The following is a 49628-nucleotide window of genomic DNA, read 5'->3' as shown; positions in this document are numbered from 1 at the left end:
GATAAGTACCAACTGATTTGATTGACGGTGTGCGGTGCCGATGCTATTCGGCACCGCTTCCAACCAAGGTTTAGGACGATGGAAAGCCAGAATATCCGGATCCGCCTGAAGGCGTTCGATCATCGCGTGCTCGACCAGTCGACCAGCGAGATCGTGAATACGGCCAAGCGGACCGGTGCCCGGGTGCGCGGTCCGATCCCCCTTCCGACCCAGGTCGAGAAGTTCACGGTGAACCGCAGCCCGCACATCGACAAGAAGTCGCGTGAGCAGTTCGAGATCCGTACCCACAAGCGCCTGCTGGACATCGTCGATCCGACCCCGCAGACCGTGGACGCGCTGATGAAGCTCGACCTGGCCGCCGGCGTCGACGTCGAGATTAAGCTGTAAGTTTGAGTTGTGGGACCTCTCCCCCTGAGGATGTCCCCTGTTAGGAGAAGAGACTAAAATGCGATCCGGTTTGATCGCGCAGAAGCTCGGCATGACCCGCATCTTCACGGATGAGGGTGAGCACGTGCCGGTGACTGTGCTGAAAGTCGACAATTGCCAGGTCGTCTCCCACAAGACCGAAGACCGGGACGGGTACACCGCCCTGGAAATCGGCGTGGGCAAGGCCAAGGTGAAGAACGTCACGAAGGCTGAGCGCGGCCACTTCGCCAAGGCGAAGGTTGAGCCGAAGAAGAAGACCGTGGAGTTCCGGGTGACCCCGGACGCCCTGGTCGAGGTCGGTGCGGAGATCACCGTCGATCACTTCGTCGCTGGCCAGTTCGTGGACGTCACCGGGACGACCATCGGTAAGGGCTTCGCCGGTGGCATGAAGCGCTGGAACTTCGGCGGCCTTCGCGCCACGCACGGTGTGTCCGTGTCGCACCGTTCGCACGGTTCGACCGGTCAGCGCCAGGATCCCGGCCGCACCTTCAAGAACAAGAAGATGGCGGGTCACCTGGGCGTTGAGCAGGTCACCACCCAGAACCTGAAGGTCGTCTCGGTCGATGTCGAGCGCGGCCTGATCCTCGTCCGCGGCGCCGTCCCCGGCTCCGAAGGCGGTTACATCCTGGTCAAGGACGCCGTGAAGAAGAAGCTGCCGGAGGGCGTTCCCTTCCCGGCCGCCTTCCGTGCGCCGACGCAGGACGCTCCTGCCGCGCAGGAGGGCTGAGCATCATGAAGACGACCGTTAAGAACCTGAAGAACGAGCAAGTCGGCGAGATCGAGCTGGACGACGCCGTGTTCGGCCTGCCGGCCCGTGCCGATCTGCTGGCCCGCATGGTGAACTGGCAGCTGGCCAAGCGCCGTCAGGGCACGCACAAGACCAAGGGGATCTCCGAGATCTCCGGCACGACCAAGAAGCCGTGGAAGCAGAAGGGCACCGGCCGTGCCCGTCAGGGCTCCCTGCGCTCGCCGCAGTTCCGCGGCGGTGCGGTGATCTTCGGTCCGGTGGTGCGCAGCCATGAGCACGACCTGACGAAGAAGGTCCGCAAGCTGGCCCTGAAGACCGCCCTGTCGGTCAAGGCCGCCGAGGGCAAGCTGGTCATCCTGGACGACGCCCGCGCCGAGACCCACAAGACGAAGGCGCTGGTCGAGCAGTTCGGCGCCCTGGGCCTGAGCTCGGTTCTGATCATCGACGGCGCCAACCTGGATGAGAATTTCGTCCGGGCCGCCGGCAACATTCCTCACGTGGATGTGCTGCCGGAGCAGGGCGCCAACGTGTACGACATCCTGCGGCGCGACACCCTGGTGTTGACCCGCAACGCGGTCGAGCAGTTGGAGGCTCGCCTGAAATGAGCAAGAACGCGAAGCCGTTTGTGAGCGCCGAGCGCATGTACGACCTGATCGTCGCGCCCGTCATCACCGAAAAGTCCACCCTGGGCTCCGAGCATAACCAGGTCACCTTCCGGGTGCCCCTGGATGCCACGAAGCCCGAGATCAAGCAGGCCGTCGAAGGCCTGTTCAAGGTCAAGGTGACGGCCGTGAACACCATCGTCTCGAAGGGCAAGACCAAGCGCTTCCGGGGCATCGTGGCTCGCCGGTCCGACTTCAAGAAGGCCATCGTGACCCTCGCCGAAGGGCACACGATCGACGTCACCACCGGCGTGTGAGGGCATTAACGATGGCACTTAAGACTTACCGTCCCATTACCCCGAGCCTGCGTCAGCTGGTGCTGGTCGACCGCTCGGAGCTGTACAAGGGCAAGCCGGTTAAGCGTCTGACGGAGGGCCTGAGCGGCACCGGCGGTCGTAACAACACCGGTCGCATCACCGCGCGTCGCATGGGCGGCGGCCACAAGCGCCGTTACCGTCTGGTCGACTTCAAGCGCAACAAGTTCGACGTCCCCGCGACGGTCGAGCGTCTGGAGTACGATCCGAACCGGACGGCCTTCATCGCTCTGATCCGCTATCAGGACGGCGACCTGGCCTACATCCTGGCTCCGCAGCGCCTGAAGGCCGGCGACGTCGTCGTCGCTGGTGAGAAGGTCGATGTGAAGCCCGGCAACGCCATGCCGCTGAAGAACATCCCGGTTGGCACCATCGTCCACAATGTGGAGCTGCGTGCGGGCAAGGGCGGGCAGATCGCCCGTTCCGCCGGTACGTTCCTGCAGCTGGTGGGCCGCGACCAGGGTTACGCCCAGCTGAAGCTGCCCTCGGGTGAGCTGCGCATGGTCCGGGGCGAGTGCATGGCCACCATCGGTGCCGTGTCCAACCCCGACCAGTCCAACACCGTGATCGGCAAGGCCGGTCGCAACCGTTGGCTGGGCCGTCGTCCGTCCGTCCGTGGCGTCGCCATGAACCCGATCGACCACCCGCACGGTGGTGGTGAAGGCCGTACCTCCGGTGGCCGTCATCCGGTCACGCCGTGGGGCAAGCCGACCAAGGGCAAGAAGACGCGTAGCAACAAGAAGACGGACGGCCTGATTATCCGTCGTCGTCGCTCTAAGTAAGGAGTAGGACCCGTGACCCGTTCCGTCTGGAAGGGGCCGTTCATTGACGGCTACCTTTTGAAGAAGGCAGAGAAGGCGCGCGCGTCCGGCCGCAACGAGATCATCAAGATCTGGTCGCGCCGTTCCACGATCCTGCCCCAGTTCGTCGGTCTGACCTTTGGCGTTTACAACGGCCATAAGTTCCTGCCGGTGCTCGTGACAGAGAACATGATCGGACACAAGTTCGGTGAGTTCTCCCCGACGCGGACTTTCTACGGCCACGCGGCCGACAAGAAGGCGAAGAGGAAGTAAAATGAGCAAGCCTCAATCTGAACGGCCTTTCGCCGACAACGAGGCTGCGGCGCACGGCCGGATGATCAAGTCCAGTGCCCGCAAGCTGAACCTCGTCGCCCAGATGATCCGCGGCAAGGAAGCCGGCACCGCGCTGGCCATGCTGACCTTCTCCAAGCGCCGCATCGCCGGCGAAGTGAAGAAGGTTCTGCAGTCGGCCATCGCCAACGCCGAAAACAACCACCAGCTGGACGTTGACCGTCTGGTGGTTGCTTACGCCACCGTGGGCCGCGCCCTGGTGATGAAGCGCTTCCATGCCCGGGCCCGCGGTCGCGGCGCCCGTGTCGAGAAGTCTTACAGCAACTTGACCGTGGTGGTGCGCGAGCGCGCCGAGGAAGCCACGGGGGAGACCGCGTAACATGGGTCAGAAAGTCAACCCCATCGGGCTCCGCGTCGGTATCAACCGGACCTGGGACAGCCGCTGGTTCGCCAGCCGCGACTACGCCACGCTGCTGCACCAGGATCTGCGCCTGCGCAAGCACCTGCAGGGCAAGCTGGCCGCGGCCGGCGCCTCGCGCATCATCATCGAGCGGCCGGCCAAGAAGGCCCGCGTCACCATCCACACGGCCCGTCCGGGTGTGGTGATCGGCAAGAAGGGCGCCGACATCGAGAAGCTGCGCACCGATCTGGGCCGCATGACCGGTTCCGAGGTCAGCCTGAACATCGTCGAGATCCGCAAGCCGGAACTCGACGCCCGGCTGATCGCCGAGAACATCGCCAGCCAGCTGGAGCGTCGTGTCGCCTTCCGTCGCGCCATGAAGCGCGCCGTGCAGTCGGCCATGCGCCTCGGCGCCCAGGGCATCCGCATCAACTGCGGCGGCCGTCTGGGTGGTGCTGAGATCGCTCGTATGGAGTGGTACCGCGAAGGTCGCGTGCCGCTGCACACGCTGCGCGCCGAGATCGATTACGGCACGGCCACGGCTAAGACCACCTACGGCACCTGCGGTGTCAAGGTGTGGGTGTTTAAGGGCGAAATTCTGGCGCACGATCCGTTCGCCCAGGACAAGCGCGCCGATCAGCAGCCCGTCGCGGCGCGCTGAGGGTGAACGGATACTAGAGGGCAATTGCCATGCTGAGTCCGAAACGTACTAAGTACCGCAAGCAGCACAAGGGGCGCATCCACGGCGCCACCAAGGGCGGCAGCCAGCTGAACTTCGGCGCCTTTGGCCTGAAGGCGGTCGAACCGGCGCGCATCACCGCGCGCCAGATCGAGGCGGCCCGCCGCGCGATCACCCGTCACATGAAGCGTCAGGGCCGGGTCTGGATCCGGATTTTCCCGGACGTGCCGGTGTCGAGCAAGCCCGCCGAAGTCCGCATGGGCTCCGGTAAGGGTTCGCCCGAGTTCTGGGCGGCCCGCGTGGCCCCCGGCCGCATCATGTTCGAGCTGGATGGTGTGCCGGCGGACCTCGCCAAGCGCGCCTTCGAGCTGGCCGCTGCCAAGCTGCCGATTAAGACCCGATTCATCACCCGCCTGGGTGAGGGAGCTGAGGCATGACCAAAGCCGTCGACCTGCGCACGAAAAGCGTGGATGAGTTGCAGGACCAGCTCTTGCAGCTGAAGAAAGAGCAGTTCAATTTGCGCTTCCAGCGCGCCTCCGGGCAGCTGGAGAATACCGCGCGTGTCGGCCAGGTTCGGCGCGACATCGCTCGGATTAAGACCATCCTGGGCCAGCGGGAAACCGCTGCGCCCGTGTCCTGACAGGGGGAAGCGTTATGCCCCGGCGTGTTTTGCAGGGCACGGTTGTGAGCGACAAGGGCGACAAGACCGTCATCGTGCTGGTCGAGCGTCGTGTTATGCACCCCGTGTACAAGAAGTTTATTAAGCAGTCGAAGAAGTATGCTGCTCATGACGAGCAGAATGCTTATAAGGCTGGCGACACGGTGACGATCGAAGAGTGCCGTCCGATTTCCAAGCGGAAGCGGTGGGCCGTCGTCGTGGAAAGCGCCGCCCCGTCGGGCGCCGCCGTCTAACTGTTTTGCTTAAGGAAGCCAAACCATGATCCAGATGCAAACCAACCTGGAGGTCGCTGACAACAGCGGCGCGCGCCGGGTGCAGTGCATCAAGGTGCTGGGCGGCTCCATGCGGAAGGTCGCGGCCGTTGGCGACGTCATCGTCGTCTCGGTCAAGGAGGCCATTCCGCGGGGCCGCGTGAAGAAGGGTGACGTGCACCGCGCCGTCATCGTTCGCACCGCCAAGGAAATCCGTCGCACCGACGGTTCCGCCATCCGCTTCGACCGCAACGCGGCCGTGCTCATCAACAAGCAGGGTGAGCCGATCGGGACCCGTATCTTCGGGCCGGTCACGCGTGAGCTGCGCGCCAAGAAGTTCATGAAGATCATCTCCCTGGCGCCGGAGGTCCTGTAAATGTCGAAGATTAAGAAGGCCGACAAGGTCGTCATCATCGCCGGCAAGGACAAGGGCAAGCAGGGCGAGGTGATCGCCGTTCTGCCGAAGGAGAACCGCGTCAAGGTGCGCGGCGTGAACCTGGTGAAGAAGCACCAGCGTCCGACTCCGACCCAGCAGGGTGGCATCGTTGAGCTCGAGGCGTTCATCGACGTCTCCAACGTCGCCCATGTCGACCCCAAGACCAACAAGCCGACCCGCGTCGGCTACCGGATCCTGGAAGACGGCCGCAAGGTCCGTTTTGCCAAGGTTTCCGGTGAAGTCATCGACCTGTGAGGCGCGTTATGGCTGCCAGGCTTAAAGAACATTACGATTCCGTCGTTCGCGCCTCGCTGAAGAGCGAGTTCAACTACGCCAACGACCTGGAAGTGCCGCGGATCGAGAAGATCATCATTAACATGGGCGTCGGCGAAGCCACGTCCGATGGTAAGAAGATCAACGCCGCCGTCACCGATCTGACCGCCCTGTCCGGTCAGAAGCCGGTGGTGACCCGCGCCCGCAAGTCCATCGCGCAGTTCAAGCTGCGCGAGGGCATGGCCATTGGTTGCAAGGTGACCCTGCGCCGTGACCGCATGTACGAGTTCCTGGACCGTCTGATCACGATCGCCCTGCCGCGCGTCCGCGACTTCCGTGGCGTGTCGGGCACGAGCTTCGACGGTCGTGGCAACTACGCCATGGGTCTCAAGGAGCAGATCATTTTCCCGGAAATCGACTACGACCGCGTGGACGAAATCCGGGGGATGGACATCATCATCGTCACCACGGCGAAGACCGATAAGGAGGCCAAGGCCCTCCTGAAGGGCTTCCAGATGCCGTTCGCGAACTGAGCGGCAGGAGCTTCCCATGGCCAAGACCAGTTCTGTTCAGAAGAACAAGCGCCGCGAGCGCCTCGCGAAGCAGTACGCCGGCAAGCGTAATGCTCTGAAGGCCATCGCGTCCGATCGCACCCTGCCGCCCGAGGAGCGGTTCGCCGCCCGCCTCAAGCTCGCCGAGCTGCCGCGCAACTCCAGCCCGACCCGTATTCGGAATCGCTGCGAGCTGAGCGGTCGTCCGCGTGCTTTTTACCGCAAGTTTAAGCTGTCTCGTATTGCCCTGCGCGACCTGGCCTCTACCGGCCAGATCCCGGGCATGACGAAGTCCAGCTGGTAATCGGAGGTTCGGGAAATGGCGTTGAGCGATCCCTTGGGCGATATGCTGACCCGCATCCGTAATGGACAGCGGGCCCGCATGCAGTCTGTCACCAGCCCGGCCTCGAAGCTGCGCACCAACGTTCTGGAGGTGCTGAAGCGCGAGGGTTACATCCGTGGCTACTCCCTGGACACGGTTCGTCCGGGCGTCCATAGCGTGCGTATCGAGCTGAAGTATCACGAAGGCGAGCCTGTCATTAAGCAGGTGCAGCGCGTGTCGAAGCCCGGCCGCCGCATTTACTCCAAGATCGCCGATCTGCCGCGGGTCTTTAATGGCCTCGGCATCTCGATCCTGTCGACGCCCCGTGGCGTCATGTCGGACAGCGAGGCCCGTGCCGCCAATGTTGGCGGCGAGGTCCTCTGCAAAGTGTTCTAAGGAGCTGGCCACATGTCTCGTATCGGCAAGCATCCGGTGCCCGTTCCGGCCGGCGTGACCGTTCAGGTCACCGGCCAGAACGTCACCGTGAAAGGCAAGCTGGGCCAGCTCAGTCTGACCCTGGTTGACGACATCTCCGCCACGCTGGAAAACGGCGCTGTGGTGGTGAAGCCCGCGAACGACAGCCGCAAGGCTCGCGTGAACTGGGCCACCTCCCGCACGCTGCTGGCCAACATGGTCAAGGGTGTCGACACCGGCTTCACCAAGAACCTCGAGATCACGGGCGTGGGTTACAAGGCCGCCGTCCAGGGTCAGGAACTGCTCCTGAACCTGGGCTTCAGCCATGACGTGCGCTTCCCGATCCCGGCCGGCATCACGATGAAGTGCGACAAGCCCACTTCCATCTCGATCACCGGTTTCGACAAGCAGAAGATTGGCCAGGTTGCGGCTGAGATCCGCGCGTACCGTCCGCCCGAGCCCTACAAGGGCAAGGGCATCCGGTACGCGGATGAGGTCATCATCCGCAAAGAAGGCAAGAAGAAGTAAGGCGCACGATCATGAGCAATGCAAAAGTTCTGAGCGCGCGCCGCAAGCAGCGGGTGCGCACGCGGGTCCGGAAGCTGGGGCAGGGGCGTCCGCGCCTGTCCGTGTTCCGGTCCAGCCAGCACATCTACGCCCAGGTCATCGACGACGTGGCCGGCCAGACCAAGGCCGCGGCCTCGTCCATCGACAAGACCCTGCGTGCGGAGCTGAAGACTGGCGCCGACATCGAAGCGGCCAAGGCCGTCGGCAAGCTGATCGCCGAGCGGGCCAAGGAAGCCGGCATCACGGAAGTGGTGTTCGATCGCGGTTCGTACCTGTTCCATGGCCGGGTCAAGGCCCTGGCCGACGCCGCGCGCGAAGCCGGCCTGCAGTTCTAAGGGGTAGCGATTATGGCACGTAACGAGAGGGACGGCGGCAACAGCGGCGGTCGCGAGCGTGGCGGGGACCGGGATCGTACGCCCCGGGACCGCGAGGAAAGCGAGCTGGTAGAAAAGCTCGTTGGTATTAACCGCGTCGCCAAGGTGGTGAAGGGTGGCCGTCGCTTCGGCTTCGCCGCCCTGGTCGTGGTGGGTGACGCCAAGGGTCGCGTCGGCGTTGGTTCGGGCAAGGCCCGCGAAGTGCCGGAGGCCATCCGCAAGGCCACCGATCAGGCCAAGCGCTCCATGATCCGCGTGCCGCTCCGCGAGGGCCGGACGCTGCATCATGACGTGCACGGCCACTTCGGCGCCGGCAAGGTGGTGCTGCGCACCGCCGACGCCGGTACCGGCATCATCGCCGGTGGTCCGATGCGCGCGATCTTCGAGGCTCTCGGCGTCCAGGACGTCGTGACCAAGTCGGTTGGCACGTCGAACCCGCACAACATGATCAAGGCGACCTTCGACGCCCTGTCCCAGTGCGTCAGCCCCCGCGCCGTCGCCGCCCGCCGTGGCCGTCGCGTCAGCGATATCCTGGGCCGCCGCGAGGCTGGTGCCGAGGCGAAGGAGAGCGCGTGATGAGCGAGAAGAACACCGTCATCGTGACCCAGATCGGCAGCCCGATCGGCCGCCAGAAGGACCAGCGGGCGACGCTGGTGGGTCTTGGTCTCAACAAGCTGCACCGTACCAGCGAGCTGGAGGATACCCCTTCGGTCCGCGGTATGATCGCCAAGGTGCAGCACCTCGTGCGCGTCGAGAAGGCCTCCTGAGGCCTTCCCGATACGGCTTGAAGGGATAAAGTCATGAAGCTTACGGATATTCGCGACAACCCGGGCGCCCGCAAGGCGCCCACCCGGGTTGGTCGGGGCATCGGCTCCGGCAAGGGCAAGACCGGCGGCCGTGGCGTGAAGGGTCAGACCTCGCGTTCCGGTGTGTCGATAAACGGCTTCGAAGGCGGTCAGATGCCCCTGCATCGCCGCCTGCCGAAGCGCGGTTTCAACAACCTGTTCGGCACCGACTATTCGGTGGTGAACGTGGGCACCGTCCAGAAGGCCATCGATGAAGGCCGCCTGAACGTCGCCGACGTGATCACCGCCGAGGTGCTGGTCGCCGCCGGTCTGGTGCGCCCGTCCCGCGACGGCGTGCGCCTGCTGGCCAAGGGCAGCATCACCGCCAAGGTGGCGTTCGATGTCGCCGGCGCCTCCGCCGCGGCCGTGGCCGCCGTGGAAGCCGTTGGTGGCTCGGTCAAGGTGCCCGCGGTCGAAGCGGCTGCCGAGTAATTAAGGAAGTGCGGCCGGCGTTCGTGTTAAAAGCGAGCGCCGGCCGTCTTTCTTTCTGCCGCAGGTCTCCCCATCTGGGGTGGGACCCGTTAGGGGGACCGGCGACGGTCCCTTTTCTTTTGTCTTTTTGATACCGTCTGTGCCGCGCCCCTGAGAGGCGCCTCGATAGGAACGGATTCCATGGCTTCAGCCGCCGAGCAGCTCGCCGCTAATCTTAATTTCGGCTCCTTCGCCAAGGCCACGGAACTGAAGAAGCGGCTCTGGTTCACCCTGGGAGCGCTCATCGTTTTCCGCCTGGGCACCTACATTCCCCTGCCGGGCATCAACGTCCAGGCCTTCGCCGACGTTTTCAACCAGGCCAAGGGCGGCATCCTGGGCATGTTCAACATGTTCGCGGGTGGCGCCATTGAGCGCATGAGCATCTTCGCGCTCAACATCATGCCTTACATCTCCGCCAGCATCATCGTGCAGCTGCTGACGGCCGTGATCCCCAGCCTCGAAGCCATGAAGAAGGAAGGCGAGGCGGGTCGTAAGAAGATCAACCAGTACACCCGCTACGGCACGGTGATCCTGGCCATCTTCCAGTCCTATGGCCTGGCCGTGGCACTGCAGGGCGCCAAGGGCGGCACGGTGATCGATCCCGGCCCCTTCTTCATCATCAGCACCGTGGTCACCATGGTGGGTGGCACCATGTTCCTGATGTGGCTGGGTGAGCAGATCACTGCCCGGGGCGTGGGCAACGGCACCTCGCTGATCATCTTCACCGGCATCGTGGCGGCCCTGCCCAAGGCGCTGATGCAGCTGCTGGAACTGGGCCGTACCGGGGCCATCGGCTTCGGCATCCTGGCCCTGCTGCTGGCCATCGCCGTGGGCGTGATCTTCTTCATCGTGTTTATGGAACGCGCCCAGCGCCGGCTGATCGTGCAGTACCCGAAGCGCCAGGTGGGCAACAAGGTCTATGGGGGTGAAGCCTCGCACCTGCCCCTGAAGCTGAACACGTCGGGCGTCATCCCGCCGATCTTCGCCAGCTCGCTTCTGCTGCTGCCGGCCACCGTCACCGGTTTTTCCGGCGGCACCGGTCCGGAGATCCTGCAGACCATCGCCCGCTATGTCACCCATGGCCAGCCGCTCTATATCGTGCTGTACATGGCGCTGATCGTGTTCTTCAGCTTTTTCTATACCGCGGTCGTGTTCAACCCGACCGAGACGGCGGAGAATCTGAAGAAGTATGGCGGTTTCATCCCCGGTATCCGTCCGGGTAAGAACACCGCTGACTATCTGGACTTTGTTCTCACCCGTTTGACGGTGTTGGGCGCCGGCTACCTGGTGGTGGTTTGTCTATTGCCCGAACTGTTGATGGCCAAGAACGCTATTCCTTTTTATTTTGGCGGCACCAGCCTGCTAATTGTGGTAACGGTGACTATGGACACGGTCGCCCAGATCCATTCGCATCTGCTGGCGCATCAATATGAAGGCCTCATCAAGAAGGCAAAGCTGAGGGGGAGGCGTGGATGAACCTGATTCTTCTGGGGCCGCCGGGCGCCGGCAAGGGAACGCAGGCGCAGCGGCTTGAACGGAAGTTCGGGTTGGTGCAGTTGTCGACGGGCGACATGTTGCGGGCGCTGAAGGATAGCGGCAGCCCCCTGGGTCAGCAGGCCAAGGAGATCATGGCCGCCGGCAAGCTGATGCCGGACGCGATCATGGTCGAGATGATCGCCGACCGCATCACCCAGCCGGATTGCGCCAAGGGCTTCATCCTCGACGGCTTCCCCCGCACGGTTCCACAGGCTGAGGCCCTGGACCGCATGCTGGCGGACAAGCACCTGAAGCTGGACCACATCATCGAGATGGTGGTGGACGACGCAGCCCTGGTGGAGCGTGTGACCGGCCGGTATACCTGCGCCAAATGCGGCGCCGGCTATCACGACAAGTTCCACCAGCCCAAGGTGGCGGGCGTCTGCGACATCTGCGGCTCGACCGAGTTCAAGCGCCGGGCCGACGACAACGCCGAGACCTTCACCAAGCGTCTGGCGGAATACCACGCGCTGACGGCGCCCATCCTGCCTTACTATCAGGGCAAGGGCGTGCTGAAGCAGGTGGACGGCATGGCGGAGATCGACGAGGTCACCCGTCAGCTGGAAGCCATCATCGCCGCCTGAGCCTCGGGCGTCGCGGTTGTCCGAATAGGGAAAGGGCCGTTTCTCCAGTGGGGGAGGCGGCCTTTTCCTTTGGTGGCCTATCACCTGGCTGCATGCCCGGCGTGGGCGCCGCCCGCGTGGGCGCGGTTGACATCCGGTCGCGCCTGCGTATACTCCCGCATCCGATCCGTTCCGGGCTGTGGCCCTGCGGGTCCGGATGAAACCGGCTCTCGGCCCTGGCGCCCCTTTGGGGTGGCGGGACGGAGTTGGTTCGTATGTGCATTTGGAGATCCTGGAGTTTCCAGGTTTTCTTCGGATGAGATGCCCCGAAGGTCATTGGATGTCCCCGCCACGGGAGCCGGTGATCAGGCGGGGTGTGGACGAAGATCGCATCGCCCGGGCGTGACGCCGGGGCGGGCATGAACGATGGAGAAAGCGCGTGGCGCGTATCGCTGGCGTTAATATTCCCACCGCGAAGCGGGTGGAAATCGCCCTTCAGTACATTCACGGCATCGGTCCCTTCATGGCGAAGGAGATCTGCGGCAAGGTCGGCATTCCGCTGGAGCGCCGCGTGCATCAGCTGACCGACGACGAAGTCCTGCGTATCCGCGAAGTCATCGACAGCGACTACTCGGTCGAAGGCGACCTGCGTCGCTCTGTCGCCATGAACATCAAGCGGCTCATGGACATGGCCTGCTACCGCGGCCTGCGTCACCGCAAGGGCCTGCCGGTCCGCGGTCAGCGCACGCACACCAACGCGCGCACCCGCAAGGGCCCGGCCAAGCCGATCGCCGGTAAGAAGAAGTAAGCTGAAGGACTGATAAGAAATGGCAAAGCCCAACGCTTCTGCCGCCCGGCTTCGTCGCCGCGAGCGCAAGAACATCACCTCGGGCGTGGCGCATGTGAACGCCTCGTTCAACAACACCATGATCACCATCACCGACGCGCAGGGCAACACCATCGCTTGGTCCTCGTCGGGCATGATGGGCTTCAAGGGTTCGCGCAAGTCGACCCCCTACGCCGCCCAGATGGCCGCCGAAGACGCGGGCCGCAAGGCCCAGGAACACGGCATGCGCACCCTGGAAGTGGAAGTGAAGGGTCCGGGTTCGGGCCGTGAGTCCGCCCTGCGCGCCCTGCAGTCGGTCGGCTTCCAGATCACGTCCATCCGCGACGTGACGCCGATCCCGCACAACGGCGTTCGCCCGCCAAAGAAGCGCCGCGTCTGATCGTTCTACCGATTACGGAGGCGGCCCTTGCGGCCGCTTCCGGTCCAAACGCTTCCGCGTTTCCCCGCCGCCCCGGGACCGGCTTTCGCATGCCATCGCGATCGCCCATGCATGGGGGAGGTGGTCAGGTTCAGGACAGGGCGCCGGTCGCAGGACCGGCGCCCTGATCCGCACCCGACAGCGGTGAAACCGGGTGTCGTGTCCTCCCGATGGCATTAGAGGCAACTACCCGTGATTCAGAAGAACTGGCAGACCCTGGAAAAGCCCAGCAAGCTCGACGTGAACGTCGGTGCCGATCCGCGCCGTGAGGCCACCATCGTCGCTGGCCCGCTGGAGCGTGGCTTTGGCCTGACCCTGGGCAACGCCCTGCGCCGCGTCCTGCTGTCGTCCCTTCAGGGGGCGGCGGTCACCGCCATCCACATCGATGGCGTCCTGCACGAATTCTCCTCCATCCCCGGCGTCCGTGAGGACGTGACCGACATCGTTCTGAACATCAAGAACATGGGTCTGAAGATGGAGGGCGAGGGCCCGAAGCGGCTGCGCCTGCGCGCCGAAGGCCCCAAGGAAGTCACCGCCGGCATGATCGAGGTGACGGGCGACATCGAGGTGATGGATCCCGACCTGGTGATCTGCACCCTGGACGCCGGCGCCCGCCTGAACATGGAACTGACGGTCGAGAAGGGCAAGGGCTACGTCCCCGCCAGCCAGAACCGTCCGGAAGACGCCCCCATCGGCCTGATCCCGATCGACGCCCTGTACAGCCCCATCCGCAAGGTGGCGTACAAGGTGGAGAATACCCGCCTGGGCCAGCGCACCGACTATGACAAGCTGTCGCTGTCGATCGAGACCAACGGCGCCGTGACGCCCGAGGATGCCGTGGCCATCGCCGCCCGCATCCTGCAGGACCAGCTGCAGCTGTTCATCAACTTCGAGGAGCCGCAGGCCGTCACCGCGTCGGAGAAGTCCGACGAGGTGCCGTTCAACAAGAACCTGCTGCGCAAGGTGGACGAGCTGGAACTGTCGGTCCGTTCGGCCAACTGCCTGAAGAACGACAACATCGTCTACATCGGCGACCTGGTGCAGAAGACGGAAGCGGAAATGCTCCGCACCCCGAACTTCGGCCGCAAGTCGCTGAACGAAATCAAGGAAGTGCTGTCCCAGATGGGCCTGCACCTCGGCATGGAAATCCCGAACTGGCCGCCCGAGAACATCGAGGACCTGGCCAAGCGTCTGGAAGAGCCGTACTGAGCTTGATGTGAGGTTCTCCGCATCCGGTTACGGCCGGATGCGGAGTACAGGGCATAGGGCCCACCCCCGCCGTACCGGCCAGCGCCCCTTACGGGCACAGGCGGGCGTTTCGGGGATCGTCATAGGTGTCGGCATCCGACACCCGGACATGAAAGGAGAAGCACCATGCGTCACGGCGTTTCCGGGCGTAAGTTCAGCAAGACCTCTACCCACCGTCTGGCCATGTTCTCCAACATGGCCAATGCCCTGATTAAGCACGAGCAGATCAAGACGACCCTGCCGAAGGCCAAGGACCTGCGGCCGATCGTGGAGAAGCTGATCACGCTGGGCAAGAAGGGCGGCCTCGCCAACCGTCGCCTGGCGTTCGCGGAACTGCGCGACAACGCCATGGTCGACAAGCTGTTCACCACTATCGCCGAGCGTTACAAGGACCGTCAGGGTGGCTACACCCGCGTCCTGAAGGCCGGCTTCCGCTACGGTGACATGGCCGCCATGGCCGTCATCGAGCTGGTGGACCGCGACGTCTCCGCCAAGGGCCAGGACAGCGGTCCGGTCCAGGTGACGGAGACCGAGGAAGAAGCGGCCTGAGTCTAGGCTGTTCCACTTCCGGAATGGTAAGGGAAGGGGCGGATCCGTGAGGGTCCGCCCTTTTTCATTATCCCACCGGCGGGCCCGCCGGGGGCCCGTCGTGTAAGGCGAGGCTGGGCGGGGATGGCCGCTTTTTCCACTCTCGACGGGCGGGCAGCAAATCGCGCATCCTGCGGCCCGTCCATCGCCGGCGCGACAGGCGCGCCACCCGCGCGGACAGGAGGGTGAACCGGTGCGTATTTTGGGAATCAAGGCGGCTGTGGCCTGCCTGCTGTTGGCGGGGCTGGGCGGCTGCATGGCGCTGCCGTCGCAGCGCGAGGGCAAGCTGGACACGCACGCGGCCTGCGTGGCGCGCTGCAACCGCGACAGCCAGGTGTGCGGCGACACCAAGGCCGGGCAGAGCGATCATACGCCCGAACTGAACAACGGCATGTGCCAGCGCGACCTGAAATCCTGCCTGAACCGTTGCGGCGACCCGGGCTGAACCCTATCTCACCCCCGTCCCCTCGTTTCGATCAGACGTGAGAGTTCTTCCCCGTGACGCTTGAAACGCCGTTCCGCCGCCTAGTCTCCCGTTGCGCCCTGGTGGCTGTCGCCGCCGGCCTGGCCTTGACGCCGCCGGCCCTGGCCCAGCAGGTGCCGCAGAGCCGAGAGCAGATCACGCTCAGCTACGCCCCCCTGGTGAAGCGGGCGGCGCCGGCGGTGGTCAACATCTACAGCCGCCGTGTCATCAAGCAGCGCGTGTCCCCCTTCATGGAGGACCCGTTCTTCCGGCAGTTCTTCGGCGACGCCTTCCGCGGCGTTCCGCGCGAGCGGGTGGAGTCCTCGCTGGGCTCTGGCGTCATCATCCGGCCCGACGGCCTGATCGTCACCAACGACCATGTCATCAAGGACGCCGACCAGATCACCGTGGTGCTGGCGGACCGGCGGGAGTTTCCCGCCAAGGTCATGAGCGCGGACGAGAAGGTGGACCTGGCCGTCCTGCGCATCGACACCAAGGGTGAGAAGCTGCCCACGCTGGACCTGGGCGATAGCGACAGCATCCAGGTGGGTGACCTGGTGCTGGCCATCGGCAACCCCTTCGGCGTGGGCCAGACGGTTACCAGCGGCATCGTCTCGGCGTTGGCCCGCACCGGCGTGGGCGTGTCGGACTTCAACTTCTTCATCCAGACGGATGCCGCCATCAACCCAGGCAATTCCGGCGGCGCGCTGATCACCATGGACGGCAAGCTGGCCGGCATCAATTCGGCCATCTATTCGCGCAGCGGCGGCTCGGTCGGCATCGGCTTCGCCATCCCGGCGGACATGGTGCGCTCCGTCGTCACCGCGGTGGAGGGGGGCGGCAAGCTGGTGCGCCCGTGGATGGGCGCCAGCGGCCAGCCGGTGACGCAGGAGCTGGCCACCAACCTGGGCCTGCCCCGGCCCCAGGGCGTGCTGATCAACCAGTTGAACCCCAAGGGGCCGCTTGAGCAGGCGGGCGTGAAGGTGGGGGACGTGGTGACGTCGGTGAACGGCCACCTGGTCGATGATCCGGAAAGCCTGCGCTACCGCATCGCGCTGCTGCCCGTGGGCGGGAACGCGACCCTGACCATCATCCGCAAGGGGGCCGAGACCAAGCTGCCGGTGAAGCTGATCGGCCCGCCGGAAGACCCGCCCCGGGATGAGACCGCGCTGGATGGCCGCCAACCCTTCGCCGGCACCACCGTCGCCAACATCAACCCGGCACTTGCCGAGGAGGTCGGCTACGCCGGCAGCTCCGATGGCGTCATCGTGCTGAAGGTGCAGCCGGGCACCACCGCCCAGGCCCTGGGCTTCCAGCCGGGCGACGTGGTGGTGAAGGTGAACGGCCAGCCCATCACGCGTGTGGCCGACCTGAAACGGTTGGTGAACCAGCCACAGCGCCGCTGGGACTTGGCTGTCCGCCGGGGTGATCAGGTGCTGACGCTGAGCGTCGGTGGCTGAGGGCTTCGTCGCCGGCTGACGCGGTTTGCCGCCGCGTCAGCCCGGCGCCCGGGCCGCCCACTCGGTCAAGGTCCGGACCAATATGTCCACGTCATGGGAATTTTGCGGATCGCCCCCTTGCGTCACCGGAATGGGGTGGCGATCGAAGCGCAAGCCTTCGCCATCCCTCCCCAGGAAGGTACTCATGGGGAAGGCGGTGCCGATGGCCGTCTGTTCCGGCGGATTCATCGAGACGTCGGCATACAGGTCCCGTGACGTGCCGGGGGGCAGGTCCAGCACCACCTGCCGCCAGGGCAAGTCATGCTCTTTCACATAGGCCTGGTCCTTTTCCCAGTCGCGCAGCCGGGAGACCAGGACGATTTCCAGCTTGTCCGCGCCCACCTGCTCCTGCACCTGGCGCATCACGCGGAATTCCGCGACGCAAGGGGCGCACCAGTGGGCCCACTGGTTCACCCACACGATCTTGCCCTTCAGGCTGTCGAAGCGGAACGGCTGCCCGGCCGTGTCCTTGAACGGCGCGGCGTGCAGGGCCGTGATGTGGCGGGCCAATTCCGCAGGGCTGTCGGTGCGCGTGATCCGTTGAACCGGCGGCGGTGTGGGCGACGTGGTTGTGGCGTCGCTGGCCACGGCCGCCCAGGGGAGGCTGGGGACCCCTGCCAAGGCCGCGCCCAGGATCAGCCGCGTCAGTATGTGGCTCATTGATATGCCCTGTTTCCATTGGGCTGGCCGGCGACCAGCGACCCACTTTGGTTTATACGGGGAACGTTTATGCAACCCGGCGAGGGTGTAAATGGGGGCCCCGCGACAGGCATCCCTGAAATGGACGATGCCAAGGCGGGCCCTACTCTGGCATGGTGTTCCGGGGCCCGCTGTTCCGGGTTTGTATCCTCATGAGTAAGGCGCGATGGTGAAGAGCGGATCGGGTTCCCTGTTCGAGGCGGAGGCGCCGCGCCCGCTGGCCGACCGGCTGCGGCCGACCGCGCTGGACCAGGTGGTGGGGCAGGAGCATCTGCTGGGACCCAAGGGGCCCATCGGCCGCATGGTGGCGGCCCACCGCCTCAGCTCCATGGTGCTGTGGGGGCCGCCGGGCTGCGGCAAGACCACCATCGCCCGCCTGCTGGCGCAGGCCACCACCCTGGCGTTCGAGCCCCTGTCCGCTGTCTTCTCCGGCGTGGCCGACTTGCGCAAGGTGTTCGAGGCGGCCAAGCAGCGCCGTCAAGCGGGCCAGGGCACCCTGCTCTTCATTGATGAGATCCACCGCTTCAACCGCTCCCAGCAGGACGGCTTCCTGCCCTATGTTGAGGACGGCACCGTCACGCTGGTGGGCGCCACGACGGAGAACCCGTCGTTCGAGCTGAACGCCGCCTTGCTGTCCCGCGCCCAGGTCTTCGTCCTGAACCGCTTAGGCGAGGAGGCGCTGGAGAAGCTGATCGGCCGGGCGGAGGCGGAGGAGGGCCGCGCCCTGCCGCTGACCGAAGACGCGCGGGCGGCGCTGAAGGCCATGGCCGATGGCGACGGGCGCTATTTCCTGAATTTGGTGGAGGAGATTTACGCCGTGGTGCGTCCGGGGGAGGACCCGCTCGACACCAACGCCCTGACCGTGGCGGTGCAGCGGCGCATGCCCCTCTACGACAAGGCGCAGGAGGGGCACTACAACCTCATCAGCGCCCTGCACAAGTCGCTGCGCGGGTCGGACACCGACGCCGCCCTCTACTGGTATTCCCGCATGCTGGCGGGCGGCGAGGACCCGCGCTACATCGCCCGCCGCCTGGTGCGCTTCGCCAGCGAGGATATCGGCATGGCCGATCCCCAGGCCCTGACCATGGCCCTTGCCGCCTGGGACGCCTATGAGCGCCTGGGCAGCCCGGAGGGGGAACTGGCCATCGCCCAATGCGTCATCTACCTGGGCACGGCGCCCAAATCCAATGCCGCCTACATGGCCATCAAGCAGGCGCAGCGCGCCGCCAAGGAAACGGGCAGCCTGATGCCGCCCATGCACATCCTGAACGCGCCCACCCGTCTGATGAAGGATCTGGGCTACGGCAAGGGCTACAACTACGACCACGACACGGCCGATGGTTTTTCCGGCCAGAATTATTTCCCCGATGGCATGGCGCGGCGGGAGTTCTATCAGCCGGTGGAGCGCGGCTTTGAACGCGAGATCAAGAAGCGCCAGGACTACTGGGCCAAGCTGCGCCAGCGCGCGGCGGAGGGCAAGGAGAGCGGCGAGAGCTGACGCCTGCCCTGATGGGCTATGCCCTTGAAATTATTTGCGGAGAAGGGGGGCTTCCGGCACCTCTATCGCGGAACTCGCGCCGGCATGCCGCGCGCCCCTTCCTATTGAGGATTTCATGGACCGCAGACAGTTCCTGTCGGCCGCCGCCGTTCTGGCCGCCGCGACCACCCCGATGACGCCCTCCCTGGCCGAGGCCGCCCCCGCCGCTCCCCTCAACCCGCCCGGTATTCGCATGGCCGGCATCCGCATGATCCCGGTGGCGGGGGGCAAGTACAAGGTCTGGACCAAGAAGATCGGCAGCGGCGCCGTGAAGGTGCTGCTGCTGCACGGTGGCCCCGGCTTTTCCCACGAATACCTTGAGGCGATGGAGTCCTTCCTGCCCGAGGCCGGGATCGAGATGTATTATTACGACCAGTTGGGGTCGAACAATTCCGACCAGCCGGACGACACCAGCCTGTGGACCCTGCCGCGCTTCGTCGAGGAGGTGGAGGAGGTGCGCCAGGGATTGGGCCTGGACCAGTTCGTGCTCTATGGCCATTCCTGGGGCGGCATCCTGGCCATCGATTACGCGCTGAAATACCAGAAGCACCTGAAGGGCCTGGTCATTTCCAACATGGCGGCCGGCATCCAGGCCTACCTGAAGCGCGTCAATGCCCTGCGCAGCCTGATGAAGCCCGAGTCCCAGAAGCTGATCCGGGAGCTGGAGGCGAAGCAGGCCTATGACGACCCGGCGTACGAGAAGATCATGATGGAGGAGATGTATCCCCAGATGATCTGCCGCCTCGACCCCTGGCCGGAGCCTGTCACCCGCGCCTTCCGCCACGCCAACCTCACCATCTACAACCAGATGCAGGGAAAGAGTGAGCTGGAGGTGACGGGCAACCTGAAGGACTGGGAACGTTGGGATCAGCTATCCCAGATCAAGGTGAAGACCCTGACCATCGGCGCCACCCACGACGAGATGGATCCGGAAGATATGAAGCGCATGGCGACGCTGATGCCCAACGCCCGGTCCGTGACCTGCCCGCAAGGCAGTCACCTGTGCATGTGGGACGACCAGGACTTCTACTTCAAGAACCTGATCCCGTTCCTGAAGAGCGTGTAAGTATAGCTATAGGACCGGGCTATGCCCTGTCCGGCGCCATGGCGCGGGCGTAGTCCTTGGCCGCCTGCACGACGTGGGTGACGGCGCGGGCAATGTCGTCCGGCGGTTCGCCCTCGCGCGCCAAGGCGCTATCATCCATCGGCACGCCGCGCACCAGGGCGCCCAGCCGCATCGTGGCCGCCTCGCAATAGCCGATGCGCCGGGCGTCGGGCGGGCCGGGGATGGTGCGTTCGTCCAGCCAAGCGACGGTGGCGGCCCCCGCCAGGCGGCGCAGCGTTTCCAGAACGGCGCCGGCCTCGTCCAGGTGCGCCTTGCGCCGGCGGCCCTCCAGCACCATGCGCTGGCGCGTCACCTCGGCCGCCGTGCTGGCCAGGCCGGCGGCCCGGCGGGCGGCGTCGATCTCTGCATAGGGCGTCTGGCCCGCCCGCACCACCAGGGTGGCGTAGCGCATGTTGGCCTCCACCGCCGCCGCCAGCTTGTGGGGGAAGCCCTTGGGCTCCCGCTCCGGCCACAGGACCAGGCAGCCGGCCAGGCCGATGACGCTGCCCAGCGTGTTGTTGAAGGCGCGGGCCAGCGCGATGCCTTCGCCATGGGCGTTCAGGCCGGGGTGCAGCAGGTCGGCCACCAGCACGAACAGCGGCGTCAGGAAGGTGACGAACAGGCTGTAGCTGACGGAGCGTAGGGCGATGGTGGCGGCCGCCAGGGGGAAGATGGCCGCCAGCAGCGCGAGGGGCGTGGGCAGGGCCACGGCCAGGAAGGCAGCTGCGGCGCCGCCGATGACGCTGCCCACCACGCGTTCCAGGGTGCGGGGCCAAGTGGTGGCGGCCTGCGGCTGCATCACCACAACCGCCGCCATGGTGGCCCAGTAGGCATAGGCGACGTCGAGATAGGCGGTGACGGCGTAGGTTACCGTCACCACCAGGGCCACGCGCAGGGCATGGCGCGCGATGGGGGAGGAAGGGACCAGGGCCAGGCGCAGGGCCCGGGCGGGCGTCAGGCGGCGGCGCGGCGTCTCGTCCTGTTCGGGCACGGTGGCCAGTGCGCCGTCATCCACCGGCGGCGCCCAGGCGCGGGTCAGGTCGGCCAGGGCCTGGGCGCAGACCTGGGCCACGCGGCCCACCAGATCGTGCGCTGGCCGGGCGACGCGGTCCAGCACCTCCGCCTCATAGGCCACCAGGGCGCGGTCGGGCTCGGACCGCATCACCTGGCGGCTGGTGCGGGTCAGGGCGGCGCGCAGCTGGCGCAGCGGCAAGGTGTCGGCGTCGGTAGGTGTGCCGGTGGCGTGCGGCTCAAGGTCATAGCCCAGCGCGATCAGGCCGGCGAAGATGCGTTCGCCCGCCTCGATGGCGGCCAGCAGGGCGCGGCGGATGTCGCGCCCGTTGCCGCGCCCGGCGGAGAAGCGGCCCACGGCGGCACGCGCCCGCTCGATCGTGTCGCGCACCGCGCGGCGATGCTCGGCAGCATGCGCCTTCCAGCGCGCGTCCTGGGTGGCACCGCTGGCGTGCAGGGCCAGCAGTTCGGCCGTCATGTCACCGAGTTCGGAATAGATGGCGGCGACGGCGCGGCGGGCGGGGGCGTAGGGATGGATGCGCCACAGCACCAGGCACAGGGCCACGGCCCAGCCGCTGCCCAGCAGGAAGACGCCGGACAGGCGCAGGGCGTCCAGGGGCGCCATGGGATAGCCCACCGCCACCACGGCGACGCAGCAGGCCAGCACGCCCACCTGGGTGGCGGCCGGGCCGTAGACGCGGCTGAGGCAGCAGATGAACAGGGCGACGAACAGGGCCGCCGCCGCCCAGCCGTGCCCCAGCGCTGCCACCGCGCTGACGGCCCCCGCCATGGCCGTGCCGATCAGGGCGAATCCGCCCATGGCCCGCAGCCGTACGCCGAAAGGCCCGCCGGGGTCGGCCAGGCAGGCCCAGAAGGCGGCAAAGGCCGCCCACGACAGGATGGGCTGGTCCAGGTACAGCGCCAGCGTGACCATCAGCGCCACCGCCGTGGCGGCGCGCAGACCCTCGGTGATGCCGATCTGCTCCGGCGTCAGCGCGAACGACCGCGCCTGCAGCCAGCGCGCGAGCCGGGCCAGCGGGGAGGAGCGGTCGGTGGGCACCGTGTGGGCGTGGGACATGGAAACTCAAGTAGGCGAACGGGTGACCAGGGCAACGGTACCTCAAACTCGTTCGCAGATGCAGCATTGGTGTGTGCAATGTGGCATTGCTGCCGGGGCGACTGGCGCTTCCTGGCTGAAGGTGCCACGGGGTGGCCCCTGAGCCGGCACCTCAGCGCGCGGCCACCCTCTCCTCCAGCGCCGCCTTTACCGCCGCCACCGGCGCCGTCCAATCGCCCAGGCGCGTCTGCCGGAACAGACGCAGGGATGGGTACCAGGGGCTGGTGTCGCCCCTGTCGTGCCAGCGCCAGTCGGTGGTGGGGGACAGCAGCAGGGAAGCGGGGATGTCCAGCGCGCCCGCAAGGTGGATGCAGGCGCTGTCCGACCCGATGACCAGGTCCAGCCCGGCCACCAGGGCGGCGGTGTCGGCCCAGTCGCGGATGGAGGCGGCGGCGTCGCGGATGCGGCCAGGGGGGATGGCCGGATCGGTCAGGGCGGCCTTGGCCGGGCCCATCTGCAGGCTGACGAACTCCACACCCGGCACGTCCAGCAGCGGCAGCAAGGGGGCGAGGCCGGGCGAGCGCCAGTGGTCGTCGGGGAAGTCTGGATTGCCCTGCCAGAACAGGCCGACGCGCAGGCCCCGCTTGGGACCCAGCATCTGCGTCCAGCGCAGCTTGCGGCCGGGGTCGGCTTTAAGGTAGGGGCCGGTCCAGGGCACGGCGGCAGGGTCGGGGCAGAAGCGGCCGGGCAGGTCCATCATGGGCACCTGTCCATCCCAGGGCAGGGGGGCCGCAGAGCCCACACCCGGCGCCGGCGTCTGCGCGTCCACCACCACGGCGCCATAGCCCTGGGCCGCCACCAGCGGGGCCAGGCCGGCCGGCACCTCGATGGTCAGGCGGGCGCCGGCCGCGGTCAATTGGGGCAGGAAGCGCAGGCACATCAGCGTGTCGCCCACCCCCTGCTCATGCCAAACCAGCAGGCGCAAGCCGGCCGGGGTGCCCATGGATACGCCGGTCGACCAGGCCGGCAGGCCCTGGTGCCGGGGCGGCTTGGCGGCGGAGGGCCAGCGCCAGCGATAGTGCGCGAAGCCCTCGCGGTAGCGGCCCAGGCGCAACAGGCATAGGGCCACGCCGAAATTGGCCACCGGATCCTGCGGCGCCAGGGTGGCCGCCACCTGGAAGGCGGCCAGCGCCTCCTCCGACCGGCCCAGCAGGCGCAGCAGGACGCCCAGGTCGCGGTGGGGCAGCAGAGCGTCCGGCCGGCGGCGCGCCGCCTCCGCCAGATGGGCCTCCGCTTCCTCGAAGCGGAACAGGCTGGTCAGGGTGTTGGCCAGGGCGCAGCGGGGCAGGGGGGCGTCGGGGGCGGCGCTCACGGCGCGGGACAATAGGCTGACGGCCTCCGCCGCGTCGCCGGCCCGCCGTTTCAGTTCCCCCAGATTGTTCAGGGCCAGGATGTTGAAGGGATCGCGCGCCAGGACGTGGCGGTACCAGGTCTCCGCCTCGCTCCCCCGGCCCAGCCGCTCGCACAGGCGCGCCAGTTCCGTCACCGTGGGCAGGTCGTCGGGTGTCCGTTCCACGCAGGCGCGCAGGGCGTCGGCGGCGGCCGACAGCCGCTCCAGCCGGGCCAGCAGGCGGGCCATGTTGCGCAGGGCGTCGGCATGGCTGGGGTTCAGGCGCAGGGCTTGAGTGTAGGCGGTCAGCGCCTCATCCGTGCGGCCCAGCGTGTCCAGCACCTGGGCGTGGTTGGCATGGAAGTCGGCCACGCCGGGCCGCAGCGCGATGGCCCGGGCGATCAGGGGCTCCGCCTCCGCCGCGCGTCCTGCCTGGGCGGTGGCGACCCCCAGCAGGTGGAGGGCGTCCGGCTGCTCCGGCTCCTGCGCCAGCAACGAGGAATAGAGCGCGCCGGCATCCGCCAGGCGGCCCGCCCGGTGATGCTCCAGCGCCACCGCCAGGACCTCCCCGACGGTGCGCATACTCCGGGTCCTGGGTGCCTCGGGTGCCATACCCTAGTGATATCTCCTAGGGCGCGGGCACGCTAGCGGCGGAGGTCACATCCCTTTGGTTACATTCGGTCCGGTCTGGGCTTCTGCGGGCGTGTCCTCGGCCATCGCCCGGTGGCGCGGGCGGAACCAGCGCATAAGGCGGGGCCATAGACCCTCTGGTGGGCCGGTTTCTTCCTGAGGGGCTTCCGCCTCCGGTCCGTCTTCCACCGCCCCCTGGCCGACCGTCGTCTCCGCCGGTGGGACCACCTGCTGCCGCATCTCCGCGAAGTCGGCGACCGCCTGGCCCTGCAGCATGCGGATGCCCGCGTCCAGTGCGTGATGGACCAGGGCCAGGCTATCGCAGTGGGTCAGGATGCAGCGGTCGGCGCCCAAGGTGCGGACCAGCTGGCGCAAGGTGGCGCCGCTCGGCACCGTGTGCGGCCGCAAGGCGGCCGGCGCCTCTCCACTTGTGGCGGAAACTGCCGGCATCAGCCGCAACAGCACATCCTTGGGCAACGTGGCCTCGGCCGCCCGGTCCACCGGGATGTGATCCAACACCATCAGGCATTGACGGCGCCGGCCAACGGCCAAGGCCTCTTCCACTGCGTCGGGGGCCACCAGCCACTCGGCATACGGAAGCTCGATCGCCAAGCGGGCATGCCAATGGGCCGGCAGTTCATCCAGCAGGGCCGCGAAGCTCCCCTGACGCACGCTGCCGGCGTGAAGCTTGATGGCGATGGGCAATCGCGGCGACATTTCGTCATGCAGCAGATGGTGCAGCATGCGCCGGTCCAGGATTTCGGTCACGCGGGCGTGCATCCAAGGGGCGCCGATGATGGTGACGTTGAACAGCCGCTCCAGCGCGGTCAGGTCCACCGTCTGTTCCAGCATGATCGGCTCCAGAGAGATGCCGTCGTCACCAACCCTGTAAACGGGTTGGCGGCGGATCAGGGATGACAGGTCCGCCCCGTGCAGTCCGCGTTCGATGCGCAGCAGGGCGACCACATCATCCGTGGCGGGTGACGGCGGGGCCAGGGATTTGTCGCCCATCAGGATGCGCAGGCAGGCGATCAGAGGCTTGGCCTCACCGGGCAGATCAAACCAATGGACGTCGACCTTCCCCTGGTGCGCATCGGCGAACACGGTGCAGACACGGTCGGTCGCGGCCAGCAATGTCTCGCCGCTGTCCGCATCGCCGATAAGAAGCCAGCCATACGAGCCTATGCCATAAGTATTAATCCCAACGGTATGATCATTGGCTGCTGCGACCGCCTTTAATTCCGCATCAACAATTCTGTGGATGACTGGTTCATAGGCATCCACAACCCCCGACAGATCAAGCAATGCTGCCCGGCATTCCTGCTTATTCTGTATAATACTGGCGACATGCGCCAGTACGTCCGGCGTATTTGTGGCCATGATATGTTTCCTTACGGCTAATATGGCCATTTGCGCCTCATTTCGGCGCTATGGTTATTGTACATCCGCTTACAGATCTGTTGTGATGATTTGAATCAATTGGATTTTTGCAGTCTGCGCTACATTTGAAGGCGCGATGCGGTGAGTGTTAATTGCCGGTCGCAATATCAACTCTTGCCCGGGTGCCGACGATCGACGCCATGCCGGCGCCTTTCCGTGACGCGCCGTCTGTGACTGGAACACAATGACTGATCTCTGGCACCCCGAAGGAGCACGTCCTGAGCTGGGGAAGACCGGTACGGCATCCGCGCCGATGCCCAAACGGCCGAACCCAGCCAAGTTCACCACGCTGCCGCCCCCGGCGGAGGAGTCGGAGGAATGGGTCATCAGTTACATGGACATGGTCACGCTGCTGATGGTCGTCTTCCTGGGCATGGTGGCGATCCTGGGCATGAAGGGACGGCTGGCCGCCAAGCCGGTGGATGCCGGCACAGTCGCGGCCCGGCACGACGACTCAGCCCCGGAGGAAGTTTCCAACCCCCGGGGTGAGGCATTTTCCGACGAACGACAGCCGGCCGCCTCGGCGCCCGCGGACGGCATGTCCGGCGGAGGGGCCACCCTGACACCGGCGGCCCAGGCCTTGCTGACTCAGTTGGAGGCGGCGGGGAAACCGGCCGACCTTGACGTCATCCTGTCGGATCGCAAGCTGACGATCGCCATCAAGGACCGTATCCTGTTCGCCTCCGGCAAGGCAGACTTGGCGCCGCCCGGCCGGCAGCTGCTGGCGAATGTGGCCCGTAGCCTGCGCGTGCTGACGGGCGTCATCGCGGTCGAAGGCCATACCGATGATGTCGCGATCGCCACGGCCCGCTTTCCCACCAACTGGGAACTCTCCTCCGCCCGCGCCAGCGCCGTGGTGCGGGAACTGATCGCCAACGGGGTGGAGCCTGGACGCCTGCGGGCGGTGGGCTACGCCGACACCAGGCCCCTGGACGTGCACGACCGGGCGGCGAACCGGCGGGTGACCATCGTGGTCGAGCGTTGAGGGCTGCGCTCGGGACCAGGTATCGCTACCCTGCACGACGCCCTGCACTCATCCCCACGGAAGGCCCCCCATGTCCCATGAAGAAGACCTGCGCCGCATCGCCTTGCAGGAACAGCGGCTGGTGTTCGAGCGCTTTGGACAGGAGGAGGCCTGGGCCCTGGGCGTGTGGTTGCGGCAGGCCGGGCTGGAGCGTGGCGGGGTGCTGGTGGTGGATGTGTCGCTGCACCGCCAGCAGCTGCTGCGCCTGGCGGTGGGACCGGCCACGCCGGACCATGACGACTGGGTTCGCCGCAAGCGGGCCACCGCGCTGCACTTCGCCCGCAGCTCCTACGCCATCGGCCTGGGCCTGGCGCAGCAGGGTACGAATTTGGAGATCAAGAGCGGCTTGCCGCATCGCGACTACGCCAGCCACGGCGGTGCCGTACCCCTAGTGGTGGCGGGCGCCGGCTGCATCGGCGCGCTGACCGTTTCCGGCCTGCCGCAGCGTGAGGATCACACGCTGGCCATGGCGGCCCTGGCCCACGTGCAGGGCCGCGACATCAGCGACATCGCGCTGGACTGACCCACAATCCAAGCGGCGGCGCACGTCGCGCCGCCGTAGGCCGCGACCGCGGTCGCCGGACATTTCCGGGGAGCGATAGTGGACTGGAAATCGAGGACCAGCCAAGCCGACGGATGTCGGCGCCCGGCGTTTGAGGGAATTTTACCGGTCTAAGGTGATCGGCCCGTCGCGGGTGGTCCCGGTGTTGGACTCGGGCGCCTTGGTCAGGGTGTCGCCCCGGCTGCGCTTTTCCTCGTGCTTGCCGTAGATCTTGTCCAGGCGCTCAAACTCCGCCTTGTGGAAGGCCTCGACCTCCTCACGGTTGCCGAACTGGGGGGCGGTGATGATGATGTCGTCGATGGGGCCGTCGGTGCGGGGCGGTTCGACCGCGTCGGGATCCTTGGCCGGGGCGGGCGGGGCAGCCACCTTGACCACCGAGGTGGGCAGGCCGTTCTTGTCCAGGCCGGGCTTGGGCGCGTCGGTCTGCGGCGCTGGCGCGGCGGTAGGCTGCTGGGCCTGGGCCAGGGCGGCGGGGGCGGCGAGGACCGTCAGGGCGAGCGCCGCCGTGCCCAGAAGGGCGGGCAGCGGACGGGCGGAAAGAAGCCAGTTACGGGCGAACACGGGAAAAACTCCGCAGCGACGGTCATATAGCTTACCACGTGAGACCGTCCTGCCAACTGTTGCCTGCCCAACGACCGTGCGCGCGTCCGTTGCAGACAGGGCAGGGGTGGGGTGGTTGAAAAGCGGCCATCCGCCGCCTCGCGGTACCGCGACGGGCGAAGGGTGGCAAACGCCAAGGGCTAAGGCCAAGGGTTAAGGAGAGGCTGGTGCCGGTCTTTGATGAGTATATCGGTATCGACTGGACGGGGGCCCTGCCCGCCCGGGGTATCGCCATCGCCCGCGTCCGGCCGGATGAGGCCGCGGTTCACCTGGTGCCACCGCCCGGCCGGTACTGGAGCCGCCGCGAGGCCATGGACTGGGTGGCCGAGCGCCTGGCGGACCATCACCGCGCCGGCGCCCGCGCCTTGGTGGGCATCGACTGCGGCTTTTCCCTGCCCTATGTGCCGGACGTAGGCTACCTGGATGGCCGCGCCGCCGGGGTGGACGACATGATGGGCCTGTGGGCCCTGGTGGATGAGGCCGCCGGCGACGGCATCGGCGCCGATGATTTTTGCGGCACCCCGGCGCTGGCCGACCCGCGCCTGGGCCCCAGCTTCTGGCTGGCGGGACGGCGGCCGGCCCACTGGACCGACGCGGAAGGCGGGGGCAAGCGCCGCAGGGTGGAACTGGTGGCCGCCCGTACGGGCGTGGGCACCCCCGTTTCCGTCTTCAACCTGGCGGCGGCGTCCAAGCAGGTGGGCAAGGCCTCGCTGGCCGGCATGCGGTCGCTGCGCCATCTAAAGCGGCGCCTGGGCGATGCGCTGGCGGTGTGGCCGGCGGAAGCGCTGACGGGGCCGGAGGGTGCCGCCCGGTCGGCGGTCACGGAGATCTATCCCACCCTGTTCCGGCGCCGCGCGCACGGCCTGGCCAAGATTCGCGACTGGGCGGATATGGCAGCGGCCCTGGCAAAGGTTGGCTGCCATGCGGGGGCGGAGGTGCCGGCGGTCTTTGATGACCACGCGGGGGATGCCATGATCGCCGCCGCCGGCATGATGCGCTGGGCGCCTTTGGACGATGTCTGGACGCCCAAGGGGCTGGACACCGGCACGGCGCGGCGCGAAGGATGGATTTTTGGCGTCACCGGCGATATGTCGGGTGGCGACATCGCCATTGGCGGGGCCGCCGCCTTCGGGGGTCGGGGATGAACCAGGTTATCGTCGTCGCCGTGGGCGGCGCCTTGGGCTCGGTGCTGCGCTATCTGTCGCAGGTGTGGCTGGGGCGCTGGCTGGGGCTGGATTTCCCCTGGGGCACGCTGTTCGTGAACGTTGCGGGCTCCGTGCTCATGGGTGTGCTGGCGGAGGCTGCGGGCCGGGTGTGGCATCCCTCGCCGGAGCTGCGCGCCTTCCTGGCGGTGGGCGTATTGGGCGGGTTCACCACCTTCTCCTCCTTCTCGCTGGACATCGGCACGCTGGTGTCGCGAGGGGATTGGCCGGTGACGATGCTGTATTTCATGGCGACGCTGGTGGTCGGCGTCGGCGGTCTTTTTGTGGGCATGGCCCTGGTACGTGCGGTGATGTCATGAGTGATGAGGGTGGCCGTAAGGTCGAGACGCGGACCGTGACCGCCGACGAGGCGGAGATGCGTCTGGACCGCTGGTTCAAGCGGCATTTCCCGGCGCTGAGCCATATCCAGCTGGAAAAGCTGCTGCGCACCGGCCAGGTGCGGGTGGACGGCGGCCGCGTCAAGGGCGCCACGCGCCTGGAGGCTGGGCAGTCCGTGCGCATTCCCCCCATGCCCGACCTGGCGCCCCTGGCGCCGGGCGCCGTGACGCGCAAGGAACGGCCGGTCTTGTCGGACAAGGAAGTGAAGGCCCTGCGCGACGCGGTGCTGTACCGCGACGGCGACGTCATCGTGCTGAACAAGCCCGCCGGCCTGGCGGTGCAGGGCGGTACCGGCCAGAACAAGCATTTGGACGCCATGCTGGACGTGCTGACCTTCGACGGGAAGGAGCGGCCCAAGCTGGTCCACCGCCTGGACAAGGATACCAGCGGCTGTCTGGTGCTGGCCCGCACCAGCTTCGCCGCCACCCGCCTGGCCGGCTACTTCCGAGGCAAGGAGGCGCGCAAGTACTACTGGGCCGTCACCGTGGGTGTGCCCAAGCAGTACCAGGGCAAGATCGACGCCGCTCTGGCCAAGGAAGCGGGCACGCGCGGCGAGCGCATGGCGGTGGACGAGGATGAGGGCGCGCGCGCCGTCACCCTGTACCAGGTGATCGAGAACGCGCACCGGCAGGCCGCCTTCGTCGCCCTATGGCCGTTGACTGGCCGCACGCATCAGCTGCGCGCCCACATGGTGGCCATCGGCACACCCATCCTGGGCGATGGCAAGTACGCGGGGCAGGAGGCCTTCCTGCCTGGCGGTGCCGAACTGCCGCGCCAGTTGCACCTGCACGCCCGTCGCATCGTCATCCCCAACCCGCGCGGCGGCAAGCCCATCGACGTGACGGCCAACCTGCCGCCGCACATGGCCAAGACCTGGGAATATTTCGGCTTCGATATGAAGGACGGCGATCCTTTCGCCAGCTACGTCTGACCTCATGTCCGCCTTCAATCGCCTGGCCCTGTTCGATTGTGACGGCACACTGGTGGACAGCCAGCACGCCATCATCGCCGCCATGGCCGCGGGCTTCGCCAGCCAGGGCTTGACGCCGCCGACCGACGAGGCCGTGCGGCGCCAGGTTGGCCTGTCGCTGGAGGTTGCCGTGCTGGGCCTGCTGCCCGAAGGGGTGGGGGCGGGTGCCGTGGCCGGCATCGTCGCGGCGTACAAGGACGCGTTCTTTGCGAACCGGGCCAAGGGCATCGCGGAAGAACCGCTTTACCCGGGCCTGGTGGCCGCGCTGGACGCGCTGGAGGCGGCGGGTTTCCTGTTGGGCATCGCCACTGGCAAGTCGCACCGGGGCCTGGTCGCCACGTTGAACCATCACGGCCTGGGCGGGCGTTTCATCACCCTGCAGACGGCCGACCGCGCCCAGGGCAAGCCCTCGCCGGACATGGCCCTGCGCGCGATGGCGGAGGCGGGGGCCGGCCCGGCCACCACCGTGGTCATCGGCGACACCAGTTACGATATGCAGATGGCGCGTAATGCCGGGACCGCCGCCTTGGGCGTGGCCTGGGGCTATCACGCGCCGCAGAGCTTGCTGGCGGCTGGTGCCGCCCGCGTCTGCCATGATTATGCCGAGGTGCCGGCGGCGGTGGCCGCCCTGGTGGTGGCCTGAAATGTCGGGCGTGAGATTGGGAACGATCTGATGAAGCGGATTTACAAGGCGGTGGCCGTGGTGCCCGGCCCGCATGGTGGCTGGCAGGTTCAGCTGGACGCCCGTATCCTGAAGTCGCCGGCCAAGGCCGACCTGGTGTTGCCGACCGAGGCGCTGGCCCGGGCGGTGGCGGCGGAGTGGGACGCCCAGGGCGACACCGTCGTGCCGGAGTCCATGCCCATGATGCAGCTGGCGTCCACCTGCGTCGACCGGGTGGGGCCGCAGCGCGCCACCATCCTGGACGGGGCGGCCGCCTATGGCGGCACCGACCTGCTGTGCTACCGCGCCGCCGAGCCGGCGAAGCTGGCCGAACGGCAAGCGCGCGCCTGGCAGCCGCTGCTGGACTGGGCGGCGTTGCGCTATGACGCCCTGCTGCAGACCACCACCGGCATCATGCACCGCGCCCAGGACCCGGTAGCCTTGAACGCGCTGAAGCGCGCGCTGGAGGCGCTGGACGACTGGCAGCTGACCGGCGTGCAGAACGCCGTGGCGCTGACCGGATCGCTGGTGCTGGGCCTGGCCCTGTTCGAGGGCCGCATCGACGCCGACCAGGCCTTCGACTTGGCCGAACTCGACGAGTCGTTCCAAATCGAGCAGTGGGGTGAGGATGATGAGGCCAGGGCCCGGCGTACGTCGCTAAAGGCCGACCTCGCTGCCAGTTTACGTTACCTGGAGTTCCTGAAGGCCTGAGCCGACGGCCCTCAGAAAACATTGGAACTGGGCGCGCGGAGCCCCCTTATATGCAGTGCAACAACCGTTTTGCCCCGCATATCCCCCGCCCATCAAGGATCCGTTCCCCCATGACCTTCGACCAGCTTGAAGCCAAGATGCGCGCCTCGCTTTCCCAGTTCACCGGCTTGGGCGCAAAGGTGAAGTTCGACTTCGGCACCGACGGGGCCCTGTTCCTGGATGCGACCAAGGTGCCCACCGTGTCGCGCGATCCGGTGGACGTGAACACCACCCTGAAGATCTCGCTGGCCGACTTCGTGAAGCTGAGCGAAGGCAAGCTCAGCCCCACCCTGGCCTTCACCTTTGGCAAGCTGAAGGTCCAGGGCGACATGGGCGTGGCCTTGAAGCTGGCCGGCATGCTGGACGATTGAGTGCTTTCACCTTCGGGTGGCGCCAGGGGTATGGGCACCCCATTCCCCTGGCGCCGTGTCCGGGATGTTTTGCCCTGGATCAGGCCGGCTTGATCGCCTGGGCGAAGGTGAACAGCGAACCGGGGTCGACTTCCGCCTTCACCTTCTGCAGGTCCCGGTAGTTTTCCGCGTAATAGGCGCTCTGCCAATCCTTCAGCGCCGGGTCCGGGAAGTTCTGGTACGCGCCCCCCGACGGGGTGAGGCGGCGCACCTTGTCATAGAATTGCTGCTGCCAGACCAGGTTGTCCGACACCAGGCTGGGCGGATCGCGCAGCTCCCACCAGTTGACCTCGCTGGAGAACAGCCAGTCGAAACCGCGGTGGACGAAGGCCGTGTCGGTGGGCTTCAGCTTATTCACTTCCCCGCCCACCTGGAAGAACTTGAAGGAAGACGGCAGGCTGGTGCCGGGCATGGCCCGGGCCTTGGCGATCATATCCGCCACCGCCTTTTCTGTCAGGTTCTCCGTTTTCAGGAAGACGGACTGCTCCCGGTAAAAATAGGGCAAGGCCTCTTCCGCCAAAATGTCCTGCGCCTCCCAGTAGGGCATGTCGATTTCAATCGTGCGCTTCGGATCCGCCTGTTCCAGCAGGGTGCCGAACAGTTCCTTCAAGGGGGGCGTGCCCTGGTGAGCCTGCCCCATGACGGAGATGACGATATCGTCCCCCTGGGCCCGCTGCTGCGGCGTCGGGGGCGTCACGGAGATCTTGCAGCCAAAGCCGGGAGGCGCCTCTTGCAGGCGGTGCAGCAGGTCGTACAACACCCGTTCCTGGTTTTTACTCCAGGTCAGGATGAACACCGTGACGGTGCTGACCGGGAAGGTCTGGAGGGTGAAGCTGGTGTTAACGCCGAAATTGCCGCCGCCACCGCCCTGGCAGGCCCACAACAGCTTGGCGTGCTCGGTGGCGCTGGCCGTCACCTTCTCGCCACTGGCCAGCATCAGGTCCGTGGAGCGCAGCAGATCCGACCCGATGCCGTAGAGCCGCATGTTGAAGCCGATGCCGCCGCCCAGCAGGAAACCGGCGGCGCCCACGCCTTCACACCGGCCGTGGGTGATGGTGCGGCCCATGCGCTCCAGCGCCCGGTAGACCGCCACGTTGATGGCGCCGCCGCCAATGATGACGCGGTCGCCGTCCGCCTTGATCTTGGCCATGGGCGACATGTCGATCAGCAGACCGGAGGTGGTGGAAAAGCCTGCGTAGTTGTGACCACCGGACCGCACGGCGAAGGGCGTGTTGGTGTTATGTGCCCATTTCAAACAGGCACTCACGTCCGCGTCGGTCACGCAGCGGGCGATGGCCGCCGGACGCTGGGAATAGGACAGGTTGTTAACCTGGGAGTAGTTGCCGAAATAAGCGTCATTGGGCAAGACTAGGTCGCCTGTCATGGCCCGCGCCAGGTCGGACCAAGCCCCCTTGCTGACCACACGGGGCAGGGGATGCAATTCTATGCCGGGGTCTGCCAGCAACTGCTGCGCTTTGGCTGGCAGACTGGTTCCCACCGCCAGGGCGCCCAGCCCTTTTAGCAGGGACCGCCGTGCCGTCGCCGTTTCGAATGCACCCATTGTGAATCGCTCCCCTTAATCGCGTGTTGCTCGGGATTGTTTCCACTACTGGGGCGCCGTGACAAGAAGGACTTTCCCGTATGGCGTGCTGCGCCGCGTAATGGGGAGGCGATGCGGGCCCGTGGGCCGGTAAAGCACGCCCGTCAGCGCTTGAGGCTGAGCCAGACGTTATGGCCGTCGTGGAAGGAGGTGACCTCAACCGTCTCCCCCGCCATCAGGTCCAGCGGCCGGCGCGGCAGGTAAAGGCCGGGCTGCCAGCCCGACGCCTCGGTGGGGGTGAGGGGGCTGTTCTCGAATTCCACCCCGTCCCACAGCTTCAGCCATATCCACTGCAACAGGCCGACGCAGCGGCCGTCGGCGGTCACCGGCACGGCCAGGTGGCCGCGCCAGCTTTGACCCGGCTGGGGATCGGCCAGGTCCACGGTCAGGGCCTGGAAGGGGGCCGACAGCGGCGTGAAGGGCACGATGCGGTCCAGCCGGACGGCGCGGGGGGCCAGGCGGTTGAACTCGCCAAGGTCGAAGCCGCAGACCTCATCCACGAAGAAGGTGCGCTCCATCGCCCGGCTTTCGGCCAGCAGGGCGCGCACGCCACCCGCCTGGGGGATGATGCGCGCCTCGGGCGTCAGCAGCCGGTCCTTGGCGTCGCGCACCGCCGGCAGCACCCGTTCCGACAGCAGGTCGCTGGACAGGATTTCGGAGACCAGCAGGTCGGCCGGGCGCGGCAGGTCCTTGCCCACCGTCACCGCGCCCGACGGTTTGGCGATGACGGTGACGCGGTCGGCGTAGCCGTTGGCGGCGATGATGGCGCGCGCCGTCTCCGCGATGACGGGATCGGCCTCGCAGGTATAGACATGGCCGGCGCCGGCGCGCGCCGCCATCATGGCCAGCAGGCCGGAGCCGGTGCCGATCTCCAGCACGATGTCGCCTGGACGCACGGCGGCGGTGAGGGCCGCCTCATAGGCCGCGTTGCGCTCCACGTCGTTCATCATCGGCACGTGCCAGCGCGGCGTCAGGGCGGTGCGCAGCTTGGCCAGCTGCAGTTCCGCCTCGATGAAGTCCGGCTTCAGCTCCAGCGCCGTCTCGGTGTGCACCACCGCCTCCGCCAGGCGGCCCAGGTCGCGCAGGGCCGCTGCCAGGTTGAAGCGGTTGATGGGGTCGTCCGGCTCCGCCGCCACGGCGCGGGCGAAGCTCTCCGCCGCCTCGTTGGCATGGCCCAGCTTCTGGTGGCAGAGGCCGATGTTGAAGTCGCGGCCGCGCCAGGTGGGGTCCAGGCTGACGGCCTTGCGGAAGGCGTCCAGCGCCTCTTTCCACTGGCCCAGGTGCTTGCGCACCGTACCCAGGTTCCAGTGCACGGCGGAGGCGCGCGGCAGCATGCGGGCGACCTCGCGGTACACGGCCTCCGCCTCCGCCCAGCGGCCTTGGTTCTGGTGCTCCACCCCCTGGGCGAACAGTTCCTCGGCGGGGACGGTGGGGCCGGCGGGCGGCTTGGGAGGCTTGGCCATGGGGGCAGGCGGATCCTAAAAGGAGGGGAGGGTCAGGGCTTCAGGCTGCGGCCGAAGCGGGTGCTCCAGTCGCCGCCGGGGCAGGTCAGGTCGCTCTCGGCCTTGCAGAAATGGTTGGTGTAGGCGGTGAACTGCGCGCGCGCGATCACCCGGTCCAGCGGCACGAACCCCAGGTCGGGATAGGGGAAGCGGCTGTCCTGGCTGTTGTCGCGATTGTCCCCCATCAGGAAGACATGGCCGGCGGGCACGGTATAGACGCCGGTGTTGTCGGCCGGACCTTCATCGCTGCGCTGCAGGACGGCATGGCGGGCCAGGCTGCCGTCGGTGGCCGGCAGGTCCTCCACATATTCCGTCACATGCACGGTACGGCCGTGGTCGTCGCGATAATCGTAGGCGCCCGTCTCATGCCGGCCGATCACCTGGCCGTTCAGCACCAGCCGCCCATGGGTGATCTGCACTGTGTCGCCGGGCAGGCCGATGACCCGTTTCACCAGGGCCTCCGGCGCCCCCTCCGGCTTGAGCACGACGATGTCGCCCCGCTGCGGCAGGTGGGACAGCAGGCGGCCATCGGCGGTGGGGATGAACCCCTCCGGCAGGGTGATGTCCGGGGAATGGCGGCTGTAGCCGTAGGCGTACTTGGCAGCGATGAAGTGGTCCCCCACCGCCAGGGTGGGCAGCATGCTTTCCGAGGGCACGTAGTAGCTGCCGAAGGCGAACGCCCGGAACGACAGGACGCAGACGCCCCAGATCAGGATGAAGCGACCCCATTCCAGTACCGCGCGCCGCATCGCCTTCCTCCGTTCCCTGGTCGCAGGCCCGCCGGGCCATTGGCGGCGATGATGCCGAAGGGCCCCGGGCCTTGTCCATCCCGGCGTTGCCGCACGGGAACCGGGCGCTGCCTTGACCGTTGGCGTCGGAGGTTGGGGGACGTTATATGCTTGACCCTGTTGATCCTTCGCCGATGGAGCCTGCCATGGACGAACCCGTCGACCGTGTCGCCACCCACGTCATTCTGCACGGCCGGGTCCAGGGCGTCTTCTACCGCAACTGGACGGTGGGGCAGGCGCTGGAACTGGGCTTGGACGGGTGGGTGCGCAACCGGCACGACGGCACGGTGGAGGCCCTGTTCGCCGGCCCGCCCGCCGCCGTGGCGGACATGGTGACCCGCTGCCGCCGGGGGCCCACACATGCCCGGGTGACCGAGGTGGACGCCACGCCAGGGACCGATCCGGGCGCCACCGGCTTTCACAAGCTGCCGAGTGTTTAGTGCGCCCTCAGGCGCCGGGCGGGCGCATCCGCGCCCTTGGCTATCCTCACGTTCCACTCCGCTGCGCTTCCCGGAAAGTTCCGGCGACCGCGGTCGCGGTCTACGGCGTTAGTTAAAGCTCATGCCGCCGATCAAAAAACAAAGGCCGCGTGGCCTGGTCAGGCGGCACGCGGCCTTTTGAAATTGTGAACGTTAGCAGGGGCTACAGGCTAACTGGCGGCGGCCTGCTGCCGGGCCTCGTTGGGATCGCGCAGGACGTAGCCGCGACCCCAGACGGTTTCGATGTAGTTGCTGCCGTCCGTCGCCTGCGCCAGCTTCTTGCGCAGCTTGCAGACGAAGACGTCGATGATCTTCAGCTCCGGCTCATCCATGCCGCCATAGAGATGGTTCAGGAACATCTCCTTGGTCAGGGTGGTGCCCTTGCGCAGGGACAGCAGCTCCAGGATGCCGTATTCCTTGCCCGTCAGGTGCAGGGGCTGGCCCGACACCTCGACCGAGCGCGTGTCCAGGTTCACAGTCAGCGCGCCGGTGCGGATGACGCTTTCCGAATGGCCCTTGCTGCGGCGGACGATGGCTTGCATGCGGGCCAGCAGCTCGCGCTTGTCGAACGGCTTGGTCAGGTAGTCGTCGGCGCCGAAGCCCAGGCCCTTCAGCTTGGCGTCCAGCTCCGTCAGGCCGGAGAGGATCAGGATGGGCGTGGTCACCCGGGCCGAGCGCAGGCGCCGCAGCACCTCATACCCGTCGATGTCGGGCAGCATCAGGTCCAGGATGATGATGTCGTAGTCATACAGCTTGCCGATCTCCAGGCCGTCTTCGCCAAGATCGGTTATGTCAACGATGAACCCTTCGGATTTGAGCATCAATTGGATGCTCTTGGCCATCGACGGATCGTCTTCTACGACCAGTACTCTCATGGGCGTCTTCCTTGAAAGGGGTGTAGTCTCAAGGGAGCGGGGATGTTAACTGCCGGCTAGGTTAACAGATGCCGCGGCATTATGCTACGCGGGTAAGGCTATCCTTTAGCTATCTCACCCGTTGTGGGCACCACTCCGGAACCCGTCGCGGGATCGGGACGATTCGGGGCCGTAACAGCTTGATATAACCGGATTTAGGGCGTGAGAGACGGGCAATGATGTACGATCCCAACCTCCTGATCCCCGAGATCGAGGCGCTGGCCCCCTTCAAGATCTTCGGGCGGGTCACGTCGGTGCTGGGCATGCTGGTGGAGGTCGGCGGTGTCGAACGCCGCCTGTCCATCGGCGGCCGGTGCCGCGTCATATCGCGCGGGGGACGGCCTGTGCCGTGCGAGGTGGTCGGCTTCCGCAACGGCAAGGCCCTGCTGCTGCCCTATGGCACGCTGGAGGATATCGGCCTGGGCTGCCGCGCGGAGGTGAGCGAGGGCCAGCCCGAGATCCACCCCACGCCCGCCTGGCTGGGCCGGGTGATCAACGCCCTGGGTGAGCCATTGGACGGCAAGGGGCCCTTGCCCCTGGGCCCCGTGGGCAACCCGATCAAGGCAGCGCCCCCGCAGGCCAGCACCCGCAAGCGGGTGGGGGAGAAGATCGACCTGGGCGTGCGCTCCATCAACACCTTCCTGTCCTGCTGCCGCGGGCAGCGCATGGGCATCTTCGCCGGCTCCGGCGTGGGCAAGTCGGTGCTGATGTCCATGCTGGCGCGTTACACCGCCGCTTCCGTCACCGTCATCGGCCTGATTGGCGAACGCGGGCGCGAGGTGCAGGAGTTCATCGAGGATGATCTGGGGGAAGAAGGCCTGGCGCGCAGCGTCGTGGTGGTGGCCACCAGCGACGAGCCGCCGCTGATGCGCCGCCAGGCCGCCTACATGACCTTCGCCGTGGCGGAGCATTTCCGCGACCAGGGGCTGGATGTGCTGTGCATGATGGACAGCGTCACCCGCTTCGCCATGGCCCAGCGCGAGATCGGCCTGTCCGCCGGCGAGCCGCCCACCACCAAGGGCTATCCGCCCACCGTGTTCGCCGAGCTGCCGCGCCTGCTGGAACGGGCGGGCCCGGGGGCGGGCGACGGCACCATCACCGGGCTGTTCACCGTGCTGGTGGACGGCGACGACCATAACGAGCCCATCGCCGACGCCGTGCGCGGCATCCTGGACGGCCATATCGTCATGGAGCGCCGCATCGGCGAGCGCGGGCGCTATCCCGCCATCAACATCCTGCGCAGCGTCTCGCGCACCATGCCGGACTGCAACACGGATGAGGAGAACGCGCTGGTCATCGCCGCCCGCCGGCTGATGTCCTCCTACAGCGATATGGAGGAGATGATCCGCCTGGGCGCCTATCGCCGCGGCAGCGACCCGCAGGTGGACCGCGCCATCGAGCTGAACCCCCATATCGAAGGCTTCTTGCGCCAGGGCCGGCACGAGCGCAGCGATCTCGCCACCGGCTACGCCCAGCTGCAGGCCATCCTGAACGGCGCCAGTTGGCCCGTCTGAGCCGAACCGGGATCACCCTAACCCATGAAAAGCCTGAAGGCCCTGATCCGGCTGCACAAGAACCAGGTGGACGACAAGCGCCGCCACCTGACGCAGCTGCGCGACCAGGAGGACCGGCTGACCCTGCAGCGCCAGCAGTTCGAGGCGCAGGTGGAAATGGAACGCCAGCTGTCCGGCACCTCCGTCGACATGGCGATGGCCTTCGCCAGCTACCTTCCCCAGATCAAGCTGCGCCGCAACGCCATGGAGACGGCGCGCCAGCAGCTGATGATCGCCATCCAGCGGGCGGAGGAGGACTTGGCCCAGGCCTTCCAGGAACTGAAGCGCTTCGAACTGGCGGAGGAGGAGCGCATCCGCAAGGAGAAGGCGGAACTGGCCCGCAAGGAAGCCATGATGCTGGACGAGGTCGCCGCCCAACGCCACCTGCGCCAGCAGGAAGAGGGCGGGATGGGGGAGGAGTAGGAATTATCACAACGGCGGCGCGTTGTGATTGGCTAGGCTAGCATCAGTGCAAATTAGAATGGCCGCATGCAGGGGACCTGCATGCGGCCTGACCCTCACTTGCTCTTTTTCTCATCCTGGCTAAGGACAGAACCAGCGAGCTGTTTCGCTTCCTTAGCAGTTGGCTTGTGACCGGCGAGAACCTTTCCAGCGAGACTGGAAACCTTGGTACCTGACTGTTTGATGGCCATGTATGTGGTCCTTTCCACAATGGGAATGACAAGATTCCTAAGTTTTGATAAAAAGGACCGGCATGGGGTGGTTTCGCCACCCCATGCCGGTGTATTGCCTATAACAAACAGGCGATGTGCCGCATCGCGTTACCTCCTTTCTCCCTGACCTGGGTTAGGGGTTGATGCTTGGAAAGGCCCTGGGTTCCAGCCGGGGCCTTTCTGTTTTGTGTCAAGCGGGCTGGCAGATGACAGCAGGCTCCTTGCGAAGGGTGATGCTGCACTGAGTATATGAGAGGCGACCTCTGCAATCTTTTCAGATTCGTGGTCGTGAGCGCCTTTCACAGGCGTCGGCTCATTGTATGATGTTGCATCACTTGTGGTGGGTATATTCTCGTCGAGCGTAGGTGTTGTGGCGGTTGGCGTTGCAATTTGCGGCGCAAGTGTCCAGCCCAAACCCTTGGTGAAGGCTACCCGACTATCGCGAGACAAGAATCCTGCCAGATTAGCGCTTGGCTGCTGTCCTCCGATCTCGTAACCCATTGAAATAAGGGCGTTTGCTAGTTCGGCGTTTTTCATCGGCCGACCTGTATCTCGCATAATTTCCAGGCTGGCTTCTACGAGGCGAGCCCCTTTCGTGCCCCGATTTTCAACGGAACTGCGCTTCGTTGTGGCGCCGAGGATGGTTGTTGCGCTGCTGTAGCGCTCTGCCATCTCGATAAAGTGCAGCAATTTAACGCGATCGTTCTCGAGGCCGCGCAGATCCTCCTGAAGGCGGCTAATTTTCGCCTCCAGTTTCTGCAAATCAGTTCGTGCGAGTGAGAGCGTGTCCATGCCATTGTTCTATAGCTAAGGCAGGGACGAGTCAACGAACTCGAGTGAATTGACTTGCAGTGAAGTGATTTTCGAGTGCCGGGTGCCTTCAGTTGAAATCATCGGGGTGCGGCCCCAGGCGGCCGCGCGGATCGTCCAGGCCGGCGATGCGGGCCTTGTCCGCCTCATCCAGGCGGAAGTCGAAGACGGCGATGTTCTCGCGGATGCGGTGCGGTGTGGCGGACTTCGGGATGACGCCCAGGCCCAGGTCCAGGTGCCAGCGGATGACGATCTGCGCCGCCGTCCGTTCATGCTTGCGCGCGATTTCCACCAGCACCGGGTGGTCCAGCAGCTTGCCCTGGCCCAGCGGGCTCCACGACTGGGTGACGATGCCGTGTTCCTCATGGAAGGCGCGCAGCTCGCGCTGCTGGAACCGGGGATGCAGCTCGATCTGGTTCACGGCCGGCACCACGCCCGTCTCCTCGATCAGCTGGGCCAGTTGCGGGGCGGTGAAGTTGGACACGCCGATGGACCGGGCCTTGCCCGTTTCCCGCAGGGCGATCAGCGCCCGCCACGTCTCCACATAGCGCGCGCGGGCCGGGGTCGGCCAATGGATGAGATAGAGGTCCACGGCGGGCAGGCCCAGGCGCGACAGGCTGTGGTCCAGTGCCGCCACCGGCGCCTCCGTCCCATGGCTGTCGTTCCACAACTTGGTGGTCACGAACAGGCTGCGGGCGGTGATGCCCGTGCTGCGCAGGCCCCGGCCCACGCCGGCCTCGTTGCCGTAGATGGCGGCGGTGTCCACGAGCCGGTACCCCGCCTCCAGGGCCGCGCCAACCACGGGAGCGGCCTGGCTGTCCGGCGTCTGCCAGACGCCCAGGCCCAGCTGGGGCATGACGCGACCGTCGTTCAGGGTGAGGGTGGGCTGGTTGTCCATGGGGCACGTCCCGCTTGTTCACGTCCGAGTATTCATGGCCGAGGGCGTTAACCAAGGTGGGACGGCGGGGGACCGAAACAAGGGGTCTAGATGCGCGTGGCGGACCCCACGCCGCCGGCGGCGGCGCTGGCGGCATGATCGACCCAGCCGTGGGCGCCGGTCTGGAAGGCCAGCGCGCCGCTGTAGCCCACGGCCGCCAGGCTGTTGCTGTAGATGCCGTGCAGTTCCCGTGTCAGGCTGCTGGGCAGCAGCTGGCGGGTGCGGATCACCAGGTCGAAGCGGCCGGTCCAGATCAGGCCGTCCAGCTGCATGGGGCCCAGCTGCGACAGCTGCAGGTCGATCAGGAAGCGGCGCAGCGGGCGGTTGCGAACCCCGCGCGCGCCGCCTTCCTCTTCCTCGCCCTCTTCGTCGTTGATGGCGCGGACATGGACTTGCAGGCGCCCCACCTCATCGCCGAAGGGCACGGCGAAGGTGCGCCAGCCTTCCTTGTTGGGTTCCGCCGCCTGGGTGGCGATGCTGTTGAAATCATCGGTGAGGCGGGCGGACAGGCGGCCGCGTCCCGCCTTGCTGAGCGTGGACATCGCCTCCGACCCCAGCCAGCCGCTGGCGTCGCCGCCGCGCAGGGCCGCCAGGAAGATCACCAGGGTCTTGGTCAGCTGCGGCGTGGGGCGGGGCAGCACACTGTTGATCAGCTGGTGCGCCAGGGCGGGGTCGCTGGCGGCAATGACCGCCAAGGCCTCCCGCAGGGCCGGCCAGTCGCGGCCCCGCGCCGGGTCGATGGGCGGCGGCACGGCGTCCAGCTCCGGCGCCGCAGCGGCGGTGGCCAGCTGCACCTTGGTGCCCACGGGCAGGTCGGTGCGGGCCTGCAGCAGCAAGGTGCCCCGGGGGGTCTCCACCACCGGCTGGCCGGTGCGGGTCAGGGCCACCACCGTGCCGGGCAGGGGCGGCAGAACGCCCGGCCGTGCCAGGGCAGGGTTTAGCGGCGCCTCCGCCGCATCCTCCGGCGGCAGGATGCCGGGGCCGGCAGCGGGCGTGCCAGCGGGTGTGCCGGCGGGGGCGGCTTCCAAGGGCATGCCCGGCCGCTGTACGGACAGCAGGGTGAAGCTGAGCGTCTGCCCTGGGCTGGGACTGGGGGGCGTGCGCAGGGGGGAAATGTAGGGGGCCGGCGCCGCCGGCAGGGGCGTGCCGGGCAACGCCGCCTGAGGGGGTGAGGCGCCAGGCGCCTGGGATGGAACGCCAAGGGGGGAGGTCGCCATACCGCCGCCCATGGCCGCCGACGGCCCGGCTTGGCCGGCGGGTACGGCCAGCGCCGGGGGACCGTTCGGGATCTGCGGAGACGCAACTTGGCCTAAGGGTGCGGGTGTGTTCTGTGCCAATAGATTCGTCAGGGGGGCCGCCGCGACGGTGGCAACCTGTGGCGCTAGGGCCTGTGGTGCCTGGTCGTTTGGGACGGGCGTTGCCGCCGACGGTGTGGGCGAGGTGATCGGCTGCCCCTGCGGTGGCGTCGTGGCGGGCAGGGGGGAAAAGGGGGCGGCGGTGCCGGAGGGCAGGCCGGTGCGAACGAAGCTGGGGCGTGCCGCATTCAGGAACAGGCCGCCGCTGACGAAGGACGCCTCATCCGTCACCGGGGGCACGACGGTGGGAGAGGGGGCAGCGCCCGATTGCGGCGCCGGTGATGGTGTGCCGGACTGTGTCCGTGCTGTTCCGGACTGCCCCAGATCCGGCAGGAACTCCGGCACGCCCAAGGCAGCCAGCAGGGTGGCGGCACGGTCGAGCGGCGCGGGGGCCGCCGGTTGGGACGGCACTTGTGGGGCGGGCTGCTGCGCTGACGTGGAAGGAGGGGCGCCGGCGGTGGGGGATGCTTGCGTCCCGGCCGGTCCGGTGTCGGGTGCGGCGCTGCCGGGCGTCACCGGAGCCATGGGTGACGGTATGGCGGTGGTTCGGGTGGGGGACGGAGTCGCTGGGGATGAAACCGGCGACGGCAGGCCCGTGGCGGACTGGCCGTCGGGCGTGGGCGTGGCGGTGGCTGGCGTGCTGCCACCGATTGGCACCGGTGCTTGAGACGTCGGGGGCGGGGCGATGCCGGGCAGCAGGTCGGCCAACGAGGGCGGGTTGGTGCCGGCGCCAGGGCCGGGCATACCGACTGTCGTCTGCGCGAACAGCAGATTTGCCAGGGTGCTGGTGGCCGAGGCGGGAATGGGCGTGCCCGTGGGGGTGGGAGAGGCCTGGCCGCCGGCTGCCGGCAGGGCCGTGGATGGGCTTGCCCCGGACAGGGTTGTCCCAGACGGGGTGGTCGATGAGGGCTGGCCGGTGCCCGTATCCGGAGCGGTGGCGCCTGTCTGTGGGGCCGTGGCGCCGCTGCCGCTGGCTGCGGCGGGACTGGGTGCCGGCTGGTTCGGTGCCGATTGGTTCGGTGCCGATTGGTTCGGTGATTGCTGTGGGGAGTCGTCCGTCAGGTCGGGCTGGTCGCCGGTGTCGCCCTGGGCGCCGACGATCAGGCCCAGCCCCTGGCCCTGGTTGATGTCGGATACCGGCACCTGGCTGTTGGGCACCTGCGTGCTGGCGCTGTTGGATGCGGGGGCGGGGTTCAGCAGGATGGCGGCCAGCGTCGTGCCCACCTGCAAGGCCGGCAGGCCGGCGGCGGGGTTGGGCAGCTGGACGGCTGGCTGCGGCTGGGGTTGGGCGGTCGCTGCGGCTTGGCCGCTGCCGCCCGTCTGCGCTGCCCCCTGGGCCGCCCCTTGCGTCGCCGCCTGCGCCACCACGGTGGCGGTCAGCGCGGCGCCCGTGGTCTGTGCCGGGATTTGCAGGGTGACCGGGCGGTCGGTGGGCAGGGGGGCGTCGGTGCGGACCTGCACGTCGCCGGCGGCGGTGCGCACCGTGGCTTGGTCGCCCTGCTGTTCCGTGACCATACCGCTGACAGCCAGGGCCCGGGCCAGGCCGGTCAGCTTGTCCGGCAACTGGGTCACCATCACCTGCCCCAGCACGGTGGGGGCGGCGCCGGCCCCGGCGCCCGCCGTCTGGGTAATGATGGAGGGGGTCTGGACGCCGCTCATGGCCGGAGGCTCCACCCCTTAGGGGGCGGTCCCAGTCCGATCAGCGCCGTCCAGCCGGGGGCCACGCCGGATCAGCCCCCTTGGTTCAGGCGGTTGGCCACCATCTCGATGTCGTGGGCGGCATCGGAGGTGGGAAAGCGCATGAACAGGGGCGACTGGTTGCGGATGGCCTCGCGCACCTTGGCGTCGCGCCGGACGATGCCGCCCAGCTTGGGCGACATCTTCAGATAGCGCTGACAGACGGTCAGCAGCTTCTCATACGTCTTCTCGCCCAGCGCCTTGCTGTCGGCCATGTTGATGACCACGCGCAGGTCGGCCATGGGGTTGGCCTGGTAGCTGAGCTTCAGGAAGGCGTAGGCGTCGGTGATGGAGGTGGGCTCGTCCGTCGTCACCACCAGGGTGGTGCCGGCCGGGCCGGAGAAGGTGCGCACCATGCGGTCCACACCGGCGCCGAGGTCGATGACCACCCAGTCATAGCTCTTGGCCACGTCCGCCAGTTCCGTGCGCAGCTGGGTCAGCCGCGCCGGTGGCAGGTTGGCCAGGCTGCCGGAACCGCTGCGGCCGGCGATGATGTCGAAGCCGCCTTCGGGGAAGCGCTGGGCCGCCCCTTGCAGGGTCACCATGCCGTCGATCACCTGGCCCAGGTCGCGCTTGGGCATCAGGCCCAGCTGGATGTCCACGTTGGCCAGGCCCAGGTCGCCGTCGAACAGCAGGATGCGCTTGCCGCTGCGCGCCAGGGCGTGCGCCAGGGTGACGGAGAAGAAGGTCTTGCCCACGCCACCCTTGCCGCTGGCCACGGCCAGGATGTTCTGGCGCCGCAGGGGCATGACGTTGTCGGCGGTGGCGAGGGCCGCCGGCGCGCCGGTTGGGGAGAGGAGGTCGTTCATGCGTGGGTCCCCGTTTGCTTGGCGCGGCGTTCGCTGGTTTCAGAGCCGGGCATCATCAGGCGGGCGAGCGATGTGGGTGAGAGGGGCGTCAGGCCTTCGGCCGCGCGCGGGCTGGTGCTGGCGTCGCACAGGGCCAGGCCGGCCTCGTGCGCGGCGGTCAACATGCTGCCCAGGCGCCGGGCCATGTCCAGGCGGGTGGTCAGCAGGCGGCGGGCGCCCAGGGCGCGGAAGGCGCGGGCCATTTCCGACGCCTCCACCGGGTCCATGCCGGCGGGCAGCACCAGCACCGGCTCGATGTCGGCGGCCACCAGGAAATCGCGCAGGTCGTTCAGGTCGGCCTGGCTGTAGGGATTGCGGCCGGCGCTGTCGACCAGCACCTGCTCCGCCCCCCGCTGCACGTCCAGGGCGTCGGCCAGGGCCAACGGATCCTCCACCGTCATCAGCCGCAGCTTCAGCACGCGGGTGAAGGCGGCCAGCTGGTCGATGCCGCCCGCGCGCACCGTGTCGGTGGAGATGACCCCCACCGGCCGGCCCTTCAGGGCGGCACGGGCGCACAGCTTGGCCACCGTCAGCGTCTTGCCCGCACCCGGCGGGCCCACCAGCATCAGCGGCTTGGGAAAGCGGCCCTCGGGCAGGGGCTGGAAGGTGAAGACGGACTCCAGGGCGGCGGCCAGCAGGGTCTGGGCGTCCTTGGCGTCGAAGTCGGCGATGCTGTCCATCAGCCGCTGGTTCAGGTCGGCCGGCAGGCCGTGGCGGAACAGGATATCCGTCACCTGGTCGGCGGGGTCGGGGGCCAGCGGGTCGTGGTAGCGGTCGTTGAGGGCGGGCATGCCCGGAACGGGGATGGACTCCTCCACCGCCGCCGTCACCCGGACGCCGACGCCTTCTTCCTCGCGCGTGGCGACGATGATGGCGTCATCCCCCAGCACCTCCCGGACAAGGCGCATCGCCTCACCCATGGTTGGGGCATGAAAGGACTTCAGCCGCATGATTGTCCTGCCCTAGGGGCCATATCCACTCCACCTCCCCACAGGGGCCCACCCCCGAGGGACCCTGCCACCGGAACCGCCGCGGCTGCACCCGCCGCCCACGGCATCTGAAACCCCAACCTCAACCCTGCGCCGAAGCGGCCGAACGCTTCCCGGTTCGGCCATCCTGGCACGACGCCCCATCAAGAGCGCTGTGCCAGGTCATTTGCGCGTATGCGGGCATTAACCCGGCTTGTCTGCCGTCAAAAGGACAAATACGTCAAGGACCCAAGGATGGCATCTTATTCGGACCGTTGCATCAGCGATAAGGGCGTGCGGGCGCAGCTTCCGGCCCGCCGTGTCATTTACACCGCGCTTGCTTAATTTTGCGTTAGCCATGTTCGGTGACGCCCCACATCATCCAGGCGGAAGACCGCTTCGTCCTGCCGCCACCCCCGCTATTTCTATACCCCCGGCCGCCCCTGCGGCTCTTACACTTGTCCCAAGGTCTTGATCTTGGCCTTGGGATGGATTTCATTCTGCGACATGACGGCGGTGGCCGGCCGGAACCGCTCGATGATGGAACGGACGAAGGGCCGGATGCCCGGGCTGGTCAGCAGCACCGGCGATTCCCCCATCATGGCGTGGCGGTCGTAGGTCTGGCGCACGGCGGTGATGAATTGCTGCAGGCGCGACGGCGCCATGGCCAGGTTGCGCTCGTCGCCTTCGCCCACGACGGATTCGGCGAAGGCCTGCTCCCACTCCGGCGATAGGGTGATGAGGGGAATGTAGCCCTGGTCGTTGGTATGGCTGTCGGAGATTTGGCGCGACAGGCGGGCGCGCACATGCTCCGTGATCTGGGTGATGTTGCGCGTGTAGCCCGTCGCCTCCGACACGCCTTCCAGGATGGCGGGCAGATCGCGGATGGAGATGCGCTCGGCCAGCAGGCTTTGCAGGACGCGTTGCAGCGCGCCCACGCCGATCTGGCCGGGGATGACGTCGGCCACCAGCTTCTGCTGTTCCTTGTTCAGCTCATCCAGCAGCTTCTGGGTTTCGGCGTAGGACAGCAGGTCCGCCATGTTGTCGCGCACCACCTCGGTCAGGTGGGTGGTCAGCACGGTGGGCGGATCCACCACGGTGAAGCCCTTGAACAGCGCCTCCTCGCGATAGGCCGGCTCGATCCACATGGCGGGCAGGCCGAAGGTCGGCTCCGTCGTCACCTCGCCCGGCAGCTGGATGGGCTCGCCACGCGGGTCCATGCAGAGCAGCATGTTGGGGCGCACGTCGCCGCGGCCGGCCTCGATCTCCTTGATGCGGATGACGTAGCTGTTGGGCGGCAGCTGCAGATTGTCCTGGATGCGCACGGCCGGCATGATGATGCCGATCTCGCTGGCCAGCTGGCGGCGCAGGCCCTTGATCTGGTCGGTCAGGCGGTGGCCCGCGTCGGTGTTGATCAGCGACAGCAGGCCATAGCCCAGTTCCAGGCGGATGAGGTCGATGGCCAGGGCGGAGGAGATGGGCTCCTCCGGCGCCGGCAGGGGGGCACCGCCGGGGCCGGCGGGGGCGCCGGGCGCGCCGCCGGCTTCCGCCCCCACCATCTGGTCCGACCGTGCTTTCCGCAGGCGCGGCAAGTAGTAGGCACCGGCGAACAGGGCGATGGCCAGCGAGACGAAGGGCAGGAAGGGCAGGCCCGGCAGCAGGGCCAGGGCGCACAGCAGGAAGGCGCTGAGGCCCATGGCCGAGGGGTAGAAGCTCAGCTGCCCGAACAGCGCCTTGTCGGCGGACCCCGTCTGGCCCGACTTCGACACCATGAGGCCGGCGGCCAGCGAGACGATCAACGCCGGGATCTGGCTGACCAGGCCGTCGCCGATGGTCAGCTGGGTGTAGGTGGCGCCCGCCTTCAGGAACGACATGTTCTTCTGGCCGACGCCGATGATCATGCCGACGACGACGTTGATGAAGGTGATGACCATGCCGGCCACGGCGTCGCCGCGCACGAACTTGGACGCGCCGTCCATGGCGCCGAAGAACTGGCTTTCCTCCTCCAGTTCGCGCCGGCGCTTCTTGGCCTCGCCCTCGTCGATCAGGCCGGCCGACAGGTCGGCGTCGATGGCCATCTGCTTGCCGGGCATGCCGTCCAGGGTGAAGCGCGCCGCCACTTCGGCGATACGGCCGGAACCCTTGGTGATGACGGTGAAGTTCACCATCACCAGGATGGCGAACACCGTCACGCCAATGATGAAGTTGCCGCCCATGATGAAGCCGCCGAACGCCTGGATGACGTGGCCGGCGGCCTGGGTGCCCTCATGCCCATGGCCCAGGATCAGGCGTGTGGATGCCATGTTCAGCGCCAGGCGCAACATGGTGGACACCAGCAGGATGGTGGGGAAGGAACTCATCTCCAGCGGCTTCTGGATGCTGAGCACCGTCATCAGAATGAGGACGGAGAAGGTGAAGGAAACGGCGAGGCCGAAATCCAGCAGGAAGGTCGGCAGCGGGATGACCAGCATGACCAGGATGGTCACGATGCCCAGCGCGAACAGAATCTCCGTCCGCTTCAGCAGCGCCGGACCGGCGGTCCGCGCGTTGCCGAACAGGGACTGCAGCATGTTGCCGCCGGAGGCCGCGGTCTGGTCAGCCATGGTCTCTCTTCCCGGTGCCTGTCAGGTGTCCGTTCCCTCGCCTTACATCGCCGCCCGGTCCAACTCGCCACCCGCCGGCGGCGGCACGGCCACGCCCTCATCGCTGTACTGCTTCAGCTTGTTGCGCAGGGTGCGAATGGAAATGCCCAGGATGTTGGCGGCATGCGTCCGGTTGCCCAGGCAATGGCTGAGCGTGTCGATGATCAGGTCACGCTCCACATCCGCCACGCTGCGGCCCACCAGGCCGGCAGTGCCGGAGGCGCCGGGCTCGCCCGCCGGGGCGGCCGGGGGCTGGGCGGCGGCGGAGGCGCGGGCGGCCACCGGGGCCACCGCGCTGTAGCCTTGCGCCGGCGCCGCCGGTTCCGCACCGGTCAGCAGGATGGCGTCGGTGCCGATCTCCGTCCCGCGTGACAGCAGCACGGCGCGGTGCATGGTGTTCTCCAGCTCACGCACGTTGCCGCGGAAGCGGTGGGCCTGCAGCATGGCCAGCGCTTCCGGGCTTACCCTGCGTTCCGGCAGGCCGTTGGCCTCGGAATATTTGGTGGCGAAGTGCTGTGACAGGATGGCGATGTCGGCCGGGCGTTCGCGCAGGGGCGGCAGGGCCAGGTTCACCACGTTCAGGCGGAAGAACAAGTCCTCGCGGAAGCGGCCGGCCCGCACCTCCTCCTCCAGGAAGCGGTTGCTGGTGGCCAGTACGCGGATGTCCACCTTCACCGGCTGGGTCCCGCCCACCCGGTCGATCTCCCGT

59 protein-coding genes (1 of these 59 running past the window's edge) are annotated in these 49628 nt (G+C 67.2%); 42 read left to right on the top strand and 17 right to left on the bottom strand.

Translation table 11 applies throughout. From position 1 onward, the window contains the following. Nucleotides 1-78: 78 nt before the first annotated feature. The 29 genes from rpsJ (at nt 79) to P5F91_RS15520 (ending at nt 16626) form a co-directional block, all read left to right on the top strand. On the top strand, nt 79-387 hold the full coding sequence (rpsJ, locus tag P5F91_RS15660; protein ID WP_040848411.1) for a 30S ribosomal protein S10: 309 nt from the start codon (nt 79-81) through the stop codon (nt 385-387). 58 nt (nt 388-445) lie between these two features. After that, nucleotides 446-1153: a 50S ribosomal protein L3 gene (gene rplC, locus P5F91_RS15655; RefSeq protein WP_040848410.1), complete on the top strand. Its 708-nt coding sequence runs from the start codon at nt 446-448 to the stop codon at nt 1151-1153. 5 nt (nt 1154-1158) lie between these two features. After that, on the top strand, nt 1159-1779 hold the full coding sequence (rplD, locus tag P5F91_RS15650) for a 50S ribosomal protein L4 (protein ID WP_145609111.1): 621 nt from the start codon (nt 1159-1161) through the stop codon (nt 1777-1779). Continuing rightward, nucleotides 1776-2093 carry a 50S ribosomal protein L23 gene (locus P5F91_RS15645; RefSeq protein WP_088871757.1) on the top strand — a complete coding sequence of 106 codons (318 nt, stop codon included), beginning with the start codon at nt 1776-1778 and terminating at the stop codon, nt 2091-2093. The genes rplD and P5F91_RS15645 overlap by 4 nt, the downstream gene beginning before the upstream one ends. Before the next feature lie 11 nt (nt 2094-2104). Beyond that, nucleotides 2105-2932 (top strand): 50S ribosomal protein L2, encoded by an 828-nt coding sequence (rplB, locus tag P5F91_RS15640; protein WP_040848407.1) that lies wholly within the window; start codon nt 2105-2107, stop codon nt 2930-2932. Nucleotides 2933-2944: 12 nt separating this feature from the next. Continuing rightward, entirely contained in the window at nt 2945-3223 is a 279-nt protein-coding gene (gene rpsS, locus P5F91_RS15635) for a 30S ribosomal protein S19 (RefSeq protein ID WP_004273665.1), read from the top strand. Nucleotide 3224: 1 nt separating this feature from the next. Further along, nucleotides 3225-3620: a 50S ribosomal protein L22 gene (gene rplV / locus P5F91_RS15630; protein ID WP_004273664.1), complete on the top strand. Its 396-nt coding sequence runs from the start codon at nt 3225-3227 to the stop codon at nt 3618-3620. A gap of 1 nt (nt 3621) precedes the next feature. Next, nucleotides 3622-4302, top strand: a complete 681-nt coding sequence (rpsC, locus tag P5F91_RS15625) for a 30S ribosomal protein S3 (protein WP_040848406.1) — start codon at nt 3622-3624, stop codon at nt 4300-4302. Nucleotides 4303-4331: 29 nt separating this feature from the next. Further along, nucleotides 4332-4757, top strand: a complete 426-nt coding sequence (rplP, locus tag P5F91_RS15620) for a 50S ribosomal protein L16 (protein WP_040848405.1) — start codon at nt 4332-4334, stop codon at nt 4755-4757. After that, nucleotides 4754-4960 (top strand): 50S ribosomal protein L29, encoded by a 207-nt coding sequence (gene rpmC, locus P5F91_RS15615; protein WP_040848404.1) that lies wholly within the window; start codon nt 4754-4756, stop codon nt 4958-4960. The genes rplP and rpmC overlap by 4 nt, the downstream gene beginning before the upstream one ends. A 14-nt stretch (nt 4961-4974) precedes the next feature. Further along, nucleotides 4975-5232 (top strand): 30S ribosomal protein S17, encoded by a 258-nt coding sequence (rpsQ, locus tag P5F91_RS15610; RefSeq protein WP_004273663.1) that lies wholly within the window; start codon nt 4975-4977, stop codon nt 5230-5232. A 25-nt stretch (nt 5233-5257) separates the two neighbouring features. Continuing rightward, a complete protein-coding gene (gene rplN, locus P5F91_RS15605; protein ID WP_004273662.1) occupies nt 5258-5626 on the top strand; it encodes a 50S ribosomal protein L14 in 369 nt (122 codons plus the stop codon). Continuing rightward, a complete protein-coding gene (rplX, locus tag P5F91_RS15600; RefSeq protein ID WP_040848403.1) occupies nt 5627-5941 on the top strand; it encodes a 50S ribosomal protein L24 in 315 nt (104 codons plus the stop codon). An 8-nt stretch (nt 5942-5949) separates the two neighbouring features. Next, nucleotides 5950-6492, top strand: a complete 543-nt coding sequence (rplE, locus tag P5F91_RS15595) for a 50S ribosomal protein L5 (protein WP_040848402.1) — start codon at nt 5950-5952, stop codon at nt 6490-6492. Between the two features lie 16 nt (nt 6493-6508). Beyond that, nucleotides 6509-6814 (top strand): 30S ribosomal protein S14, encoded by a 306-nt coding sequence (gene rpsN / locus P5F91_RS15590; protein WP_004273661.1) that lies wholly within the window; start codon nt 6509-6511, stop codon nt 6812-6814. A gap of 15 nt (nt 6815-6829) precedes the next feature. Next, the gene (gene rpsH / locus P5F91_RS15585; RefSeq protein WP_004273660.1) at nt 6830-7228 is read left to right on the top strand and encodes a 30S ribosomal protein S8; all 399 of its coding nucleotides are present in this window, start codon (nt 6830-6832) and stop codon (nt 7226-7228) included. Nucleotides 7229-7240: 12 nt separating this feature from the next. Next, complete coding sequence (rplF, locus tag P5F91_RS15580; RefSeq protein ID WP_145609112.1) at nt 7241-7774, top strand: 50S ribosomal protein L6; 534 nt, start codon at nt 7241-7243, stop codon at nt 7772-7774. Nucleotides 7775-7785: 11 nt separating this feature from the next. Beyond that, the gene (gene rplR, locus P5F91_RS15575; protein ID WP_088871756.1) at nt 7786-8148 is read left to right on the top strand and encodes a 50S ribosomal protein L18; all 363 of its coding nucleotides are present in this window, start codon (nt 7786-7788) and stop codon (nt 8146-8148) included. Between the two features lie 12 nt (nt 8149-8160). After that, a complete protein-coding gene (gene rpsE, locus P5F91_RS15570) occupies nt 8161-8763 on the top strand; it encodes a 30S ribosomal protein S5 (protein ID WP_040848400.1) in 603 nt (200 codons plus the stop codon). Beyond that, on the top strand, nt 8763-8954 hold the full coding sequence (gene rpmD, locus P5F91_RS15565; protein WP_040848399.1) for a 50S ribosomal protein L30: 192 nt from the start codon (nt 8763-8765) through the stop codon (nt 8952-8954). The genes rpsE and rpmD overlap by 1 nt, the downstream gene beginning before the upstream one ends. Nucleotides 8955-8987: 33 nt before the next feature. Beyond that, the gene (gene rplO / locus P5F91_RS15560) at nt 8988-9464 is read left to right on the top strand and encodes a 50S ribosomal protein L15 (RefSeq protein ID WP_145609113.1); all 477 of its coding nucleotides are present in this window, start codon (nt 8988-8990) and stop codon (nt 9462-9464) included. A 180-nt stretch (nt 9465-9644) separates the two neighbouring features. Continuing rightward, on the top strand, nt 9645-10979 hold the full coding sequence (gene secY / locus P5F91_RS15555) for a preprotein translocase subunit SecY (protein WP_145609114.1): 1335 nt from the start codon (nt 9645-9647) through the stop codon (nt 10977-10979). After that, complete coding sequence (locus P5F91_RS15550; RefSeq protein WP_004273658.1) at nt 10976-11623, top strand: adenylate kinase; 648 nt, start codon at nt 10976-10978, stop codon at nt 11621-11623. Before secY ends, P5F91_RS15550 begins: the two co-directional genes overlap by 4 nt. 418 nt (nt 11624-12041) lie before the next feature. Continuing rightward, nucleotides 12042-12410 carry a 30S ribosomal protein S13 gene (rpsM, locus tag P5F91_RS15545; protein WP_004273657.1) on the top strand — a complete coding sequence of 123 codons (369 nt, stop codon included), beginning with the start codon at nt 12042-12044 and terminating at the stop codon, nt 12408-12410. 19 nt (nt 12411-12429) lie between these two features. Continuing rightward, nucleotides 12430-12828, top strand: a complete 399-nt coding sequence (rpsK, locus tag P5F91_RS15540) for a 30S ribosomal protein S11 (RefSeq protein WP_004273656.1) — start codon at nt 12430-12432, stop codon at nt 12826-12828. A 231-nt stretch (nt 12829-13059) separates the two neighbouring features. Further along, nucleotides 13060-14076: a DNA-directed RNA polymerase subunit alpha gene (locus tag P5F91_RS15535; RefSeq protein WP_040848396.1), complete on the top strand. Its 1017-nt coding sequence runs from the start codon at nt 13060-13062 to the stop codon at nt 14074-14076. Nucleotides 14077-14241: 165 nt separating this feature from the next. Next, nucleotides 14242-14664, top strand: a complete 423-nt coding sequence (gene rplQ, locus P5F91_RS15530) for a 50S ribosomal protein L17 (RefSeq protein WP_040848395.1) — start codon at nt 14242-14244, stop codon at nt 14662-14664. 232 nt (nt 14665-14896) lie between these two features. Then, the gene (locus P5F91_RS15525) at nt 14897-15148 is read left to right on the top strand and encodes a hypothetical protein (RefSeq protein WP_277907566.1); all 252 of its coding nucleotides are present in this window, start codon (nt 14897-14899) and stop codon (nt 15146-15148) included. A 53-nt stretch (nt 15149-15201) separates the two neighbouring features. Continuing rightward, nucleotides 15202-16626 carry a DegQ family serine endoprotease gene (locus P5F91_RS15520; RefSeq protein WP_277907565.1) on the top strand — a complete coding sequence of 475 codons (1425 nt, stop codon included), beginning with the start codon at nt 15202-15204 and terminating at the stop codon, nt 16624-16626. A 36-nt stretch (nt 16627-16662) separates the two neighbouring features. On the opposite strand, the gene P5F91_RS15515 is transcribed toward P5F91_RS15520, so the two are convergent. Further along, nucleotides 16663-17325: a TlpA family protein disulfide reductase gene (locus P5F91_RS15515; protein ID WP_277907564.1), complete on the bottom strand. Its 663-nt coding sequence runs from the start codon at nt 17323-17325 to the stop codon at nt 16663-16665. A gap of 205 nt (nt 17326-17530) precedes the next feature. Between P5F91_RS15515 and P5F91_RS15510 the strand changes: the two genes are divergently transcribed. Further along, nucleotides 17531-18862: a replication-associated recombination protein A gene (locus tag P5F91_RS15510; RefSeq protein ID WP_277907563.1), complete on the top strand. Its 1332-nt coding sequence runs from the start codon at nt 17531-17533 to the stop codon at nt 18860-18862. A gap of 115 nt (nt 18863-18977) precedes the next feature. Next, entirely contained in the window at nt 18978-19967 is a 990-nt protein-coding gene (locus P5F91_RS15505; RefSeq protein ID WP_145609119.1) for a proline iminopeptidase-family hydrolase, read from the top strand. A gap of 19 nt (nt 19968-19986) precedes the next feature. Here the strand turns inward: P5F91_RS15505 and P5F91_RS15500 are convergent, their stop codons facing one another. The 3 genes from P5F91_RS15500 to P5F91_RS15490 all read right to left on the bottom strand — a co-directional run bounded on the left by P5F91_RS15500 (nt 19987) and on the right by P5F91_RS15490 (nt 25504). Continuing rightward, the gene (locus P5F91_RS15500) at nt 19987-22095 is read right to left on the bottom strand and encodes an FUSC family protein (protein WP_145609120.1); all 2109 of its coding nucleotides are present in this window, start codon (nt 22093-22095) and stop codon (nt 19987-19989) included. A 151-nt stretch (nt 22096-22246) separates the two neighbouring features. Continuing rightward, a complete protein-coding gene (locus P5F91_RS15495; RefSeq protein ID WP_277907562.1) occupies nt 22247-24046 on the bottom strand; it encodes a tetratricopeptide repeat protein in 1800 nt (599 codons plus the stop codon). A 75-nt stretch (nt 24047-24121) separates the two neighbouring features. After that, on the bottom strand, nt 24122-25504 hold the full coding sequence (locus P5F91_RS15490) for a hypothetical protein (protein WP_277907561.1): 1383 nt from the start codon (nt 25502-25504) through the stop codon (nt 24122-24124). 283 nt (nt 25505-25787) lie between these two features. Here P5F91_RS15490 and P5F91_RS15485 point away from each other — a divergent pair, with 283 nt between their 5' ends. Beyond that, on the top strand, nt 25788-26519 hold the full coding sequence (locus P5F91_RS15485) for an OmpA/MotB family protein (protein WP_277907560.1): 732 nt from the start codon (nt 25788-25790) through the stop codon (nt 26517-26519). A gap of 70 nt (nt 26520-26589) precedes the next feature. Next, complete coding sequence (locus P5F91_RS15480; protein ID WP_145609126.1) at nt 26590-27081, top strand: heme-degrading domain-containing protein; 492 nt, start codon at nt 26590-26592, stop codon at nt 27079-27081. A gap of 141 nt (nt 27082-27222) precedes the next feature. Here the strand turns inward: P5F91_RS15480 and P5F91_RS15475 are convergent, their stop codons facing one another. After that, nucleotides 27223-27681 carry a hypothetical protein gene (locus P5F91_RS15475; RefSeq protein WP_145609127.1) on the bottom strand — a complete coding sequence of 153 codons (459 nt, stop codon included), beginning with the start codon at nt 27679-27681 and terminating at the stop codon, nt 27223-27225. A gap of 206 nt (nt 27682-27887) precedes the next feature. Between P5F91_RS15475 and P5F91_RS15470 the strand changes: the two genes are divergently transcribed. The 6 genes from P5F91_RS15470 (at nt 27888) to P5F91_RS15445 (ending at nt 32073) form a co-directional block, all read left to right on the top strand. Next, complete coding sequence (locus tag P5F91_RS15470; RefSeq protein ID WP_145609128.1) at nt 27888-28865, top strand: hypothetical protein; 978 nt, start codon at nt 27888-27890, stop codon at nt 28863-28865. Then, on the top strand, nt 28862-29242 hold the full coding sequence (gene crcB / locus P5F91_RS15465; protein ID WP_145609129.1) for a fluoride efflux transporter CrcB: 381 nt from the start codon (nt 28862-28864) through the stop codon (nt 29240-29242). The genes P5F91_RS15470 and crcB overlap by 4 nt, the downstream gene beginning before the upstream one ends. Continuing rightward, nucleotides 29239-30252, top strand: a complete 1014-nt coding sequence (locus P5F91_RS15460; RefSeq protein ID WP_145609130.1) for an RluA family pseudouridine synthase — start codon at nt 29239-29241, stop codon at nt 30250-30252. Before crcB ends, P5F91_RS15460 begins: the two co-directional genes overlap by 4 nt. Nucleotides 30253-30256: 4 nt before the next feature. Beyond that, on the top strand, nt 30257-30934 hold the full coding sequence (locus P5F91_RS15455; RefSeq protein ID WP_145609131.1) for an HAD-IA family hydrolase: 678 nt from the start codon (nt 30257-30259) through the stop codon (nt 30932-30934). Between the two features lie 30 nt (nt 30935-30964). After that, complete coding sequence (locus tag P5F91_RS15450) at nt 30965-31663, top strand: ATP12 family chaperone protein (RefSeq protein ID WP_145609132.1); 699 nt, start codon at nt 30965-30967, stop codon at nt 31661-31663. A gap of 110 nt (nt 31664-31773) precedes the next feature. After that, nucleotides 31774-32073: an SCP2 sterol-binding domain-containing protein gene (locus P5F91_RS15445; protein WP_088871739.1), complete on the top strand. Its 300-nt coding sequence runs from the start codon at nt 31774-31776 to the stop codon at nt 32071-32073. Between the two features lie 79 nt (nt 32074-32152). Here the strand turns inward: P5F91_RS15445 and P5F91_RS15440 are convergent, their stop codons facing one another. The 3 genes from P5F91_RS15440 to lepB all read right to left on the bottom strand — a co-directional run bounded on the left by P5F91_RS15440 (nt 32153) and on the right by lepB (nt 35963). Beyond that, nucleotides 32153-33673 (bottom strand): FAD-binding oxidoreductase, encoded by a 1521-nt coding sequence (locus P5F91_RS15440; RefSeq protein WP_277907559.1) that lies wholly within the window; start codon nt 33671-33673, stop codon nt 32153-32155. Between the two features lie 143 nt (nt 33674-33816). Next, the gene (locus P5F91_RS15435) at nt 33817-35175 is read right to left on the bottom strand and encodes a tetratricopeptide repeat protein (protein ID WP_277907558.1); all 1359 of its coding nucleotides are present in this window, start codon (nt 35173-35175) and stop codon (nt 33817-33819) included. A gap of 32 nt (nt 35176-35207) precedes the next feature. Then, nucleotides 35208-35963, bottom strand: coding sequence for a signal peptidase I (gene lepB / locus P5F91_RS15430; RefSeq protein ID WP_277907557.1), 756 nt, complete (start codon nt 35961-35963; stop codon nt 35208-35210). 185 nt (nt 35964-36148) lie between these two features. On the opposite strand from lepB, the gene P5F91_RS15425 reads away from it, so the two are divergent. Further along, complete coding sequence (locus P5F91_RS15425; RefSeq protein ID WP_277907556.1) at nt 36149-36442, top strand: acylphosphatase; 294 nt, start codon at nt 36149-36151, stop codon at nt 36440-36442. A gap of 209 nt (nt 36443-36651) precedes the next feature. On the opposite strand, the gene ctrA is transcribed toward P5F91_RS15425, so the two are convergent. Further along, entirely contained in the window at nt 36652-37356 is a 705-nt protein-coding gene (gene ctrA / locus P5F91_RS15420; RefSeq protein ID WP_004274493.1) for a response regulator transcription factor CtrA, read from the bottom strand. 215 nt (nt 37357-37571) lie between these two features. Between ctrA and fliI the strand changes: the two genes are divergently transcribed. Continuing rightward, nucleotides 37572-38909: a flagellar protein export ATPase FliI gene (fliI, locus tag P5F91_RS15415; protein WP_088871734.1), complete on the top strand. Its 1338-nt coding sequence runs from the start codon at nt 37572-37574 to the stop codon at nt 38907-38909. A 24-nt stretch (nt 38910-38933) separates the two neighbouring features. Further along, nucleotides 38934-39371 (top strand): flagellar FliJ family protein, encoded by a 438-nt coding sequence (locus tag P5F91_RS15410; RefSeq protein ID WP_277907555.1) that lies wholly within the window; start codon nt 38934-38936, stop codon nt 39369-39371. 95 nt (nt 39372-39466) lie between these two features. Here the strand turns inward: P5F91_RS15410 and P5F91_RS15405 are convergent, their stop codons facing one another. The 8 genes from P5F91_RS15405 to flbD all read right to left on the bottom strand — a co-directional run. Then, nucleotides 39467-39601 (bottom strand): hypothetical protein, encoded by a 135-nt coding sequence (locus P5F91_RS15405; protein ID WP_277907554.1) that lies wholly within the window; start codon nt 39599-39601, stop codon nt 39467-39469. A gap of 129 nt (nt 39602-39730) precedes the next feature. Further along, nucleotides 39731-40414: a hypothetical protein gene (locus P5F91_RS15400; RefSeq protein ID WP_277907553.1), complete on the bottom strand. Its 684-nt coding sequence runs from the start codon at nt 40412-40414 to the stop codon at nt 39731-39733. Nucleotides 40415-40502: 88 nt separating this feature from the next. Next, entirely contained in the window at nt 40503-41330 is an 828-nt protein-coding gene (locus tag P5F91_RS15395; RefSeq protein ID WP_277907552.1) for an aldo/keto reductase, read from the bottom strand. Between the two features lie 86 nt (nt 41331-41416). Then, nucleotides 41417-44383 (bottom strand): hypothetical protein, encoded by a 2967-nt coding sequence (locus tag P5F91_RS15390; RefSeq protein ID WP_277907551.1) that lies wholly within the window; start codon nt 44381-44383, stop codon nt 41417-41419. Between the two features lie 71 nt (nt 44384-44454). Continuing rightward, on the bottom strand, nt 44455-45270 hold the full coding sequence (locus P5F91_RS15385) for a MinD/ParA family protein (RefSeq protein WP_004274049.1): 816 nt from the start codon (nt 45268-45270) through the stop codon (nt 44455-44457). After that, complete coding sequence (locus P5F91_RS15380; RefSeq protein WP_145609142.1) at nt 45267-46259, bottom strand: flagellar biosynthesis protein FlhF; 993 nt, start codon at nt 46257-46259, stop codon at nt 45267-45269. The genes P5F91_RS15385 and P5F91_RS15380 overlap by 4 nt, the downstream gene beginning before the upstream one ends. Before the next feature lie 470 nt (nt 46260-46729). Beyond that, on the bottom strand, nt 46730-48880 hold the full coding sequence (gene flhA, locus P5F91_RS15375) for a flagellar biosynthesis protein FlhA (protein ID WP_145609143.1): 2151 nt from the start codon (nt 48878-48880) through the stop codon (nt 46730-46732). A 42-nt stretch (nt 48881-48922) separates the two neighbouring features. After that, nucleotides 48923-49628, bottom strand: the end of a protein-coding gene (gene flbD / locus P5F91_RS15370; RefSeq protein ID WP_277907550.1) for a sigma-54-dependent transcriptional regulator FlbD. 713 nt of this gene lie beyond the right edge of the window; the window shows 706 of its 1419 coding nt (coding positions 714-1419); its start codon lies beyond the right edge, outside the window — the gene reads right to left on this strand; the stop codon is at nt 48923-48925.

Source organism: Nitrospirillum amazonense, assembly GCF_029594735.1.
Lineage (GTDB): Bacteria > Pseudomonadota > Alphaproteobacteria > Azospirillales > Azospirillaceae > Nitrospirillum > Nitrospirillum amazonense.
This window is presented reverse-complemented; position numbering and strand designations above follow the sequence as displayed.

Coding starts and splice junctions, on each gene's coding strand:
- rplD (WP_145609111.1), top strand. CDS start 1,159: ATGAAGACGACCGTTAAGAACCTGAAGAACGAGCAAGTCGGCGAGATC.
- rplF (WP_145609112.1), top strand. CDS start 7,241: ATGTCTCGTATCGGCAAGCATCCGGTGCCCGTTCCGGCCGGCGTGACC.
- P5F91_RS15395 (WP_277907552.1), bottom strand. CDS start 41,330: ATGGACAACCAGCCCACCCTCACCCTGAACGACGGTCGCGTCATGCCC.
- rplO (WP_145609113.1), top strand. CDS start 8,988: ATGAAGCTTACGGATATTCGCGACAACCCGGGCGCCCGCAAGGCGCCC.
- rpsE (WP_040848400.1), top strand. CDS start 8,161: ATGGCACGTAACGAGAGGGACGGCGGCAACAGCGGCGGTCGCGAGCGT.
- rpsC (WP_040848406.1), top strand. CDS start 3,622: ATGGGTCAGAAAGTCAACCCCATCGGGCTCCGCGTCGGTATCAACCGG.
- rplN (WP_004273662.1), top strand. CDS start 5,258: ATGATCCAGATGCAAACCAACCTGGAGGTCGCTGACAACAGCGGCGCG.
- P5F91_RS15550 (WP_004273658.1), top strand. CDS start 10,976: ATGAACCTGATTCTTCTGGGGCCGCCGGGCGCCGGCAAGGGAACGCAG.
- rpmD (WP_040848399.1), top strand. CDS start 8,763: ATGAGCGAGAAGAACACCGTCATCGTGACCCAGATCGGCAGCCCGATC.
- P5F91_RS15450 (WP_145609132.1), top strand. CDS start 30,965: ATGAAGCGGATTTACAAGGCGGTGGCCGTGGTGCCCGGCCCGCATGGT.
- flhA (WP_145609143.1), bottom strand. CDS start 48,880: ATGGCTGACCAGACCGCGGCCTCCGGCGGCAACATGCTGCAGTCCCTG.
- P5F91_RS15490 (WP_277907561.1), bottom strand. CDS start 25,504: ATGGCCATATTAGCCGTAAGGAAACATATCATGGCCACAAATACGCCG.
- P5F91_RS15500 (WP_145609120.1), bottom strand. CDS start 22,095: ATGTCCCACGCCCACACGGTGCCCACCGACCGCTCCTCCCCGCTGGCC.
- rplE (WP_040848402.1), top strand. CDS start 5,950: ATGGCTGCCAGGCTTAAAGAACATTACGATTCCGTCGTTCGCGCCTCG.
- rplV (WP_004273664.1), top strand. CDS start 3,225: ATGAGCAAGCCTCAATCTGAACGGCCTTTCGCCGACAACGAGGCTGCG.
- P5F91_RS15480 (WP_145609126.1), top strand. CDS start 26,590: ATGTCCCATGAAGAAGACCTGCGCCGCATCGCCTTGCAGGAACAGCGG.
- P5F91_RS15435 (WP_277907558.1), bottom strand. CDS start 35,175: ATGGCCAAGCCTCCCAAGCCGCCCGCCGGCCCCACCGTCCCCGCCGAG.
- crcB (WP_145609129.1), top strand. CDS start 28,862: ATGAACCAGGTTATCGTCGTCGCCGTGGGCGGCGCCTTGGGCTCGGTG.
- rpsK (WP_004273656.1), top strand. CDS start 12,430: ATGGCAAAGCCCAACGCTTCTGCCGCCCGGCTTCGTCGCCGCGAGCGC.
- P5F91_RS15485 (WP_277907560.1), top strand. CDS start 25,788: ATGCCCAAACGGCCGAACCCAGCCAAGTTCACCACGCTGCCGCCCCCG.
- secY (WP_145609114.1), top strand. CDS start 9,645: ATGGCTTCAGCCGCCGAGCAGCTCGCCGCTAATCTTAATTTCGGCTCC.
- P5F91_RS15410 (WP_277907555.1), top strand. CDS start 38,934: ATGAAAAGCCTGAAGGCCCTGATCCGGCTGCACAAGAACCAGGTGGAC.
- P5F91_RS15445 (WP_088871739.1), top strand. CDS start 31,774: ATGACCTTCGACCAGCTTGAAGCCAAGATGCGCGCCTCGCTTTCCCAG.
- P5F91_RS15400 (WP_277907553.1), bottom strand. CDS start 40,414: ATGGACACGCTCTCACTCGCACGAACTGATTTGCAGAAACTGGAGGCG.
- P5F91_RS15405 (WP_277907554.1), bottom strand. CDS start 39,601: ATGGCCATCAAACAGTCAGGTACCAAGGTTTCCAGTCTCGCTGGAAAG.
- P5F91_RS15385 (WP_004274049.1), bottom strand. CDS start 45,270: ATGAACGACCTCCTCTCCCCAACCGGCGCGCCGGCGGCCCTCGCCACC.
- P5F91_RS15645 (WP_088871757.1), top strand. CDS start 1,776: ATGAGCAAGAACGCGAAGCCGTTTGTGAGCGCCGAGCGCATGTACGAC.
- P5F91_RS15425 (WP_277907556.1), top strand. CDS start 36,149: ATGGACGAACCCGTCGACCGTGTCGCCACCCACGTCATTCTGCACGGC.
- rplB (WP_040848407.1), top strand. CDS start 2,105: ATGGCACTTAAGACTTACCGTCCCATTACCCCGAGCCTGCGTCAGCTG.
- rpsQ (WP_004273663.1), top strand. CDS start 4,975: ATGCCCCGGCGTGTTTTGCAGGGCACGGTTGTGAGCGACAAGGGCGAC.
- rpsN (WP_004273661.1), top strand. CDS start 6,509: ATGGCCAAGACCAGTTCTGTTCAGAAGAACAAGCGCCGCGAGCGCCTC.
- P5F91_RS15390 (WP_277907551.1), bottom strand. CDS start 44,383: ATGAGCGGCGTCCAGACCCCCTCCATCATTACCCAGACGGCGGGCGCC.
- P5F91_RS15380 (WP_145609142.1), bottom strand. CDS start 46,259: ATGCGGCTGAAGTCCTTTCATGCCCCAACCATGGGTGAGGCGATGCGC.
- P5F91_RS15510 (WP_277907563.1), top strand. CDS start 17,531: ATGGTGAAGAGCGGATCGGGTTCCCTGTTCGAGGCGGAGGCGCCGCGC.
- rpmC (WP_040848404.1), top strand. CDS start 4,754: ATGACCAAAGCCGTCGACCTGCGCACGAAAAGCGTGGATGAGTTGCAG.
- P5F91_RS15460 (WP_145609130.1), top strand. CDS start 29,239: ATGAGTGATGAGGGTGGCCGTAAGGTCGAGACGCGGACCGTGACCGCC.
- rplC (WP_040848410.1), top strand. CDS start 446: ATGCGATCCGGTTTGATCGCGCAGAAGCTCGGCATGACCCGCATCTTC.
- lepB (WP_277907557.1), bottom strand. CDS start 35,963: ATGCGGCGCGCGGTACTGGAATGGGGTCGCTTCATCCTGATCTGGGGC.
- fliI (WP_088871734.1), top strand. CDS start 37,572: ATGATGTACGATCCCAACCTCCTGATCCCCGAGATCGAGGCGCTGGCC.
- ctrA (WP_004274493.1), bottom strand. CDS start 37,356: ATGAGAGTACTGGTCGTAGAAGACGATCCGTCGATGGCCAAGAGCATC.
- P5F91_RS15515 (WP_277907564.1), bottom strand. CDS start 17,325: ATGAGCCACATACTGACGCGGCTGATCCTGGGCGCGGCCTTGGCAGGG.
- P5F91_RS15505 (WP_145609119.1), top strand. CDS start 18,978: ATGGACCGCAGACAGTTCCTGTCGGCCGCCGCCGTTCTGGCCGCCGCG.
- P5F91_RS15455 (WP_145609131.1), top strand. CDS start 30,257: ATGTCCGCCTTCAATCGCCTGGCCCTGTTCGATTGTGACGGCACACTG.
- rpsJ (WP_040848411.1), top strand. CDS start 79: ATGGAAAGCCAGAATATCCGGATCCGCCTGAAGGCGTTCGATCATCGC.
- rpsH (WP_004273660.1), top strand. CDS start 6,830: ATGGCGTTGAGCGATCCCTTGGGCGATATGCTGACCCGCATCCGTAAT.
- rplX (WP_040848403.1), top strand. CDS start 5,627: ATGTCGAAGATTAAGAAGGCCGACAAGGTCGTCATCATCGCCGGCAAG.
- rplR (WP_088871756.1), top strand. CDS start 7,786: ATGAGCAATGCAAAAGTTCTGAGCGCGCGCCGCAAGCAGCGGGTGCGC.
- P5F91_RS15440 (WP_277907559.1), bottom strand. CDS start 33,673: ATGGGTGCATTCGAAACGGCGACGGCACGGCGGTCCCTGCTAAAAGGG.
- rplP (WP_040848405.1), top strand. CDS start 4,332: ATGCTGAGTCCGAAACGTACTAAGTACCGCAAGCAGCACAAGGGGCGC.
- P5F91_RS15495 (WP_277907562.1), bottom strand. CDS start 24,046: ATGCGCACCGTCGGGGAGGTCCTGGCGGTGGCGCTGGAGCATCACCGG.
- rplQ (WP_040848395.1), top strand. CDS start 14,242: ATGCGTCACGGCGTTTCCGGGCGTAAGTTCAGCAAGACCTCTACCCAC.